The organism is Brevibacterium sp. H602, assembly GCF_051172395.1.
Lineage (GTDB): Bacteria > Actinomycetota > Actinomycetes > Actinomycetales > Brevibacteriaceae > Brevibacterium.
On sequence record NZ_JBPIZD010000019.1, the window covers coordinates 1 to 55185 of the forward strand.

General features: G+C 65.2%; 53 protein-coding genes, 4 tRNA genes and 1 pseudogene (1 of these 58 only partly in view). 17 read left to right on the forward strand and 41 right to left on the reverse strand.

All coding sequences use genetic code 11. From position 1 onward, the window contains the following. Positions 1-92 precede the first annotated feature (92 nt). The 9 genes from rplA to ACSBQT_RS13775 form a co-directional block, all read right to left on the reverse strand. Complete coding sequence (gene rplA / locus ACSBQT_RS13735) at positions 93-788, reverse strand: 50S ribosomal protein L1 (RefSeq protein ID WP_410710552.1); 696 nt, start codon at positions 786-788, stop codon at positions 93-95. A gap of 64 nt (positions 789-852) precedes the next feature. Continuing rightward, positions 853-1290, reverse strand: a complete 438-nt coding sequence (gene rplK / locus ACSBQT_RS13740; RefSeq protein ID WP_025776636.1) for a 50S ribosomal protein L11 — start codon at positions 1288-1290, stop codon at positions 853-855. 425 nt (positions 1291-1715) lie between these two features. Continuing rightward, a complete protein-coding gene (gene nusG / locus ACSBQT_RS13745) occupies positions 1716-2582 on the reverse strand; it encodes a transcription termination/antitermination protein NusG (protein WP_410710553.1) in 867 nt (288 codons plus the stop codon). Positions 2583-2664: 82 nt separating this feature from the next. After that, on the reverse strand, positions 2665-2943 hold the full coding sequence (gene secE, locus ACSBQT_RS13750; protein WP_101547325.1) for a preprotein translocase subunit SecE: 279 nt from the start codon (positions 2941-2943) through the stop codon (positions 2665-2667). 95 nt (positions 2944-3038) lie between these two features. Next, positions 3039-3111 (reverse strand) — tRNA-Trp (locus tag ACSBQT_RS13755). Between the two features lie 122 nt (positions 3112-3233). Beyond that, positions 3234-4883 (reverse strand): metallophosphoesterase family protein, encoded by a 1650-nt coding sequence (locus ACSBQT_RS13760; RefSeq protein WP_410710554.1) that lies wholly within the window; start codon positions 4881-4883, stop codon positions 3234-3236. A gap of 10 nt (positions 4884-4893) precedes the next feature. Beyond that, positions 4894-6003, reverse strand: a complete 1110-nt coding sequence (locus tag ACSBQT_RS13765) for a UDP-N-acetylmuramate dehydrogenase (RefSeq protein ID WP_410710555.1) — start codon at positions 6001-6003, stop codon at positions 4894-4896. Then, positions 6000-6443: a MaoC/PaaZ C-terminal domain-containing protein gene (locus tag ACSBQT_RS13770; RefSeq protein WP_410710556.1), complete on the reverse strand. Its 444-nt coding sequence runs from the start codon at positions 6441-6443 to the stop codon at positions 6000-6002. The genes ACSBQT_RS13765 and ACSBQT_RS13770 overlap by 4 nt, the downstream gene beginning before the upstream one ends. Continuing rightward, a complete protein-coding gene (locus ACSBQT_RS13775; protein WP_410710971.1) occupies positions 6440-6889 on the reverse strand; it encodes an FAS1-like dehydratase domain-containing protein in 450 nt (149 codons plus the stop codon). The genes ACSBQT_RS13770 and ACSBQT_RS13775 overlap by 4 nt, the downstream gene beginning before the upstream one ends. A gap of 184 nt (positions 6890-7073) precedes the next feature. Between ACSBQT_RS13775 and ACSBQT_RS13780 the strand changes: the two genes are divergently transcribed. The 3 genes from ACSBQT_RS13780 to ACSBQT_RS13790 all read left to right on the forward strand — a co-directional run bounded on the left by ACSBQT_RS13780 (position 7074) and on the right by ACSBQT_RS13790 (position 11110). After that, a complete protein-coding gene (locus tag ACSBQT_RS13780) occupies positions 7074-8792 on the forward strand; it encodes a biotin carboxylase (protein WP_435001917.1) in 1719 nt (572 codons plus the stop codon). 151 nt (positions 8793-8943) lie between these two features. Beyond that, positions 8944-10200 carry a serine hydrolase domain-containing protein gene (locus tag ACSBQT_RS13785; RefSeq protein WP_410710558.1) on the forward strand — a complete coding sequence of 419 codons (1257 nt, stop codon included), beginning with the start codon at positions 8944-8946 and terminating at the stop codon, positions 10198-10200. Positions 10201-10513: 313 nt separating this feature from the next. After that, a complete protein-coding gene (locus ACSBQT_RS13790) occupies positions 10514-11110 on the forward strand; it encodes a hypothetical protein (protein WP_410710559.1) in 597 nt (198 codons plus the stop codon). Positions 11111-11134: 24 nt separating this feature from the next. On the opposite strand, the gene ACSBQT_RS13795 is transcribed toward ACSBQT_RS13790, so the two are convergent. From ACSBQT_RS13795 to ACSBQT_RS13835, 9 genes are all read right to left on the reverse strand, one after another. Next, positions 11135-11590, reverse strand: coding sequence for a hypothetical protein (locus ACSBQT_RS13795; RefSeq protein ID WP_410710560.1), 456 nt, complete (start codon positions 11588-11590; stop codon positions 11135-11137). Beyond that, positions 11578-12402, reverse strand: coding sequence for a twin-arginine translocase subunit TatC (gene tatC / locus ACSBQT_RS13800; protein WP_410710561.1), 825 nt, complete (start codon positions 12400-12402; stop codon positions 11578-11580). The genes ACSBQT_RS13795 and tatC overlap by 13 nt, the downstream gene beginning before the upstream one ends. Further along, positions 12399-12572 carry a Sec-independent protein translocase subunit TatA/TatB gene (locus tag ACSBQT_RS13805; protein ID WP_410710562.1) on the reverse strand — a complete coding sequence of 58 codons (174 nt, stop codon included), beginning with the start codon at positions 12570-12572 and terminating at the stop codon, positions 12399-12401. Before ACSBQT_RS13805 ends, tatC begins: the two co-directional genes overlap by 4 nt. A gap of 24 nt (positions 12573-12596) precedes the next feature. Continuing rightward, entirely contained in the window at positions 12597-13544 is a 948-nt protein-coding gene (locus ACSBQT_RS13810) for an intradiol ring-cleavage dioxygenase (RefSeq protein WP_410710563.1), read from the reverse strand. Between the two features lie 94 nt (positions 13545-13638). Then, a complete protein-coding gene (locus ACSBQT_RS13815) occupies positions 13639-14598 on the reverse strand; it encodes a squalene cyclase (protein ID WP_410710564.1) in 960 nt (319 codons plus the stop codon). 116 nt (positions 14599-14714) lie between these two features. Continuing rightward, positions 14715-15905 (reverse strand): M20 metallopeptidase family protein, encoded by a 1191-nt coding sequence (locus ACSBQT_RS13820; RefSeq protein WP_410710972.1) that lies wholly within the window; start codon positions 15903-15905, stop codon positions 14715-14717. Between the two features lie 121 nt (positions 15906-16026). After that, positions 16027-16100: transfer RNA gene (locus ACSBQT_RS13825), tRNA-Met, on the reverse strand. A gap of 27 nt (positions 16101-16127) precedes the next feature. After that, positions 16128-16200, reverse strand: a tRNA-Thr gene (locus ACSBQT_RS13830). A 134-nt stretch (positions 16201-16334) separates the two neighbouring features. Then, a complete protein-coding gene (locus tag ACSBQT_RS13835; protein ID WP_435001918.1) occupies positions 16335-17135 on the reverse strand; it encodes a glycerophosphodiester phosphodiesterase in 801 nt (266 codons plus the stop codon). Between the two features lie 149 nt (positions 17136-17284). Between ACSBQT_RS13835 and ACSBQT_RS13840 the strand changes: the two genes are divergently transcribed. Further along, positions 17285-18457 carry a hypothetical protein gene (locus ACSBQT_RS13840; RefSeq protein ID WP_410710626.1) on the forward strand — a complete coding sequence of 391 codons (1173 nt, stop codon included), beginning with the start codon at positions 17285-17287 and terminating at the stop codon, positions 18455-18457. A 65-nt stretch (positions 18458-18522) separates the two neighbouring features. After that, positions 18523-18869: pseudogene (locus tag ACSBQT_RS13845) on the forward strand (M20/M25/M40 family metallo-hydrolase); the annotation flags it as partial. Positions 18870-18876: 7 nt separating this feature from the next. On the opposite strand, the gene ACSBQT_RS13850 reads toward ACSBQT_RS13845, so the two are convergent. Both ACSBQT_RS13850 and ACSBQT_RS13855 read right to left on the reverse strand, forming a co-directional pair. Continuing rightward, on the reverse strand, positions 18877-19407 hold the full coding sequence (locus ACSBQT_RS13850) for a DUF1992 domain-containing protein (protein ID WP_410710627.1): 531 nt from the start codon (positions 19405-19407) through the stop codon (positions 18877-18879). 300 nt (positions 19408-19707) lie between these two features. Beyond that, positions 19708-19789: transfer RNA gene (locus ACSBQT_RS13855), tRNA-Tyr, on the reverse strand. Between the two features lie 160 nt (positions 19790-19949). Between ACSBQT_RS13855 and ACSBQT_RS13860 the strand changes: the two genes are divergently transcribed. Continuing rightward, positions 19950-20441 carry a YajQ family cyclic di-GMP-binding protein gene (locus ACSBQT_RS13860; RefSeq protein ID WP_167194552.1) on the forward strand — a complete coding sequence of 164 codons (492 nt, stop codon included), beginning with the start codon at positions 19950-19952 and terminating at the stop codon, positions 20439-20441. Positions 20442-20536: 95 nt separating this feature from the next. Here ACSBQT_RS13860 and ACSBQT_RS13865 read toward each other — a convergent pair whose 3' ends face one another. Further along, complete coding sequence (locus ACSBQT_RS13865) at positions 20537-21463, reverse strand: GTP pyrophosphokinase (RefSeq protein ID WP_410710628.1); 927 nt, start codon at positions 21461-21463, stop codon at positions 20537-20539. Positions 21464-21694: 231 nt separating this feature from the next. Beyond that, on the reverse strand, positions 21695-23113 hold the full coding sequence (locus tag ACSBQT_RS13870) for an FAD-dependent oxidoreductase (protein ID WP_410710629.1): 1419 nt from the start codon (positions 23111-23113) through the stop codon (positions 21695-21697). A gap of 179 nt (positions 23114-23292) precedes the next feature. Here ACSBQT_RS13870 and rarD point away from each other — a divergent pair, with 179 nt between their 5' ends. The 4 genes from rarD (at position 23293) to ACSBQT_RS13890 (ending at position 26515) form a co-directional block, all read left to right on the forward strand. Then, entirely contained in the window at positions 23293-24207 is a 915-nt protein-coding gene (gene rarD, locus ACSBQT_RS13875; RefSeq protein ID WP_410710630.1) for an EamA family transporter RarD, read from the forward strand. Between the two features lie 199 nt (positions 24208-24406). Beyond that, entirely contained in the window at positions 24407-24853 is a 447-nt protein-coding gene (locus ACSBQT_RS13880) for a GntR family transcriptional regulator (RefSeq protein ID WP_410710975.1), read from the forward strand. 4 nt (positions 24854-24857) lie between these two features. Beyond that, positions 24858-25775 (forward strand): ABC transporter ATP-binding protein, encoded by a 918-nt coding sequence (locus ACSBQT_RS13885; protein WP_410710631.1) that lies wholly within the window; start codon positions 24858-24860, stop codon positions 25773-25775. Continuing rightward, positions 25772-26515, forward strand: coding sequence for a hypothetical protein (locus ACSBQT_RS13890; RefSeq protein ID WP_410710632.1), 744 nt, complete (start codon positions 25772-25774; stop codon positions 26513-26515). Before ACSBQT_RS13885 ends, ACSBQT_RS13890 begins: the two co-directional genes overlap by 4 nt. A gap of 48 nt (positions 26516-26563) precedes the next feature. On the opposite strand, the gene ACSBQT_RS13895 is transcribed toward ACSBQT_RS13890, so the two are convergent. The 4 genes from ACSBQT_RS13895 to ACSBQT_RS13910 all read right to left on the reverse strand — a co-directional run bounded on the left by ACSBQT_RS13895 (position 26564) and on the right by ACSBQT_RS13910 (position 30838). Continuing rightward, positions 26564-27631 (reverse strand): permease, encoded by a 1068-nt coding sequence (locus tag ACSBQT_RS13895; protein WP_410710633.1) that lies wholly within the window; start codon positions 27629-27631, stop codon positions 26564-26566. Positions 27632-27700: 69 nt separating this feature from the next. Beyond that, entirely contained in the window at positions 27701-28711 is a 1011-nt protein-coding gene (locus ACSBQT_RS13900; protein WP_410710976.1) for a polyprenyl synthetase family protein, read from the reverse strand. A gap of 94 nt (positions 28712-28805) precedes the next feature. Continuing rightward, positions 28806-30107: a geranylgeranyl reductase family protein gene (locus tag ACSBQT_RS13905; RefSeq protein WP_410710977.1), complete on the reverse strand. Its 1302-nt coding sequence runs from the start codon at positions 30105-30107 to the stop codon at positions 28806-28808. A 2-nt stretch (positions 30108-30109) separates the two neighbouring features. After that, on the reverse strand, positions 30110-30838 hold the full coding sequence (locus ACSBQT_RS13910; protein ID WP_410710634.1) for a demethylmenaquinone methyltransferase: 729 nt from the start codon (positions 30836-30838) through the stop codon (positions 30110-30112). Between the two features lie 82 nt (positions 30839-30920). Here ACSBQT_RS13910 and ACSBQT_RS13915 point away from each other — a divergent pair, with 82 nt between their 5' ends. Beyond that, on the forward strand, positions 30921-32291 hold the full coding sequence (locus ACSBQT_RS13915) for an isochorismate synthase (RefSeq protein WP_410710635.1): 1371 nt from the start codon (positions 30921-30923) through the stop codon (positions 32289-32291). Between the two features lie 88 nt (positions 32292-32379). Here ACSBQT_RS13915 and menD read toward each other — a convergent pair whose 3' ends face one another. Then, positions 32380-34152, reverse strand: a complete 1773-nt coding sequence (menD, locus tag ACSBQT_RS13920) for a 2-succinyl-5-enolpyruvyl-6-hydroxy-3-cyclohexene-1-carboxylic-acid synthase (protein ID WP_410710636.1) — start codon at positions 34150-34152, stop codon at positions 32380-32382. A 59-nt stretch (positions 34153-34211) separates the two neighbouring features. Between menD and ACSBQT_RS13925 the strand changes: the two genes are divergently transcribed. Together ACSBQT_RS13925 and ACSBQT_RS13930 are read left to right on the forward strand one after the other, a co-directional pair. Then, complete coding sequence (locus ACSBQT_RS13925) at positions 34212-35783, forward strand: alpha/beta hydrolase (protein WP_435001919.1); 1572 nt, start codon at positions 34212-34214, stop codon at positions 35781-35783. A 15-nt stretch (positions 35784-35798) separates the two neighbouring features. Next, positions 35799-36509 carry a hypothetical protein gene (locus tag ACSBQT_RS13930; protein ID WP_410710638.1) on the forward strand — a complete coding sequence of 237 codons (711 nt, stop codon included), beginning with the start codon at positions 35799-35801 and terminating at the stop codon, positions 36507-36509. A gap of 52 nt (positions 36510-36561) precedes the next feature. On the opposite strand, the gene ACSBQT_RS13935 is transcribed toward ACSBQT_RS13930, so the two are convergent. Further along, positions 36562-37722: an o-succinylbenzoate synthase gene (locus tag ACSBQT_RS13935; protein ID WP_410710639.1), complete on the reverse strand. Its 1161-nt coding sequence runs from the start codon at positions 37720-37722 to the stop codon at positions 36562-36564. Between the two features lie 112 nt (positions 37723-37834). On the opposite strand from ACSBQT_RS13935, the gene ACSBQT_RS13940 reads away from it, so the two are divergent. Continuing rightward, on the forward strand, positions 37835-38755 hold the full coding sequence (locus tag ACSBQT_RS13940; protein ID WP_410710640.1) for a 1,4-dihydroxy-2-naphthoyl-CoA synthase: 921 nt from the start codon (positions 37835-37837) through the stop codon (positions 38753-38755). A 107-nt stretch (positions 38756-38862) separates the two neighbouring features. On the opposite strand, the gene ACSBQT_RS13945 is transcribed toward ACSBQT_RS13940, so the two are convergent. Further along, positions 38863-39069, reverse strand: a complete 207-nt coding sequence (locus ACSBQT_RS13945; protein ID WP_173156356.1) for a helix-turn-helix domain-containing protein — start codon at positions 39067-39069, stop codon at positions 38863-38865. Then, the gene (locus ACSBQT_RS13950) at positions 39069-39563 is read right to left on the reverse strand and encodes a DUF2975 domain-containing protein (RefSeq protein WP_410710641.1); all 495 of its coding nucleotides are present in this window, start codon (positions 39561-39563) and stop codon (positions 39069-39071) included. Before ACSBQT_RS13950 ends, ACSBQT_RS13945 begins: the two co-directional genes overlap by 1 nt. Before the next feature lie 334 nt (positions 39564-39897). On the opposite strand from ACSBQT_RS13950, the gene ACSBQT_RS13955 reads away from it, so the two are divergent. Both ACSBQT_RS13955 and ACSBQT_RS13960 read left to right on the forward strand, forming a co-directional pair. Next, complete coding sequence (locus ACSBQT_RS13955) at positions 39898-41151, forward strand: AMP-binding protein (RefSeq protein ID WP_435001920.1); 1254 nt, start codon at positions 39898-39900, stop codon at positions 41149-41151. Positions 41152-41189: 38 nt separating this feature from the next. Further along, complete coding sequence (locus ACSBQT_RS13960; RefSeq protein WP_410710643.1) at positions 41190-42122, forward strand: 1,4-dihydroxy-2-naphthoate polyprenyltransferase; 933 nt, start codon at positions 41190-41192, stop codon at positions 42120-42122. A 137-nt stretch (positions 42123-42259) separates the two neighbouring features. On the opposite strand, the gene ACSBQT_RS13965 is transcribed toward ACSBQT_RS13960, so the two are convergent. Continuing rightward, entirely contained in the window at positions 42260-42550 is a 291-nt protein-coding gene (locus ACSBQT_RS13965; RefSeq protein WP_101546796.1) for a DUF4229 domain-containing protein, read from the reverse strand. Between the two features lie 84 nt (positions 42551-42634). On the opposite strand from ACSBQT_RS13965, the gene ACSBQT_RS13970 reads away from it, so the two are divergent. After that, the gene (locus ACSBQT_RS13970) at positions 42635-43078 is read left to right on the forward strand and encodes a PLD nuclease N-terminal domain-containing protein (RefSeq protein WP_410710644.1); all 444 of its coding nucleotides are present in this window, start codon (positions 42635-42637) and stop codon (positions 43076-43078) included. A gap of 364 nt (positions 43079-43442) precedes the next feature. Here ACSBQT_RS13970 and ccsB read toward each other — a convergent pair whose 3' ends face one another. The 10 genes from ccsB to hemA form a co-directional block, all read right to left on the reverse strand. Continuing rightward, a complete protein-coding gene (gene ccsB / locus ACSBQT_RS13975; RefSeq protein ID WP_410710645.1) occupies positions 43443-44447 on the reverse strand; it encodes a c-type cytochrome biogenesis protein CcsB in 1005 nt (334 codons plus the stop codon). Positions 44448-44602: 155 nt separating this feature from the next. Continuing rightward, complete coding sequence (resB, locus tag ACSBQT_RS13980; RefSeq protein WP_410710646.1) at positions 44603-46270, reverse strand: cytochrome c biogenesis protein ResB; 1668 nt, start codon at positions 46268-46270, stop codon at positions 44603-44605. Then, on the reverse strand, positions 46270-47034 hold the full coding sequence (locus tag ACSBQT_RS13985) for a cytochrome c biogenesis CcdA family protein (protein WP_139468605.1): 765 nt from the start codon (positions 47032-47034) through the stop codon (positions 46270-46272). Before ACSBQT_RS13985 ends, resB begins: the two co-directional genes overlap by 1 nt. Beyond that, positions 47031-47630: a TlpA family protein disulfide reductase gene (locus ACSBQT_RS13990; RefSeq protein ID WP_410710647.1), complete on the reverse strand. Its 600-nt coding sequence runs from the start codon at positions 47628-47630 to the stop codon at positions 47031-47033. Before ACSBQT_RS13990 ends, ACSBQT_RS13985 begins: the two co-directional genes overlap by 4 nt. Further along, a complete protein-coding gene (locus ACSBQT_RS13995; RefSeq protein WP_410710648.1) occupies positions 47627-48268 on the reverse strand; it encodes a histidine phosphatase family protein in 642 nt (213 codons plus the stop codon). The genes ACSBQT_RS13990 and ACSBQT_RS13995 overlap by 4 nt, the downstream gene beginning before the upstream one ends. Beyond that, complete coding sequence (hemL, locus tag ACSBQT_RS14000) at positions 48265-49626, reverse strand: glutamate-1-semialdehyde 2,1-aminomutase (protein ID WP_173156343.1); 1362 nt, start codon at positions 49624-49626, stop codon at positions 48265-48267. The genes ACSBQT_RS13995 and hemL overlap by 4 nt, the downstream gene beginning before the upstream one ends. A gap of 69 nt (positions 49627-49695) precedes the next feature. Continuing rightward, positions 49696-50163, reverse strand: coding sequence for a MarR family winged helix-turn-helix transcriptional regulator (locus ACSBQT_RS14005; RefSeq protein ID WP_410710649.1), 468 nt, complete (start codon positions 50161-50163; stop codon positions 49696-49698). Continuing rightward, positions 50163-51191 (reverse strand): porphobilinogen synthase, encoded by a 1029-nt coding sequence (gene hemB, locus ACSBQT_RS14010; RefSeq protein WP_410710650.1) that lies wholly within the window; start codon positions 51189-51191, stop codon positions 50163-50165. Before hemB ends, ACSBQT_RS14005 begins: the two co-directional genes overlap by 1 nt. 1 nt (position 51192) lies before the next feature. After that, positions 51193-52797 (reverse strand): uroporphyrinogen-III synthase, encoded by a 1605-nt coding sequence (locus tag ACSBQT_RS14015; protein ID WP_410710651.1) that lies wholly within the window; start codon positions 52795-52797, stop codon positions 51193-51195. Next, positions 52794-55185: the 3' portion of a glutamyl-tRNA reductase gene (gene hemA, locus ACSBQT_RS14020; RefSeq protein WP_410710652.1), read on the reverse strand. 86 nt of this gene lie beyond the right edge of the window; only the last 2392 of its 2478 coding nucleotides appear in the window; its start codon lies beyond the right edge, outside the window — the gene reads right to left on this strand; the stop codon is at positions 52794-52796. The genes ACSBQT_RS14015 and hemA overlap by 4 nt, the downstream gene beginning before the upstream one ends.

Consider the following 55185-nt stretch of genomic DNA (forward strand, 5'->3'; position numbering starts at 1 on the left):
GGTTGCTGAGCCGCCGTCAGGTAGCAATTGGGAAAGCAGAGGGCGGGAAGCGAACGAATCGCTTCCCGCCCTCTGTCAGAGCATCGATGAGATCAGATGCGCAGACCCGAGTGGTCGACCGGAACGGCAGGGCCGTTCGAGGTCGTGATCGTGGCCTTGCTGATGTAGCGGCCCTTCGAGGAGGACGGCTTCAGACGCAGGATCTCTTCGATCGCAGCATCGAAGTTCTCCCGCAGAGCTTCCTCGGAGAAGGAGACCTTTCCGATGATGAAGTGCAGGTTCGAGTGCTTGTCGACGCGGAATTCGATCTTTCCGCCCTTGATGTCGTTGACGGCCTTGGCGACATCCATGGTCACGGTGCCGGTCTTCGGGTTCGGCATCAGGCCGCGGGGACCCAGCACCTTACCGAGACGGCCGACCTTGCCCATCATGTCGGGGGTCGCAACAGCGGCATCGAAGTCGGTGAACCCTCCGGCCACCTTCTCCAGCAGGTCATCGGAGCCGACGTAGTCAGCACCTGCTTCACGGGCAGCTTCTGCACGGTCGCCGGCAGCGAACACCAGGACCCGAGCGGTCTTACCGGTACCATGCGGAAGGTTGACGGTGCCGCGCACCATCTGGTCCGCCTTGCGGGGGTCAACACCCAGGCGGAGAGCGACCTCGACCGTGGCGTCGTACTTCGCCACGTTGGTCTCTTTGGCCAGGGCGATCGCCTGAGCCGGTTCGTAGTTCACATCTGCGGCGATCTTCTCAGCCGCGGCCTGATAGGCCTTCGAACGCTTTGCCATCTGCTTTACTCCTTGCAGTCGTGGTGTGGGCTGCGTGGGCCCTGCCACTGTGTGGGGTGAGGTCTCAGACCTCGATGTCGGTGGTGATGCCCATGGAACGCGCGGTTCCGGCGACGATGCGGTCGGCCTGATCCAGGGTGTTGGCGTTCAGGTCGGGCATCTTCGTGGTGGCGATCTCGCGCACCTGGTCGGCGCTCAGGTGAGCAACCTTGACGGTGTGCGGAGTAGCCGAACCCGACTTCACTCCGGCGGCCTTCTTGATCAGCTCGGCTGCCGGCGGGGTCTTGAGCACGAAGTCGAACGAACGATCTTCGTACACGGTGATCTCGACGGGAACGATGTTTCCGCGCTGGGATTCTGTGGCGGCGTTGTAGGCCTTGCAGAATTCCATGATGTTGACGCCGTGCTGGGCAAGCGCCGGACCGATCGGAGGAGCCGGGTTAGCGGCACCTGCCTGAATCTGGAGCTTGACGAGGCCGGCTACCTTTTTCTTGGGAGGCATGTACGGTCCTTAATCTTGAGGTTTCGATGTGCCAGACATATACAGCACATCGTTCGACAGCGGCCTTCCGATAAGGGCCGCAATCAAACCACACCAGTATTCCATGCGCGCCCGCCCGCGGGCAAATGCTCGTGAGGGGCATCACCCCATCGTCCTCTCGCCGAGGCGGGGCAGCGTCGCCGGCTGATGTGACCACCTCGGCGCGCCCGCCTCGGCGACGTCGTTCAAGCGCGGGCCCGGATATCGCCCCGTAGACGGTTCGACAACTGCGCTCAGCCTTGATCGAGACAATACCTTCCCCAACGACACAATCCCTTCGCCGAGGCGGCCGAGCCGGGGATCGCAGGAACGCCGAAGGGGCCCGGAGAATTCCGGGCCCCTTCGGTCACGATCGCACCCAGGCGATCAGTGGAACGATACGGCTATCAGAGCTTCGAGACCTGGTCGAAGCCGAGCTCGACGGGAACATCGCGTTCGAAGATCGACAGGAGCACGGTGAGCTTCTGCGATTCTGGACGGATCTCCTGGATCGTAGCGGGGTGGCCCTCGAAGGAGCCCTCCTTGACGAGCACGGATTCGCCGACCTCGAACTCCACCTCGGTGATGGGCGCGGACTTCGCAGCGGCCTCGGCGGCGGGGCCTTCGGCAGCGGCGGCTTCGGCCTGGCGCTCTTCGAAGATCGGGGCGAGCATCGAGAAGACCTCGTCGATCGACAGCGGGGTCGGATCGTAGGCGTTGCCCACGAATCCGGTGACCCCCGGAGTGTGGCGGACGGCGCCCCACGACTCGTCGGTCAGTTCCATGCGCACGAGCACGTAGCCGGGGATGCGCACACGACGGACCTGCTTGCGCTGTCCGTTCTTGATCTCGACGACGTCTTCCATCGGCACCTGCGACTCGAAGATGAACTCTTCGAGGTTGAGGCTGACGGTGCGGTTCTCGAGGTTCTGCTTCACACGGTTCTCGTAGCCTGCGTAGGAGTGGATGACGTACCAGTCACCCTCCTGCATGCGCAGTTCGGCCTTGAATTCTTCGGCCGGGTCGACCTCGTCGGCAGCGGCGACGTCTTCGGCGGCATCGTCCTGCTCGCCGTCGGCCGCGTCAGCGGAGCCGGCAACCTCAGCGGAGTCAGCAGCGTCTGCGGAGTCAGCGTCAGCGGATTCGACGGGGGCGGTCGCCTCGGCGCCGTTGGCCGTCTCTTCGGTTTCGGGCACCACAGCGGCACCCGACTCCTCGGGAGTGACGTCCTGGGTCTCAGGGGTCTCCTGCTCAGGTGAGTTGGTTTCCGACACCGATCAATTCCTCGCTTCGCGTTTTGTGATTCCCGGTAGGGAGTGAAGTTTGAGCTTGGGGTGGTTCACGGCTGAGGCCGTATCACCACAGGGGCCACAGCGGAGTTCCGCCGAACACCCAGCCGACGAGCTTGCCGAAGACCAGGTCGAGTCCCGTGACGAGAAGCATCATGAACAGGATGAAGCCCAGCACGACGAGCGTGTAGTTGAGCAGCTGCTTCCGGGTCGGAGTGACGACCTTCTTGAGCTCTGCCACCACTTCGCGGAAGAACTGCAGGATTCGTCCGAAGAATCCGAGCTTCTTTGGACCGGAGGCACTGTTGGGTGCGCTGCCAGTCTGCTTTGCCGGTGTGTCGCTCACACATCCTCACTCGGTCGGTTTCGTTTGGCTTCACAATTGTTCGTGCCGGTCGAGGACGGCGCCTGGCCGATGAGACTTCGGCAGAGTCAACTGCGCAGGGGTGACAGGACTCGAACCTGCAACCTACGGTTTTGGAGACCGTTGCGCTACCAATTGCGCCACACCCCTCTGATCGGACTTGAGCGATCGTGTCGATCCCTGTGGTGTCCGACCACGAGAAACGAGCATACCGTGCTCGACCGTTATTCGTCGAACCGAGTGTCGAAGCAATGTCTCGAACGTGGCGACGCTCACTCACCCACCGGTTCGTCGGCAGGCGGTTGGCCCACGAGGGGCCTGGGTTCGGGGAATCGCACCCACGGGGCGATCTGCACTTTTTTGTCGGGTGTGACGGTGATGATCTGCACGTCGATGGGGCGCTTCGTCTCATTGTCGACGCGGATGATGCTCAGTTCCGCGTTCATCTTCAGCGGTCCCGGCGTCAGTGCATTCGCCAGCGCACCCCCGGTCGTCGAGCTGACGTAGCGGGTTCCCGAACCGAAGTTCTCCGGTCCGACCCGTCGGTGCCAGTGTCCGCTGAGAGCGTAGTCGGCGCAGCCCGAGCGCAGGCTCGGTCCGCCGACGGCGGGATCGTGGATGAGCGTGATGTCGAAATCGGCCCGGCAGGCTTCGTCGCGCAGGCGTTGTGCGTACTGGTCGGCGGTGAGGTCCGTCTCCAGCTGCGGACCGGACCCGAAAACGGTCCGGCGCGGGTCGGCGGCACCGAAGAAGGTCACCCCGGCCATCTCCGCGGTGGAGTCCTCGAGCACGTTCCACCCGCGGGTCCTCGCGTGCCGCGTCGTTTCCATGGAATCGTGGTTGCCTTTGACGATCATGCGCGGCAGCTTCTCCGGCAGTTCGTCATCGACGACGTCGAGGCAGTAGTTCTCGGCCGAGGTGCCCGTCATGGAGATGTCTCCGCCGTCGATATAGGCATCGGCCCGGCTCATCTCCGCCACTGCACCGACGACGCGGGCCATTCCGATATTGCAGTGGATGTCGGAGCCGTATACGAACGTGGACACACCCTTCTGCCCTTCGTCCTCACCGCTGTCGGCTGCGGGTGCACCGACTCCGGCAGGCGGGACGAGTCCCCGATCGGTCCAGTTCCCGGTGATCGGGCGGTCGTTCCATTGCACCCGCAGGGCTTCGAGTACCTCGTCGTAGAAGGCGTCATTGTCGTCGGCGAAGTCCTGCACAGCGCCGAACGCGGTGTCGATGATTCCGCCGAGGCGGCCCGTGACCTGGGATCCGGCCAGTGGCGTGCCCTCGAACGCCGGATCGGCCGCGATCGGCTTCGGGCGGTTGAGAACCACCGCGCCCAGTCCGGTGAGGACGAGGACGAGCACCAGTCCGATGCCGAGGAGTTCCTTGCCGACGAAGGCGCGGATGATGGTGTCCGCCCGGGCGGGCCGGAGGAAGAGGGCCAGGCCGACGAGTCCCCCGGTGATGATGCACACGGCCAGCGCCCATCGGGTGAGGATCTCCTGGCTGAGTCCGTCGATGACCTGGTCGATCTGCGCTTGCGGGGCCGAGAACAGCGAAGCATAGGAGGCGATGTCACCGCCGAGGGCGTCGACGGTTCCCCCGCCGGGGTCTGCCACCTCTGCGGGATCGGCCGCAGGTCGCTCGTCGTCACCGGAATCACCGGACACGGGGATCTCTCCGATGTCGACGTGCAGTCCCAGTCCGAGTGGGATGACATCCTCGGTGGGGACGAGCAGTCTGCCCAGGGGGCCGAAGTCGACGGTGAGCCGGGAGTCCGCGGTGATCCGGTACTGCGCCTCGTGCGGACCGAAGGTGAGATCGGCCCGCGAGGTGAACAGCGCCCAGGGCAGGGTCACAAGCGCAACCGCCGCCAAGGTGATGACGAGTGCGGTGATTCTCCGTCGTGATGACACGGCCACCAGTCTAGGGACGTTTCCCGTCGTCGATGGAGCAGCCGATAAAAGTCGGTTCGGGTTCGAGGGTGATGCCGAAGGCGTCCTCGACGCCGGCGACGACGGTCGCCGCGAGATCGATCACATCGGCTGTGCTCGCGTGTCCCCGGTTCGTCAGCGCCAGGGTGTGCTTGGTCGACAGCGACGCCGGTCCCTCACCGAGGCAGAAGCCCTTGGAGAACCCCGCGTGCTCGATCAGCCAGGCCGCTGAGGTCTTCGTCTTCCCTTCGATCTTCGCTCCGCTGAGCGGATCGGTCACCGGGTAGCGGGGAGCTTCGGCGGGCAGGATCTCGGCGTTCTCGACGATGGGGTTGGTGAAGAAGGATCCCGCCGACCAGGAGTCGTGGTCGGCCGCGTCGAGAACCATGCCCTTCGACCGGCGCAGCGCTATGACGTTCTCGCGCACTCGTGCGGCCGGGACGCGGGTGCCGATCTCGACGTCGAGGGTCGAGGCGAGCTGGGCGTAGCGCACCGGCAGCGACTCGTCGCTGCGCTGGAGGTCGAAGGTCACCGAGAGCACGACGAACTGCGGGGTTCCGGCCGCGATCTGGGCGCGCTTGAGCGCCGAGGTGCGGTAGCCGAATTCGAGTTCGACTGCGGTGAGGTGGCGGATCTGACCGGCTACACGGTCGAAGACCTCGACGGAGGAGATGAGCTCGCCGACCTCCGTGCCGTAGGCACCGACGTTCTGGATCGGGGTCGCACCGACCGATCCGGGGATCCCGGACAGCGCTTCGAGTCCGGACAGCCCCAGGTCGAGGGTGTGGGCGACGAAGTCATCCCAGTCCTCCCCCGCCTCGGCGGTGACCCGGGTGTCGGTCGTCGTGGTCTGGGTCGTCTCCACTCCGGTGGTACGGACCACGCAGACCGCACCGTCGAATCCGGCATCGGCGATGAGCAGGTTCGATCCGCCGCCGATGAACAGGACCTGCGCCGTCTCCTGACCGCTGAGGTCGAGCGGGTGGGCGGCGCAGAAGTCGAGCAGTTCGTCTCGGGTGTTCGCGACCGTGACCTGCGGGGCCGGTCCGCCGAGGCGGAAGGTGGTGAAGCCGGAGAGTTCCTGCGGGTGGGCTTCGGTCACGCCGAGATCCGAACCTGAGTGCGGCTGAGGACATCGGCCTCACCGGACTTCACGGAGATGTCGATGCGGGCCGTGCCGACGGCGGGGTCGACGGCACCGACGGTGGCGGTGAGCTTGAGCGAGGTCGTCGGGGTGGCCGGTGATCCGGTTTCGGCATCCGGGACGACGACGGGGGCGGAGAAGCGGGTCCGGTAGTCGACGATCGCACCCGGGTCGCCGAGCCATTCGGCCACCGGCGCGATGACCGCCGCCATCGAGAGCATGCCGTGGGCGATGACGTCGTCGAGGCCGACTTCGCGGGCGAAGCGTTCGTTCCAGTGGATCGGATTGTGATCGCCCGAGGCTGCGGCATAGTCGACGAGGGAGGCGCGCGACAGCGGGATCTCGGATTCCACGACGGTGTCACCGATGGTCAGTGTGGAGAAGTCGATGGCGCTCATTCTCCGTCTCCTCTCACGACGATGGTCGAGGTCACGGTGACGACGGGCTGCTCCGCGACATCGGTGATCTCGGTGCGGGTGGTGATCATGGCGTTGTTTCCGGCAGCCCGGACTCCGTCGACGTGGGTGAGCGCGGACAGGACGTCGCCGGCGACGATGGGTCGAGTGAACGAGAATTGTTCGGAGCCGTGGACGACCTTCGAGAAGTCGATGCCCGAATCCGGGTCGGAGATATATGCGGCTTCCGATTTCTGCGCGATGATCACGGCGAAGGTGGTCGGGGCGACGACGTCGCGGTAGCCCAGCTCGGCGGCCGCCTCGGCGTCGAAATGGTAATCGGCCTTCGCTCCGGTGGCGAGCGCGAATTCCGCGATCGCCTCCCTGGAGACCTCATAGGGCTGAGGCAGGGAGAACGTGGCCCCCTGCTTCTCCGTATTCACCGGCATATGCGCTCTCTCTTCCACTGGGGTCAGTATCGACACCAGCCTAAAGCACGGCCTCAGGATGAGGCTCACCGGCGAAGAATTGATCGCGCGTTCGTATCCGGTTCACACAATTACTGCACCATCGGGCTCATGGCTTCGAAACTGGTATATGTTGTCCACATCACATTTGGTAAGGAGTAGTGCGATGACGAACGAATCCCCCAGCGCTGACCCGAAGAGCCCCGAGGCACAGACGGCGACCCCCGGCGCACGAGTCAAAGACGCAGTCGCGGTCCCCTCACCGCACACACCTGGCCCCGGCGCCCCCGCTGCACCTGCACCGGCAGCCGGCGGTTCTGATCCGGCACCCGCCGACGTCGACCCGCCGAAGGTCGAAGTGGCAGTGGCCACCGACGCCGCCTACGCCGGCAAAGAAGCCGACAGAGTCCAGCTGCGTCGACCGCTGCGCAATGTCTCCGAGGTCCGGCACTTCTTCCGCACGAATCAGACCCCGATCTTCTTCGTCGGAGCCACGCCGTTCAACCTGCTCGGTCTCGACCGGTGGGTGCGCAACTTCTCGTACATCACCTACTACGACGGCTGGGACGGCGGTCATCCGCGCGTCTTCTCCCCGCGCTACAAGCCCTATGTCGAGTTCGAATCGGGTGAGGCGATCAACAACTGGCTGCTGCTCAACGCCGAGGTGCGTGCCCATATGACGCGCAACGTCCCCCACGGTGAGCGGGTCAAGGTCGCGATGGTCTTCTTCGACGAGGAGACCGAGCGGATCTGCCGAGAGCTCGGCTACGACCTCATTCTGCCGTCGGCAGCCCTGCGCAATCAGCTCGATTCGAAGATCGAGACGACGAAGCTCGGCAATGAGGCCGGTGCGTTCTCCGTCCCGAACGTGCTGACCACTGCCGACACCTACGAAGAGCTCAATGAGCGGGCCGCCGAGGCGGGACTGGGCACGGATCTCGTCGTGCAGACCCCCTACGGCGATTCCGGGAAGACGACGTTCTTCATCTCCGATGCCTCCGGCTGGGAGGCGCACAAGGACGACATCATCGGCGAGCAGCTGAAGGTGATGAAGCGGATCAACAACACTCCGGTCGCCGTCGAGGCGGTCATCACCTCCAGCGGTGTCGTCGTCGGTCCGTATCTGACCGAGCTGGCCGGCTTCGCCGAGCTCACCCCGTACAAGGGCGGCTGGTGCGGCAACGAGATGAAACCCGATGTCCTCAACGCGGAGCAGCGGGCGCAGACCCGTGAGCTCGTGCGCAAGATGGGCGAAGGCCTGCGCAAACGCGGCTATCGCGGGTTCTTCGAAGTCGATGTCCTCGTCGATCTCGACAGCGACGACTGCTACCTCGGTGAGCTCAATCCGCGCATTTCCGGGGCCTCGGCGATCACGAACGTCACAGCCGGCGCCTATGCCGATGTGCCCCTGTTCCTGTTCCACCTGCTCGAATACCTCGACGTCGAATTCGACCTCGATGTCACGGAGATCAATGAGCGGTGGGAGGAGCTCTCCGGCGCCGACGAGTGGAGCCAGATGATCATCAAGGAGACGGCTCCGATCACCGAGTACATCACGCATTCCCCGCTGACCGGCCAGTACTATCTCGACCAGTACGGGACGCTGACGTACAAACGTGCGGCACTCGACTGGCACCCCCTGCAGAACGGCAGCGAGGTGTTCTTCCTGCGTATCTTCGGGGCCGGAGACTACCGGTGGAAGGGTGCGGACCTCGGAGTCCTGGTGACGAAGAATCCGCTGCAGACGAACGTCGGCGGGCCTGATGCGCTGAGCATCCGGGCCAAGCACTTCATCGATTCGATCAGGGCGATGTACGCCGGAGTTCCGGTCGTCGCCGACGATCCGTCTCCGGCCCTCGGCGGACCCGGAGCCAAAGGCGACTGAACCCGGCGCCGCTCCCTTAAACGCGAAGGGCAGATACACGCGAAGCGCGGAGCCGCCTCGGTGATAATCTCAACACGAACCGAGGCGGCCCTCAGCTGCCGTCCGCGGAGCCGTTCCGCGGACAGACCGATGCAAGATTCAGAGGAGAAGAGTGATCGAACCGTCACCGGACCAGACCGCGGCCACTCCCCCGACCGATCAGACCGTGACCCCATCGGCACCCGTGGACCCTGCGGCAGTAATCGACCGGGACAACTGGCAGGATCCCGACAATGTGCGCTGGTCGTTCCAGAACGTCGCACGGGTCCTGCCCACGACGCCGATCTCCCGGGGCACCGGTCCGGTGGCCGAGCTGCCCGCCGATCCGCAGGATCTCGGCGAGGTCGAGGTTCCCGCGACGGAGTACTCGGAGGCCCGCAGCGTCCGCAGCGTCATCGAATCCACCGACACGGATGCCTGGATGCTCATGCACAACGGGACCGTGCTCACCGAGGAGTACTTCGGGGAGATGACCGCGTCGACCGAGCATCTGCTCATGTCGGTGTCCAAATCGCTCGTCGGCACCGTCGCCGGTGTCCTCGCCGGTTCGGGTGACCTCGACCCGAACCGCCTCGTCACCGATTATGTGCCCGAACTCGCCGAGTCCGGCTACGCCGGTGCCACCGTGCGCCATGTCCTCGATATGCGTTCGGGCATCCGCTTCTCCGAGGACTACCTCGACCCGAAATCCGAGGTCCGGCAGATCGAAGAGTCGATCGGCTGGTCCGAGGCGAAGCGGGAGAACCCGGGCATCGGCATGTACGAGTTCCTCACCACCCTGGAGGCGAAGTCCGAGCACGGCGGTGTCTTCGAATACCGGTCATGTGAGACCGATGTGCTCGGATGGGTGTGCGAGAAGATCGCCGGCGAGCGCATGCAGTCGCTCATGTCCCGGGTGCTGTGGTCTCGGATCGGCGCCGAACAGGACGCGATCATCGCCACCGACCAGTACGGGGTCGGGATGTTCGACGGCGGAATCAACACGACTCTGCGCGATCTCGCCCGGTTCGGCTATGTCTACACCAACCGCGGGCAGTCGCTGACCGGACAGCAGGTCGCGCCGACGACGTGGATCGGCGATACGCTGACCACCGCCGAGGATGTGCGTCAGGCGTTCGCCGATGGGCCCGGAGACAATCGGATGCCGGGCGGGGCGTATCACAACCAGTTCTGGTTCCCGTTCCCCGATTCTCATGCGTTCCTGGCCCTCGGCATCCATGGGCAGATGATCTATATGAACCCGGGTGCCAACGTCCTCGGCGTCAAGCTCTCGAGCTGGGGGCTGCCGCAGGAGGCGACGAAGCTGTTCCCGACGATCCGCGCCTTCGAGGCTCTCGCGAAGGCCGTCAACTCCCCCGCCGCGGTGTAGCCGCGAAGCACAGCCGGACCATCTCGCACCGCTGCTTGCACACCCTCGCGGCGGTGGCTTCTCCTACACGTGCGTCGGCACTCGTCACCGTTCCTCGCAGAACGCCCTGTCGCAGAGGGGGGATGTGCGAGGAACGGTGAGGGATGGTCACTTCCCTGCCTGAAACTCAGCTGGCGCTGAGCCCGGATGTGCCCGAATCGCCACAGGTGTCGCCGGATCCGCACACCGAACCGGTCTTCGCGGCAACCGGACGTGGCAGAATCGTGGTGTATCGACAACGCTTGTGATCGCCTGAGCGCGAAGGAGAAACACGATGACCCCGATTCGCCGGTCCACCTGGATGCCCCGCCTGCTGACGGCGGCCGCTGGAACCGCTCTCGCCTTGTCCCTGACGGCTTGCGGAGGCTCCGGAGGGGACAAGCCCGCCGAGAATCAGAAGTCCGAGGCCGCGCAGACCGAAGAAGGCGGATTCGGCGGAGGAGCCGTCGAATCGAAAGAGGCCGACGCCCCCGGATCCGAACCCGCCGAGGCGGAGCCGACAGACACGAAATCCACCGACCCGTACGCTGACGCTGCGAAGACGACGAACTGGGCCAGCGACGACGGGATGAAGATCGACAAGAAGGGCAACGGCATCGTGCCCGCTTCGTCGATCGAGGCCGACCTCGTCGACCTGTTCGAGAACAAACTCGATTTCACAGTCAAGAAGGCCGAGTGCGCAACGGATATGGATCTCACAGAATGGTACGGATTCGAAACGTGCAATGTCACCGTCAAGGACAAAGAAGCCCTCAAAGGTGAGAAGACGTACTACGGAACAGTGAAGATCGTCGACCACAAGGACAAGATGGTCAAGTACGAACTCATGTTCCCCGGCATCGACAAGGAAGACTTCGACTTCAAGGACTGATCACCGAGGCGGCCCCGCCCCTGGTCATCGATCGGTTCCTGAGGTTGCGACTGCACACTCATCGTCGCCCGTACGACCTTCGTCCGTGCGGGCGACGAATCGTCTCCGCGGATGTCCGGATGAACCGGTGACGACAAAGCTGCCGGCCGCCTCGGCGGGTGATCGGCTCTCCCCGTCCACGGCACGATCGGAACGCTCAGCCGAACCCGGGGCCGCGGTCTCCGAGCTCCGGGCGCTGCCCGGCTCATCCAGGGCCTCTCGGATGATCCGGCGCGGATCGTACTGTCGCGGATCAAGCGTTCGCCAGTCCTCGGCGCCCATCGATTCGGCGGCCCGAGTCCGCGCCGTGTCGACCTGGGCACGGAGCAGGCGGGCGAGTTCACCGAGCTTCTGCGCGTAGTGGGGCAGACGCTGCGGGCCGATGACGAGGGCGGCGAAGATGCCGACGATGATCAGTTTCTCGAAACTCAGGCCGAACATGTCCGAGTCCTTTCCGTTGGTGTGATCGGCACTCGACCGCGCCGTTCCTCCTCCACGCGCGGATCACCGGCCATCCGGTCGTACCCTCGGGCCCGGTCGTGGATGCACGCGATGACGAGTGCGGCGAGGAACAGCAGCGCCATCGGGGCCGCGACGAAGAACATGGAGAGCACGTCGGCGGCCGGGGTGACCAGCGCGGCGAAGACCACGATGGCCACGATGGAGACTCGCCAGGCCCTCGCGATCGATCGAGCAGAGAGCAGGCCGATGAAGTTGAGGACGACGAGGAAGACCGGAAGGACGAAAGCGACTCCGGTGGCGATGACGATCTTGAACACGAAGTCGAAATAGTAGGACGCCTGCAGGATGGTGCTGTCCTCACTCGCGGCGAACGAAGTGAGCACTTCGACCATCCGCGGGAAGATAAAGAGGCCGGTGAGACAGCCGGCGACGAAGAGGGGCACCGCGGCGCCGAGGAAGCCGAACGTCACCTTCTTCTCCTTCGCCGTCAGTCCCGGAGTGAGGAATCCGAAGATCTCCCCCAGCCATACCGGGCTGGAGAGGACGATCCCGGAGTACACGGCGATGCGCAGCTGAAGGTCGAAGGCGCCGGTGACGCTGTCGTAATTGAGCGAAGCGCTGCGGGATTCGGCGAGCTCGGTGATCGGGGCCCGGAGGACGTCCATGACGAAATCTGAGGTGAGATAGCCGATGACCGTGCCGATTAGCAGCGCCACCGCCGCGCGCACCGCCCGTGTCCGGGCCTCCCGCAGGTGCGCGGACAGCGGCATCTTCTCCGCGGCGGTGCTCATGAGTGGGGTTCCGACTCATCACCAGACCGCGAATCGGATGATTCGTCCTTGAGGATGCGTACGGACTGCCCGAGGCTCTTGGCGAGCGCAGGCAGCTTGGCTGCGCCGAAGACGAGGATGATGATGGCGAGGATGACGAGGGCGTGCCAGCCCGTGAGGTTGTGCAGCATGATGGTGAGCCTTTCTCCGAGTTGTCAGGGCTTTTCGGGGGCGCCGTCGGGTGGGGCTTGCCCTTCACCGCCGCCTCCCGGGGCTGCGCCGCCGGTCGGTTCGGTGTCGGTGTCGACGGGAACATCGAGCGTGGCGGTGTATCCGGCGTCGGTGTCGCCGCTGATCGTGGCGAGCTGATGCTCTCCTCCGTCGTCACCGAAGACGTTGTCGTCGTCGAGGGAGGTGGCAGAGAGGTTCTTCGCCGATCCGTCGTAGGTCTCGAGGGCGAAGACTGCGTTGCAGGCGTCTTCGGGCAGGGCCATCTGCGAGGTGGCGATGGCGTTCTCGGCATCGGTGATCGAATCGACGTCGGGGTAGACCTCGAAGTGGATGTGCGTCCACCTGCCTGAGTAGCAGCCGGGGAAGACCGATTTGAACGTGACTTCACCGTTGGCGTCGACGACCTGGACGCCACGCAGCCACGTCGCGTCTTCGACGCCGTCGGAGTACATCGAGTAGCGGCCCTGAGCGTCGCAGTGCCAGGCGTAGACGGCAGCACCCTCGAACGGGGCGTTGTCGTTGGCCATATCGGTGACCTTGAGGGTGAAAGTCAGCGGCACACCGTCGACGGTGTCGGTCCCGTCGATGTTCGAGCGGATGTCGGAGCGCACGATTCCCGATTCCTCGAGGATATCGGGGCCGTTGGAGCCGTCGGCCGGATAGGGTCCTGCGGTTTCGTCCGGGATCTCCGTGAAGGATCCGCTGCTGCTCGAGCTCGAGCTCGTCGAGCCTGAGTCTTCGGAACTGCAGGCGGCGAGGACCATGGTGCCGACGCCGGCTCCGACGAGCCCGAGAACTCCTCGCCGGCTGAAGAGGGTGCGGATGTCGAAGGAGGCGCCCTGGTCGACGACCTCCTCGTCGGGACGGTCGAGGAGCCTGCCTTCATAGGCGGGTCCATTGGGGGTCTGGTCCGGTTCGGGTACGCGAGCCATGAGCTGTCCTTCCTTCGATGATGTGTGATGACACCATCGTGGTGACCGGCTCTGGCGTGGGACTGTGGCGTTTCTGGGCCGCGGCTGTGGATGCTCAGTCGGTTTGTGTTCCGTCCCACCAGTCGAGGACTCGCTGGGCTTGCAGGGTCACCCATTTCGAGGGTTCGCCGACCGGAGCGTCGACGTGGAACCAGACCTCGCCGTCGAGGCGATGGTCCTGAGTCCAGGTGCCGTCGTCGGAGCGTCTGGCTCGGATCATCCCGACCGCTTCTTCCATCCGCGGGTCCGGGCCGGTTCCGTCCGCGCTCGTCGCTTCGCGGAAGTAGTCGAGTGCGGGCAGGATTCCGTAGAACCAGCGGCGGGGGTGGAAGAGAGCGAGGGCACGACCGTCGAAAGGTTCACCGGTGCTGCGCGTGCGGAACAGGTCCCGCGACAGCAGGTACTCCTCTCCCCTGGTTCGGGCCTGCTGCACACGTGCGGCGTCGCCCGCAGCCAGCTGATAGTCGAGCAGCGCGACGAGGGCGTTGAGGGTGGAGTGGAACGACGAGACCATCGAACCTTCGACCCATTCGCAGTTCCATCCGCCGTCGGGCTGCTGGTGGCTCAGGAACCAGTCGACGATGCCGTCGACATCGGCACCGAGCCACAGGCCGTTCGACAGCGTCCAGGAATTGATGCAGACATCGACTTCCCCGCCCCAGTACGGCAGATTCTCGTATTCCCAGCGTGCGGATTCGAGTTTCTCTGCCGTTCCCTCCAACGCCGAGGCGGTCAGTCCCCACTCGCGCAGGTCCTTCAGAGCCCACGTCGTCGCCGTCCACGGCTGTGATCCGTCGTCATCGAATGCGAAGTCGGAGGGGAAGAAGGCCCCGCCTGCCCATTGTCCGTCCGGGTCTTGCTGGGCCAGCAGCTCTGCGCCGAAGCCTTCGTGTTCCACGCGTGCGCGGGTCTCCTGCCAGGTCGTCTCCTCTGCTCCGAGCAGGTCGCGTTCGACCTGCCAGCGCAGGGCCGGGTCCGAGTCGAGGAGCCAGTCGGACAGTTCTGTGCTGATCATCGTTGATCTCCCACTTCGGTCGAACAGTCACTTCGAGAGTAGGCGCCGAATCGCGCGAAGACCATACCCCTGTCCGTCGAAGTGGGATTCACCAGTTGTCGTCGGCCTTGCGGTGCTCATCCGCGCAGTGACCGCTCCCAGGCCAGGGTTGCAAGCGCCGCAGCCTGGTCGGGCAGGTGCGCATCGTCGAACTGAACTTCCGGCGAGTGATTCGTCGCCGCCGAGGCCGGATCGATGCCTTCGGGCGTCACGAAGAAGAACATGAAAGCACCGGGCACCTGCTCGAGCACGAAGGAGAAGTCCTCGGAACCCATGAGCGGGTCCGGCACCTGCACTGCCCGCTCGGCCCCGAAACGATCGGCCAGAACTCTCAGGGCGAAGTCGGCTTCGCCGCAGTCGTTGACCGTGACGGGATACTGCTCGGTCCACACCACCTCGGCCGTGCATCCGTGTGCGGCCGCAATCGACTCCGCCAACTGTGTGGCGCGCTCGGGGAACCTACGCGTCGACTCGTGGGAGAGCGTGCGCACAGAGGCTCCGAGCTTCGCCGAGGCGGGGATGACATTGACGGCCTCCCCCGCTTCCAACTGCGTCACCTGGGCGACGATGGGGTCGAAGACGCTGAATGATCCGGTGACCATCGATTGCAGCGCCTGTCCGAGTTCGAGAATCGGACGCACCGGGTCGACCGCATCTTCCGGTCGCGAGCTGTGACCTCCGCTGCCGTGCATCGTCACGTGCAGAGTATTCGCCCCGGCCATGATCGTGCCCGGTCTGGTGACGAAGGTTCCCGGCACCCCCGGTGCCACATGGATCGCGTAAGCCGCATCGGGCTTCTTGCCGATGGTGTCGAACATTCCTTCTTCGAGCATGATCTTCGCACCGCCCATCCCCTCCTCGCCGGGCTGGAACATGAAGGCCACCGTGCCCTTCAGCTCGGACTGATGAGCGGACAGCAGCTTCGCGGCTCCGACGAGTCCGGAAACGTGGAGATCATGCCCGCAGGCATGCATGGTCCCATTCGTCGACGCGAAGTCGAGTCCGGTCGCCTCGTCGACGGGCAGAGCGTCCATGTCCCCGCGCAGGAGCACCGTCGGGCCGGGGTGCGCTCCGCGCAGGACGGCGATGATCGAGCTGAGCTCCTGACCGAGCGTGATCTCAAGCGGCAGACCTTCCAGGGCGTCGAGGATCCGACGTTGGGTCTTCGGCAGATCGAGTCCTATTTCGGGGTCCCGGTGCAGGTCGCGGCGCAGTTCGCGCAGATCATCGGCAAGTGCGTGGGCTTCACTGGTGAAATCGAGAGTCATTGTGTGCTTCACTCGGCAAGACTTGCACGGCCGGAATGAGTCGCGCAATACCGTCTCGAGAAGTTCGCGAAAACAGAAACTCCCCCATCGGATTCGTCATCCTGATGAGGGAGTTGATCGGTAGCGGGAGGGGGACTCGATCCCCCGACCTCACGATTATGAGTCGTGCGCTCTAACCAGCTGAGCTACCCCGCCCCAGCGCCGCATTCGAGGCGGCACGAGAGCCCCGAAAGGGAATCGAACCCTTGACCTTCTCCTTACCATGGAGATGCTCTGCCGACTGAGCTATCGGGGCAACAGGTAAGAATCTACACGGGTTCGCGCTGCCAGGGCAAATCAGGGCGAAGTGACGTCACTCACACGCGCTCGGTGCCGTCTTGGTGCATTCCGCAGACGGCGCAGAGTCACCCTCACCGCCGGAGGAGACCCCTACTGCACCGGGTCGAAGCGCCCCGCCAGGAAGCCCTGCAGACGACCGGGATGATTGGTGATGATCCCGTCGACCTCGGCGGTGAGGAGTTCCCGCCACTCGTTCATCTCGTCAGCAGTCCAGACGAAGACGCCGAGGTCGTTGTCCATGATCTCGGTGACCACCGATCTGCGCATCGTGAAACCCTTGTACGAAGGATTGATCGCCACCGCTCCGAGTTCGCGAGCGATCTCAATGTCCTCGGGCTCGGGAACCATGCGCAGCAGGAAGCGAGCCGCCATCGGCAGCATATCCCGACAGGTCTCAAGCGTTTCGATGTTGAACGATTGGACGATCATGCGGTCGGCGATGCCGGTCTCAACGACGAGTTCGGCGATCCGCGCCACCGCACCGGAGGACCACTCCCCCTTGAGCTCGAGCAGGAGTTCGCCGCCTCGGTGCTGGATGTCGCGCATCACGGCGGCCAAGGTGGGGATCCGCACTCCGTGGAATCCGGGGCCCATCCATGATCCCGCATCGACGAACGACAGCTCCTCGGCGGTCAGGCCGGCCACGGGGCCCTTGCGGTTGGTGGTCCGGTCCAGATCCGCATCGTGCAGGATCACAGGAACCCCGTCGGCGCTCGTCGAGGTATCGACCTCGATAAAGTCGACGCCGAGGGCTCGCGCGGCATCGACCGCGGCCAAACTGTTCTCGGGCACGACCGCCGAATACCCTCGATGCGCGACCACCAGCGGCCGGCGCCCCGCGCCGGGACGTTCAACGATGCCTCGTTCGTGGAGGAACTGCAGAAAACTCATGCCTTCAGCCTATGCCCTGCCCTCGATGACCGCCGCCCCGCTGCAACGGTCAAGTCCCGGCTATCAGGAAATCTCGCCGAAATATTCGAGCGCGGCCCGCGACGTAGTATCTTGTGAGCTGGTTCTTTCAATGACTGTAAGGATCGTCCATGGAACCTATCTTCGCTGCCGCAATCGTCCTCGCCTTCATCGCTCTCGGCGAGCTGGTCTCGATCTGGTCGAAAGCGCGGATCCCCAGTCTGCTGGTCGCAATGCTCGGCATCTTCGTCTTCGCCAAGATCGGCATCGTTCCGGAGTCGATCATCGACGATTCGATGCTCGTGCAGATCTACACGATTCTCGTCGCTCCGCTGCTGTTCCATATGGGCACGCTCATCCCGCTGCGGGTGATGGCCAAGCAGTGGCGTTCGGTGATCATCGCCGTCTCGGGCATGCTCGTCGCCGTCCTCCTCATCCTCGCAGTCGTCGCCCCGATCTTCGGCTTCGAGACCTTCGTCGCCGGTTCCGGACCGCTGGCCGGCGGCATCGTCGCCACCAGCCTGACGACCGAGGGGCTCACGGCTCAGGGGGCCGCCTCGGCGATCATCGTCCTCCCCGCGCTCGTGCTCATGCTCCAATCCCTGCCGTCGATGCCGCTGACGAACTTCCTGCTCCGCCGCTATGCGACGAAGCTGCGCGACAGCGGCGAACTCCACGAGCTCGCCGCCGCCCATCACGAAGAGGAAGAGGAGGCCGCGCAGAAGAAGAAGCTCGTGACCCTGCCGTCCTTCCTCGTCGACAATCAGCTGTTCATGCTCTTCCTCATCCTCGTCGGCGGATCGATCGCAACGCTGCTGGCCGTGCCCACGCACATCCCGTCCTCGATCCTCGCCCTCCTGCTCGGCATCGCCGCGGCCGCGATCGGTCTCTCACCGGACAAAGCCATGGAGCGGTCGAACTCCTTCGGTGTCGCCATGGCTGGCGTCATCGCGATCGTCATGGCCCCGCTGGTCTCCGCGTCCGTGCAGGACGTCATCAACGCGTTCCTGCCGACGATCACCATCCTCGTCGTCGGCGGTGCCGGCATCGTCATCGGCGGCTTCGTCGCTACGAAGCTGCTGCGCTGGAAGGCCCCGCTGGGCATGTCGGTGGCGCTGACAGCGATGTACGGCTTCCCGGCCGACTATCTGCTCACCAATGAGGTCGCCCGGTCCATCGCCCGCGACGACGATGAGAAGGAAGCGCTGCTCAATGTCATGCTTCCGCCCATGCTCGTCGGAGGCTTCACCTCGGTGTCGGCCGGCTCCGTCGTCATCGCCAGCGTGCTCGTCAGCCTGCTCTGACCACTCTGCCGACTGCCAGGGGGCCCTCGCCCCGACGACGCTGACTCCCCACCGGAAAGGCCACCATGCACGATCTGCTCGCCGATGGCCGGGCTCTGCTCCCGGCGCTGCAGGAGCTGCGACGTTCCCAGTGGTCGGTCTCGATCTGCCCCGCACGCAGGCGGCGGTCCTCGATGCCCTGTCCGGGCTCGATCTCGAGGTGACCACAGGTGTGGGCACCACCTCGGTGGTGGCCGTGCTGCGCGGATCGCACCCGAACAAGCCGGCCGCCGCTCCGGCGGTGCTGCTGCGCCGAGATATGGACGCTCTCCCGGTGACCGAGTAGACGGATGAGCCGTTCGCCTCGACGAACGGACATATGCACGCCTGCGGACACGACCTGCATACGACTGGTGTGGCTGCCGATGCCCGACCCCGCATCAGCGACGGAAACGATTCCACCATCGCCGAGGTGAACCCACCGACTCCGGACCGGCGGGCTGACCCCCCGGTTCCGCCTCGGTGACGGAGTCGTTCTTCTTCACATCCCGACGTCGCCGCCATGCGGCGATCTCGTTTTCCACGTTGCGGGGCGGAGTGAACACGGGCGGACCCTCGCGCAGATCCATCACGGCCTCCCGCACCCGGGCGTTGAAACCGGCGAGGTAGTCGCGGACGTCAGATTCTTCGGTGAAGGCGTCGACGGTGTCCTCGAGGACGGCGTTCTCCTTGCGCAGCTGGAAGGCGGCCGGAGCGACACCGTTGATGCCCTCGGAATCCATCTTCTGCTTGATCCACCAGTCGGGATCGGATGAGCCGTGCAGACCGGTCAGCGGTTTGCCGAGGCCCGGCAGATCGTCGAAGTCCCCGCGCTTGATGGCTCGGTCGAGAGCGGATTCGACGACAGCGTTTCGGTCCTCGAGTGAATTCAGACGCCGAGGCGACTGCGCGTCGTCCGTGTCATCGCTCATCGGTTCGCTCCTCCCGCAGTCTTGCCCAAAGCCCGGCGTTTCGGCCCAACGCTGCGGTCTCGTGTCCTCACACGGTAGGCGCACCGGCATGCGGTCCGCAAGGACTTCGACGCAATCGCCCACGGCCCAGATTCAGGTCAGCATCGGATACTTTTCGGCGCCGGAAATGTCCGATGCTGACCTATGTTTCTGCTCAAGAGTCCGAATGCGACCTATTCTTCTGACGCACTTGGTGCAGGGAAACTGAAAGCGGCCCCGCGTCCTGTGTTTCCACAAGTCGCGGGACCGCTTCCTTCTGCGTGGCAGATATAGGATTCGAACCTATGAAGGCAATGCCGGCTGATTTACAGTCAGCTCCCTTTGGCCGCTCGGGCAATCTGCCGCAGGTGGCGCTCGATGAGCACCTGAAAAGAATACAAGGCTCGGACCCGAATCACCAACTCGGTAGACGCAGATCACAGTTCGGAGCCTCGACTAGACTCGGGGGCAACAGCCACGCCCGTTTCCAAAGGGCATCAACGATCGCAGACAAAGGAGCATTCATGGCCAGCGAATCCTCATTCGACATCGTCAGTAAGGTCGACCGGCAGGAAGCCGACAACGCACTCAACCAGGCCGCGAAGGAGATCAATTCCCGCTATGACTTCCGCGGCACCGATGCGTCGATCGCCTGGAGCGGCGAAGCCGTGCAGCTGAAAGCCAACAGCGAGGACCGGGTCAAGGCCATTCTCGACGTCTTCCAGTCGAAGCTGGTCAAGCGCGGAATCTCGCTGAAGTCCCTCGAGGACGGCGAACCGTACCCCTCCGGCAAGGAGTACCGCATCGATGCATCCCTCAAAGAGGGCATCGACAAGGACAATGCGAAGAAGATCTCGAAGATCATCCGCGACGAGGGCCCCAAGGGCGTCAAAGCCCAGATCCAGGGCGACGAATTGCGCGTGAGCTCGAAGAAGCGTGATGACCTGCAGGAAGTCATCGCCCTGCTCAAGGGACAGGACCTCGACGTCGACCTGCAGTTCACGAACTACCGCTGATCACCATCGCCCCATGCCGGCCCGGTCCGCACTGCTGAGTGCGGACCGGGCCGGTGTCGTATTCGCCCGTAACGCTGTGACCCGAAAGAGGCCGGTCAGTGCTCGGGGAGTTCGAGCGGAATGTAGTACAGACCCTTCGAGTCCTCTTCGACGCTGACCCGGAGGCGATCGTCGAGGTGGATGAAATCATTGACCTTGATGGTGCCCTTCTGGCCGCTGAGTCGGCGGATGGCGAAGGCGGGGATGAGGCCCTGGCGTCCCGAGCCGTCGACGGCGAGCGCGTACTTCGGGCCGGTCGCACGGACCCGGACGTCGATGCCCGTGTCCTGTTCCCGCAGTTCGTCGAGTTCGACGACCGGTTCCGGGTTCGTCAGCGCGGTGAGCTCGACGGCCAGAGTATCGGCCATGTCATCGACGGTCGCGAGCATGTTCGCCATGGCACGGGCGAATTCGCCGTGCAGCTTGCTCGGCTTCATCGCCGCGCCGGGTTTGTACATGTCCTCATGGGTCAGCTCGCTCCAGGCGTCCTGGAGCCGGGTCTTGACCTGGATCTCGGCGAATACCGGCGGCCCCTGGTCGGAAGGGATGCGCAGGATGACGTGGCAGGCACGGTACCCGCTGGCCTTCGGCGGATCCGTGTAGTCTTTCCACTCGATGAGTTCGAAGGCGCCCAGCTGCTCGGGATCGCGCAGCGCGGCGAACATCATCGACTGATCGCGCGGTGATTTGCACAGCACCTTGACGCCGACGATGTCGCGGATCTGGTCTTCGACATCCTCGGCGGAGGTGATCGTCAGATCCGGGTCGTCGTCGGTCTTCTCCGTCAGCTTCGCCAGGGTCCGTGCCGCGTCCTTGATCCGATGACCGTCGACGTCGAGGCGGGAGATGTCCTTGTCCTTGAGCAGGCCCTTCTGCTGTTCGGTCAGCCAGTGTTTGATCCGCACCGCCGCCGTCTGCCAGGCGTTGAGCCGTTCGACATAGGCACGTTCGACGATCGTCTTGAGCTGAGATTCGTTTCTCACGCGGTCTCCCCTGCCGGCCGTCAGTGCAATGGTTCACGCTCGCTGGTGCGATCTGCTGCGCGCTGAGGTGACTTGGTGCGCGCTGGCGTGATCTGGACGTCTCCGACTCTACGCGCCGGAAGCATCAGGCACCGGCAGCGACTCGTCCACCCGCTGCAACGGGAAGAGAAGTCACTGCCGGTGCCTGATGGCCCCCGGAGTGGAGGAAAGGTCGCGAAATGCTCCGAACCCTCAGCTGCCGGCCGTCGGCTGGCCGACGGATTCGGCGGTGACGTGTCCGCGCGCCTCGGCGAGCATGGCTTCACGGGTGGCGAGCTTGATCCGCTCACGTCCCTCGACCTCGCCGGCAGCCTTCTCAGCGGCCTCGACGCGGTGGTAGCCCTCCCAATCGGCGTAGTCGACGCCCTTGGATTCGAGGAGTTCGATGATGGCCGATTCGTCCGGGTACACCGGATCGGTGAGCGCACCGGCGGCACGGTCGTCGAGGATGTGGCCGATGGTCTCGAGCGCATCGCCCTTCGTGTGGCCGATGAGCCCGACGGGTCCGCGCTTGATCCACCCAGTGGTGTACACGCCCTGAACGACATCGGCCTCGGCGGCCGCGGTCTGGTCATCGGAGTCGACGACGCGACCCTCGTGGTTCGGGATCACACGCTTGCGATCGTCGAAAGGCAGCTGCGGCAGCTGAGTGCCCGCATAGCCGACGGCACGGTAGACGGCGTCGAGCTCCCAGTCGTGGAAGCTGCCGGTGCCGTTGACACCGCCGGAGCCGTCGAGTTCCATGCGTTCGGTGCGCAGCCCCGTCACCTTGCCCTCGCCGAGGATGGCGACCGGTGAGTGCAGGAAGTGCAGGTGGAGTCGCCGCTTCGCTCCGGTGGGTTCACGCATGGTGAAGTCCGTGAGCGTCTTCGCGACCTGCTTGGTCTGGTTGCTCGACTCGATCGCCTGCATCGACCCTTCGTCGAACTCGAAGTCCTCCGGGTAGACGATGAGGTCGACGTCCTTGACGGCGCCGAGTTCGCGTAGCTCAAGCGGGGTGAACTTAGCCTGAGCAGGTCCGCGACGGCCGAAGATGTGGACATCGGTGACCCTCGAGGACTTCAGCCCCTCATACACGTGGTCGGGGATCTCCGTGGTGTGCATGTCGTCGGCCTGCTTCGCCAGCACGCGGGCGACGTCGAGGGCGACGTTGCCGTTGCCGATGACGGCGACGCGCTCGGCATCCAGCGGCCAGGACTGCGGGACATCGGGGTGCGAGTCATACCAGTTGACGAAGTCCGCGGCACCATAGGATCCGGGCAGATCGATGCCGGGCAGGTCAAGGGCTGCGTCGACGAAGCAGCCGGTGGAGAAGATCACCGCATCATAGCGGTCGGTGAGCTCTTCGAGGTGGAGGTCGACTCCGTACTCGACATTGGAGAACAGGCGGATGTCGCCTCGGTCGAGGACCTTGATCAGGGCGTTGATGATGCCTTTGATCCGCGGGTGGTCGGGAGCGACTCCGTAGCGGACGAGTCCGAAGGGAGTCGGCAGACGGTCGAAGAGATCGACGCTCAGATCGAAGTCACGCTCCGCCTTTGTCATGAGATCGGCCGCGTAGATCCCAGCAGGACCGGCGCCGACGATGGCCACCCGGAAGGGACGAGTCATTCTCACACCTCTCTATTCAGTCACCTCGAGTCTATCGTCAATGTAGGTCATCCTTACAATGACGTGACTAAACTCGCACCGTCGCCGCCTGACAAGCAGACACCAGGCCTCCCCGCACCGCCATCTCACCGACGGCGTCGCCGCCTCCACCGCATCCTGTCCTCGCTAGACTGAAGCCTGTGAGCCAGAACCCTGCCCCCGATGAGAGCGCAATTCGCCGTGCCGGCCTGATCAACGGATTCTCCGCCTACCTGCTGTGGGGTGTGATGCCGCTGCTCTTCGCCGCCGCTGCCCCCACCGGCGCTCTCGAACTCGTCTCCCACCGAGTCATCTGGTCGCTGGGCTTCTGCGCCATCCTCCTCGTCTTCACCGGCGGGTTCCTGCGCACTTGGCAGATTCTGCGCTCGCCGCGGCTCTTCGGCCTGCTGCTTCTGGCATCGGTGCTCATCGCCATCAACTGGACGACGTTCATCTACGGGGTCGAAACCAACCAGCTCGTCGAGATCTCACTCGGCTACTACCTCAACCCGCTCATCTCCATCGGCCTGGGCGTGATCTTCCTCGGCGAGAAGCTGCGCCCATTGCAGTGGACGGCCGTGGGCTTCGGTCTGCTCGCGGTCATCATCGTCGGCATCGGACTCGGCCGAGTCCCCTACCTCGCGTTCACCGTCGCCCTGTCCTTCGGCCTCTACGGGCTGGTGAAGAACAAGGTCGGCAGCCGAGTCGGCGCACTCGAAGGCATGACTGTCGAAAGCCTCGTCCTCGCCGTTCCCTCGGCGATCTACCTCATCGTCCTCGGCTCGCTGGGGCTGCAGACGTTCTCCGGATTCGGCGGCTGGCACGTCTTCGTCATCATCATCACCGGGCCCGCCACCGCGATCCCGCTCATCCTCTTCAGCGCCGCCGCCCGCCGCATCCCGCTGTCCTGGGTGGGCATGCTCCAATATCTCACCCCGACCATCCAATTCACCCTCGGCGTCACGGTGCTCGGCGAGATGATGTCGACGACCCGCTGGATCGGGTTCTTCGTCATCTGGATCGCCGTGATCCTGTTGTGCACGGACATGATCCGCCACAGCCGACGCCGCTCCTGACCCTGCCCCGACCCCGCAGCACCCCTCCATTACTACCTGACGGCGGCTGAGCAACCTCGCGCGAGGTTGCTGGGCCGCCGTCAGGTAGTAATTGGGGCGGGTCCGGGATTATCCGGTCGGATCGTCTCCGGCTCTTGACAACATACTCGGCACCATGGTTCATTAGTTAAGTAACTAACCAACTCACATGGAGCCGACAGTGATCGACGACGCCAAACCCCTGTTCACTCAGATCGCCGAGAAGGTCGAGGACTCGATCCTCAACGGCACCCTGCCCGAACTCTCCCGCGCACCATCGACGAACGAGCTCGCGACCTTCTACTCCATCAATCCGGCCACCGCCGCCAAAGGCATCAACCGGCTCGTCGACAAAGGCGTGCTGGAGAAGCGTCGCGGCATCGGAATGTTCGTCACCGAGGGGGCCCGCGCTCTGCTCATCAACGAACACCGGACCACCTTCTCCGAGAACTTCATCAGCCCCCTGCTGAATGAGGCCAATCGCCTCGGGCTGGGGTCGAAGGACGTGATCGCGCTCATCGAAGAGCGCTCCCGAGAACTCCACCTGACCACAGCACTCGATCCGACCACGACCGATCCGACCACGACCGATCCGACCGCACTCGATCCGACCGCAGCGAAGGGATGACCCTATGGACTCCGTCGTCGAGGTCCGCCACCTCACCAAGACGTACAAGAACACCACCGCGCTGAATGACGTCAGCCTCACCATCGAGAAGGATTCGATCTACGGGCTGCTCGGGCGCAACGGCGCCGGCAAGACGACACTGATGTCGATCCTCACCGCCCAGAACTTCGCCACCAGTGGCGAGGTCGAGGTCTTCGGGGAGGACCCGTATGAGAACGCTCGCGTGCTCAACCGCATGTGCTTCGTCCGCGAGAGCCAGAAGTATCCGGAGGACTCCAATGCCGGTCACGCTCTGGCGAATGCCCGGCTGTTCTTCCCGCACTGGGACCAGGGCCTGGCCGAGGAGCTCATCGCCGACTTCCGCCTGCCGCTGAAGACGGTGATCAAGAAACTCTCTCGTGGCCAGCAGTCGGCTATCGGCGTCATCATCGGCCTGGCCTCCCGCGCCGAGATCACCTTCTTCGACGAGCCCTACCTCGGGTTCGACGCCGTCGCACGTCAGACCTTCTACGATCGTCTCATCGCCGACTACGCCGAGCATCCGCGCACCATCGTGCTCTCGAGCCATCTCATCGACGAGGTCGCCGATCTCATCGAGAACGTCATCGTCATCGACCGGGGCAGAGTCATCATCGATGAGTCCACCGAGGAGGTCCGCAGTCGTGCGGTCAACGTCGTCGGCGACGCCGACGCGATCAACCGCCTCGCGTCGGGCCGCGAGGTCATCCACCGCGAATCACTCGGTCGGGTCGCCTCGGTGACGATGCTCGGTCGCCTCAGCAGAGCCGACCACGAATTCATCGTCGAAGCGAACCTCGATCTCACTCCCGTCTCCCTGCAGCAGCTCATCGTCCGCAGCACGCAGGTAGACGCCCCGCCCCAGTCAGCAGCAGAGACCGACGTCAGGAGCCTGCAGTCATGACCGCCGCACTCTACCGCCAGTCCCGGGCCACGGACTCCCGCCCGAGGAACCGGACTTTGGGAGTCGTCCGCCTTCAGTTCACGAACACGCAGACCTTCGTCTGGGTTCCCGTCATCGTCCTCGGCGGGGTGTGGCTGATCACCCTCGTCATCTACTGGATCGTCTCCTCCTCGGGAGCGGGTTCCCCGATGTACAGCGGAGGCTCACAGGCACCGCTGTGGTACTTCGCCGTCGTCGGAGCCCAGGCGATGAACCTCACCTTCTACTTCTCACAGGCAATGAGCCTCACGCGTCGGGAGTTCTACCTCGGCTCCCTGCTGGCCGCCGCGATCAGTGCCATTGGAATCTCAGCGGTCTTCGTCGCTCTCGGGCTCATCGAACAGGCCACCGACGGCTACGGTATGGGCGGCTACTTCGCCTATCTGCCATGGGTGTGGGAGCACGGCCCGTTCGCCGCCGGCCTCATCTACTTCGTGCTCACGATGCTGTGGTTCGTCCTCGGCTTCTGGTTCGCGATCGTCAAGAAGCGCTTCGGCACACCGATCCTCACGATCTCGCTCATCGTCATCGCCTTGGTGCTGCTGGCCGGAGCTGCTTGGGTCAGCGTGAATCAGGGCTGGGCAGAGGTGGGCATGTGGTTGGCGAACACGCAGGCGATCGGCCTGGCCTGCTGGGCGCTGGGACTCACCGCGGTCTTCGCGCTGGGGTCGTATCTCACGCTGCGCCGCCTGACCTCATAGCCCGCGTTCGCCGACACCTTCGCCGAGGCGGCCGACACCGCCGGTGGATCAGTTCAGCACCGCCTGCGCTCCCCCGGCGAGCACTGCGGCCACCGCCACGGCGGCGCCCATCGCCGCGGTCGTCCTCCACCCCATCGCCTTGCCGACCATGACCATCGACGGAATGCTCAGTGCCGGCAGGGCGATGAGCAGGGCACCGGTGACACCGGCACCGACGCCCAGGGGCAGAAGGGTGAGGATGATCGGGATCTCTCCGCCGGTGGGGATGACCAGCAGGGTCGCCACAACCGCCACGATGAGCACAGCACCGGCACCCAACTGGGCTTCGAGCCCGAAGACGCCGGTCAGCCACGGTGCGATGAGCCCGATGACGAAGACGAGCGCGAGGTGTTCGGGCACGAGGATGAGGGTGAACCTGGCCAAGGACCGTAGGTAGCGCATGGGCAGAGACAGCAGATTCGCCGAGGCGGGTGCGGGCTCGGGTGCCGCCTCGGCGGGTCCGCTCACCCACCGTCCGATGAGCGCAGAGGCACCGACCGCGACGAGGAGCGCGAAGACGATGCGCACCGCCATGTACTGCCACGGCAGCACGAGGGCCAAGAAGATGATGACCGCGGGATTGAGCAGCGGATTGCCGACCCAATAGGCAAGAGCGGCCGAACGGCGCACGCCTGAGTCCCGCAGGCCCGCGGCCACCGGTGCCGCACAGCAGGTGCACATCATCGACGGCGTCGACAAGGCGGCGCCCATGAGGGACTGACCGGTGTGGCTGCGACGGTTGAGCAGCCTCAGCAGCCAGTCACGCGGCACCAGAGCGTCGATGGCCGCCGCGACGAGCAGCGCCACCAGCAGCGCCTTCCACACGGCGGTGAAATACACGAGCGTGAAGTCCCACGCGCCCGACAGCGACACCGTGTCCCCGGCGGCGTCGAACAGCGGGGCACCGTCCCACAGGGACGTCTGGCTCATCGTCCACGCCTTGTCCCAATACGGCAGCCATTTCGACCAGCTCAGACCGACGACAAGCAGGACAGCGAGTACGCCGAGGCCGATCCAGTCGGCGGCGCCGAGCCTCTGCGGAGTCCGAATCGGTGCCGAAGCCGAGGTATGCGTCATCGCGGTATGTCCTTTGTGCCTGTGCCGAAACGGCTGGGAGACAGAAGAGAAACGGTGAGGGGCGGGAGCTCAGGAGGTGCGGGCGACGACGGAGTCGGCGAAGGCGAACAGCGATTCCTTGACCTGGCCCTCCGGCAGCGGCGCCAGAGCCGCCTTGGCCTCATCGGCCCAGCGCGCAGCCTCTGCTCGGGCCTTCTCCGTCACCGGATGCGCTGCCAGCGCCGCACGGGCGGCTTCCAAAGCGTCATCGGAGGTCAGATCCGCGTCGAGGAGGTCGACCACCTCGGCGGCGGTGGCATCCCCGGCGGCGGCAGCCGCCCGCACGTAGAGCACGGGCAGGGTCGGGACACGTTCACGCAGGTCCGTGCCCGGGGTCTTTCCCGACTCAGAGGATGTGGTGGTGAGGTCGATGATGTCATCGGCGAGCTGGAAGGCCACACCGACGCGTTCGCCGAAGACCCGGACGGGTTCGGCCAGGGCCGAATCTGCTCCGGAGAACATCACGCCGAAGCGCGCCGAGGTCGCGATGAGCGATCCGGTCTTGTCGGCGAGCACCTGGATGTAATGCTCGATCTCGTCGGCGTCTTCGGGCGGGCCGGCGAACTCGTTGAGCTGACCGAGGACGAGACGCTCGAACGTCTCTGCCTGGATGCGCACGGCTTCGGGACCGAGCTTCGCGGTGACGCCGGAGGCCTTGGAGAACAGCAGGTCGCCGGTGAGGATCGCCACCGAGTTGCCCCACACCTCATGGGCGGCCTTCGCACCGCGGCGCACGGGAGCATCGTCCATGACGTCGTCGTGGTACAGCGATGCGAGGTGGATGAGCTCGACGGCGACGGCCGCATCGATGATGTCGTCGTTCTCCGCATCGCCGAGGCGGGCGGTGAGCAGCACGAGGTTCGGGCGGGCGCGTTTTCCGCCGGCGGCCAGCAGATGCTTCGATGTCTCGTCCGGCAGTCTCCGCGTCTGTTCGGTGACCTCGTAGAGACGGGCCTCCACGGTTTCCAACTGAGTCGAGAGCTCTGCCGCGAGCTGGGCGTCGTCACCGGTGAAGGTGGCCGGAGAGGCTGGGTGGCTCATGTCCTCGTCATTCGTCGTAGTCGGTGTCGGCATGGTGTTGTCGCAGCCCTTGCGCTCAGAGTTCTTCACTGTGGTCTCACCGTGGTCCTTGCGCTCAGACATTGCTGGTGGCCGGGACGATTCGGGTCAGGGCCGAGATGATCCTGTCGATGAGATCGGCCTCGGAGACGTTCGGGTCGCGGTAGAGGTTCGCCAACAATTTGACGACGAACTCCATCACAACGTCAACACCCATACCGTACTTGATTCCGAACTGCATGAGCGCAGGATGGCCGATGATCGAGGCGAAAACGCGTCCCAATGTGAAGTACCCGCCCAGGGAGTCTCCGAGCAGAGCCGGGTACTCCTCCAACCGGCGACGCATCACAGACTGCGGATAGCGCGAATAGGTGGAGATCACCTCGGCGGCGATGCGCGCGGATTCCAGGGCGTAGTCGATGCCTTCGCCGTTGAACGGGTTGACCATTCCGCCGGAGTCGCCGACGAGCAGCAGACCCCGGTGGAAGTGCGGTGTGCGGTTGAAGGCCATCGGCAGGGCCGCGGATTTGATCGGACCCAGCGAGGTGGTTTCGTCGATGCCCCACTCGTGGCCCATGTCGGCGATCCACTGGCTCATCATTGCGCGCAGATCCACGGATCTGAACTGGGGTGAGGAGTCGAGCAGTCCGGCACCGATGTTCACGGTGCCGTCGCCGAGGGGGAAGATCCACCCGTATCCGGGCAGGGTCTCGGATTCCCCGGCCGCGTTCGTCGACCGCATCTCCACCCAGGATTCGATGTAGTCATCGGCATGCCGTGGCGTCGTGTGATAGGCGCGGGCGGCGATTCCCATCGGGCGGTCGTCGCGCTTCTCCAGCCCCATCGACACGGCCAGGCGGGAAGAGACTCCGTCGGCGGCGATGACGATCGGTGCCCGGAAGTGGGCTTCGGGGCCCACTCGGCGACCTCGGTGATCTGTTCCGGAGGCGTGGACTCCGCGGATCCACCCGTCGTCGCCCACGTCCGGAGACATGGCGCGAACCTGTTCGAAGAGCCGGGCCCCGCTGCGCTGGGCATGACGAGCGAAGGCTTCGTCCATGCTCATCCGTGGTCGGGTCACCCCGTAGTTCGGGGTGCCGTCGATCTCGGGCCAGTCGAGTTCGAGCCGGTGGCCGCCGCCGATGAGGCGCAGCCCGCTGTTGCGGTGCCAGCCGTCGGATTCCGGCAGCTCCATACCGAGGTAGCCGGCCTCCTTGACTGCGCGCGGGGTCAGGGCGTCGCCGCAGATCTTGTCGCGCGGGAATCCTGACTTCTCCAGGATGATGACCTCGTGCCCGGCCTGGGCGAGGTAGGCGCCGATCGCCGAGCCCGCCGGCCCGGCACCGACGACGACGACTTCGGCATCGAACTCATTCATCGTCAAGGCTGGGTCGACTCCGTGGTGTCGGCCGCCTCGGCGGGCTTGAGGGCATGGTGGACGGCGACGATTCCGCCGGTGAGGTTGCGGTACTTCACCTGGTCGAACCCGGCCTCGAGGATCTGGTGGGCGAAAGCGTCCTGGTTCGGCCAGTCACGGATCGACTCGGCCAGATAGACGTAGGCTTCGGGGTTCGAGGACACGGCACGTGCCACGGCCGGCAGCGCCCTCATCAGGTATTCCTTGTAGACGAGGCTGAAGGCGTCGAGCGTCGGAGTGGAGAATTCGCAGATGACGAGGCGCCCACCGGGCTTGAGCACGCGCAGCATCTCGGTGAGCGCCAGATCGACGTCGTGGACGTTGCGGATGCCGAAGGAGATCGTCACGACGTCGAAGCTCGAATCGGCGAAGGGCAGGTCCATCGCATCGGCGTAGATGAAGTCGATCTGCGGGTGCCGACGGCGCCCCTCGGCGAGCATTCCGGTGGAGATGTCCCCGGCCACCACCTCGGCGCCGTGGTGGGTGAACGTCATCGACGAGGTGCCCGTGCCGGCGGCCAAGTCGAGCACGCGTTCGCCGGGCCCCGCGGCCACGGAATGGGCGACGGTGCGCCTCCAGGCGCGGGCGATTCCGAAGGTGAGGACGTCGTTCGTGAGGTCGTAGCGGGAGGCGACTTCATCGAACATCGACGCGACGTCGGCGGGCTGTTTGTCCAGCTTGGCACGGTTCATGACCATATTCTCTCAACACCTCATCCGAGAGGGCGAATCCGGATCCCTGGCACTCACGATCCTCGTCTAGAATCGTGGCGACATGACTACGACTTTCGGCACTTCCGACATCCTCTCCGCCCCTCCGCGTCTGCGTGTGCGCTCTCGTTTCGTCGACGACGTCGATCCCGGGCCGGGCTTCCCTTTCGAATCGGGTCTGCCCACGACCGTGGAGCAGACGCTCGAGCTGCTGCCCACCGACGGCTTCTCCTGCTGGGTTCGCGACACATCCGGCCTCATCGGCTTCGGCCGCACCCTGCGCATTCGGGCCCGTGGCCCTGAGAGGTTCACCGAACTCTCGGATGCCTGGAAGGCCATCACCGAGGCGGCTGAGGTCGAGGATGAGGTCGATCTGCTCGGTTCCGGACTCATGTGCTTTGCCACGGTCGCCTATTCGGGGGAATCCGCGGTCGATTCGATCATCCATGTCCCCGAATTCGTCCTCGGTCGCCGCGGCGGCCGTGTGTGGCTGACCTCGATCTCGACGGCTGAGGAGCCTCCTCTGCCGCCGATCCTCCATGCCGAACCGCTGCAGCGCGTGCGATCGGCCCATGCCGAGGCCGGGGATCTCGGTCCGGAGAAGTGGTCGCGGCTCGTCGAGCAGGTCGCTGACATGCTCACCCCGATCGATACCTCGGCGGAGGTGGATGCGTTCGCGGATGATCCGACTCTGCGCAAGATCGTCCTCGCCCGCGACGAAGTCGTCACCACCGAAGAGGACATCGATGTGCGTGCGGTGCTCGGTGCGCTCAACCGCAGCTACCCGAGCTGTTGGACCTTCGATATCGCCGGTCTCATCGGGTCGACCCCGGAGCTGCTCATCGGGGTCGAGAACAACAGAGTGACCTCGCGAGTGTTGGCCGGAACCTACCGGGTGGAGAAGAACCCGATGGAGGAGATGCCGGCGGCTCGGAAGCTGCTGAGCGCACACAAGGACAGCACCGAACATGCGTTCGCCATCGCCTCCCTGCAGCGCAGTCTGGGTTCGGTCGCCGAGGATGTCACCGTCGATGAGCGCCCCCACCTGCTGCCTTTGGCCAATGTCATCCATTCGGCCTCCGATGCGCAGGCGAACCTCTCCCCCGATTCCGGGCTCACCGCCCTTGACGTCGCCGCAGCGGTCCACCCCACTGCCGCCGTCGGCGGGTACCCGCAGGCGAGCGCCGTGGCGCACGTCGATGAACTCGAACCCCTCGACCGCGGCCGTTACTCCGGTCCCGTCGGGTGGATGGACGGGCGCGGCAACGGCCAGTTCGGCATCGCCCTGCGCTGCGGCCAGCTCGAGGATCGCAACCGGATCCGACTGTATGCCGGTGCCGGGATCATGCCGGATTCGGATCCCGCCACCGAGGTGGACGAGACGAACGCGAAGCTCGCTCCGATGCGTCGGGCGCTCGGTCTCGACCGGGACTGACCTTTCACCGGAACTCTCCGGCCTTGTCGCGTGCCCAGTCGGCGAAGGTGAGCGCCGGCCGCCCCGGGGCTCCGAACAGCGGACGGTCCTACTGCCGCTGCGGTTCGGTCACCTCGATGATCCGCCGGACACCTGCGTTTCGCTGACCGTCGATCGTGCCGAGAGCCGTTTCAAATTCCTCTGCGCTGGTCACCTGTTCGTGATCCCATCCGTAGCCTCCAGCGAGGTCGGCGAAACCGCGACCGTGGGGGACGGTGAAATATCGTTCCAGGAAACCTTCGAGATGGGGCTGGGAATGTTCGAGTCCGGAGAAGATCGCTCCCCCGTCGTCGTTGAGCACGACGATCGTCACCTCCCCGGCGTCCTCGGCGCTCGGGGTGAGCAGTCCGCCGATGTCGTGGAGCATGGCGATATCACCGATGAGCAGGACGACCGGCTCCCCCAGCCCCAACGACAGTCCTGTCGCCGTCGAAACCAGTCCGTCGATTCCGGCGAGTCCGCGTGATGCGTGGATGCGGGCGCGGCTGTCGGTGGCGTCGCTGAGATAGCGCACCGAGTTCGAGCTGGCCACGAAGAGTGTGATGTCCTGGGCGGCCAAATGCTCAGTGACCCTCCGAGCGGTCGCCTGGAATTCCCTCGCCGAGGCGGCCCCCGGGTTCTCTCTCCTGCTCGGTGCCGAGGATCGTTCCGCAGACCGCTCTGTTCGTGCGGCGGCGACCAGGGACGTCCCGGCGGCGATCCAGGCGCGCACCCAGGCCCGCCCCGAGGCGGCGGCGCCCTGCGTCTCGCCCGCCGCCGTCACGTCGTCCGCGACGATCCTCTCGTCGCGGACGGCCAGATCGAACAAGTCGACGGCGTCGGGAATGCGCTGCACGGTCACGGTGTCGTCTGCGAGCAGTGCGGCGACGGGCCTGGTCAGGGTCGGTTTTCCGTGGACCATGACGGTGCGGATCGCCCCGCGCAGCTCGGGGTGTTCGCTGAGCACACGAGCATGGGCGGGCACGACATTCGACGCTTCTGCCGCTCCGGTGGCCGACGAGGTCGACGGACCGACGGAAGTGCGGGCCAACGGGCTCGAAGGTTCGGCAAGCACCGGAAGAAGATGATCAGCGGCGAGCGCGCGCAGAGCTTCGGCCGAATAGCCTCCTGCGTCTCCGGCAACGATGACGGTCCCCTCGGTGATGGTGACTTCCACGCTCGCACGAGACCCCGACGCGGTCGTGGTCGAACGCTGTCCGGCCCCGCTCCCAACCAGCTCGCCGATCTCGTTCTTCCACGTGTCCAGCTCCTCCGGGCCGGGAACCAAGGGGGTGTCGAACTGAACATTGAATTGGACGGGGCCGGCCGCCTCGGTGACGGTGTCCCTGAGTGATCCCAATGCTGCGGCCACGGCGTCTGACATCGCTCGGTGGACCGCCTCCGCGGTGGCGCCGGCGGGGACGTCAAAACGGGCACGGACATCGCTGAGCACCTGCGACTGGTCGTCGATGGTCTGGTTGGCTCCAGTTCCGCGCAGCCGAGCGGGACGATCCGCGGTGAGCGCCAACAGCGGCAGGTGCCCGTACGAGGCCTCGAGGACGGCGGGATGGAGATTGGCCACGGCCGAACCGGACGTCGTCACGACAGCCACGGCGGACTCACTGCCGCGCGCACGCAGACCGCGGGCCAGGCCGAGGGCGAGGAAAGCGGCATCACGCTCATCGACACGCACATGCGTGCGGATGAGCCCCGCCTCGGCGAGCGGAGCCAGAGCGTAGACCAAGGGGGCGGACCGTGAACCGGGGGCGAAGACGACATCACTGACTCCGGCATGGACCAGGCTTCGGGCAATCTGCTGCGCCACCGCGCTCGAATTCGACATCACCTGATATTCAACCACCTGACCACCTGTGGTTCACCTCCGCCCTCTAACCTCGAGAAATGCGCCGCTCGTTGATCATTGCGATGGGAGCACGAGCCATCCGCACTCTGACCGCGGCCCGCTCCCATCGCGGACGCTATCCCGCTCGCGACCAGACCACCTCCTTCCTCGGCCCCGAACCCCGCGGGAAGAATGCCCGGACCTGGCATATCCGGGACAAACGGAAACTCTCGCCGAGGCTGCGCGAATTCTTCCTCTACTCCCCCGCACTCGGCCGCACCGTCGGCGTCCGTGTGCTGCTGCCGGGGATTCCCGCCGAGGTCAGCCCCGTCATCCACCTCTTCCACGGAGGCGGCGATGATTTCCGCTCATGGACTGATTTCGGTTCCGCCGAGGAACTCACCCTCGATTCCCCGTACCTCGTCGTCATGCCCGACGGCGGGGCAGGAACCTATTCGCGTCTGGCCGTCGGCAGCGAGGTCCACGACTGGCCGCGCTTCCACACCGAGGAGATCCCGGCGTTCCTCAAGGCGAATTTCTCCGTCGACTGGGCGCCTTCGAGCCAGTTGGTGGCGGGGCTGTCGATGGGCGGGTACGGGGCGATGAAGTACGCGGCCTGGCATCCCGACAGGTACGGATCGGCCGCCGCGTTCTCCTCTCCCTTGGATCCCCTGTCGACCGTGGCCGCCTTCGACATCATCGCGATGCGCGAAGGCGCGCGATCACTGAGCCTGTTCGGCGATCCCGCCCTCGACCGCAGCGAATGGCTGGCGAATTCCCCGTACGCTCTGGCCGAGAACCTCCGCAGCCTCGACCTGTGGTTCAGCGCCGGTTCCGGCAGCCTCGAAGGGGCGAAGGATCGCGACCTGCTGGAGTCGATGATCAGCTCGCAGGGCGAGCGCTTCTCCGCCCGTCTCAACTCCCTCGGCATCCGCCATTCCTGGTTTCCGCGCACCAGCGGCCTGCACAACTGGACGAGCTGGGAACGGGAACTCGGAGCCTGGCTGAAGACCCTCGCCAAGCGGCGCAACTATGCGAGTTCGGATCGTCGTCGGACAGATCGGGTGGCCGATGGCGGACAATTCACCTTCCTCACCGGTCATGCCCTCTTCGACATCCATGGGTGGCGGGTGGAGATCTCCCGTCGTCGCGCGCAGGTGGTGCGCTTCGACGCCGTCAGCGCCGCCGGCTTCTCTCTGACCGGGACCGGCAGCTTCCGTGTGCGCACTCCCGGTCTCTTCGATCCCGGCCGCCGCTACGACATCAGCGTGTCCGGTCCCAGCGGGGGCAATGCCTATCAGCAGAAGGCCGACAAGAAAGGGCGGCTGACACTCACCGGTCGCCTGGCCGCGGCCATGCACGATCCGATCATCCCGGGAAAACGCACCGCTCACTTCGCCACGCTGGGACAGGACGAGGTGACCACGGTGCGGATCGCCTCGGCGCCGGTCGACGAGGCAACCGACCGCAGACACGGTGCGGCTGCATTCGACCGTGCGGCAGCGGTCGATGGTGAACGGCCCACAGCCGATGTTCCAGATCCGTCACAGACAGAATCCGCGGACGGTCCCGCTGGCGTCTATATTGAGAGCGGTCGCGAATCGACGGCCGCTGATTCTTCAGAACGCTGACTCGAGAGGTCAACCATGAAACGCATACTCCCAGCCATCGCTCTTTTCGCCGGACTCTCCCTCGTCGGCTGCACGGGTGGAGGAGACAAGCCGGACCAGGCTGACGGCGGCAATGACTCTTCGCAGGCGGCAGCCGAAGAGACCCCGCAGGCAAGCAAACTCGATGAGGCGAAGCTCAAGGAGATCCTTGAGTCGACCAAGGCAGAGGGTCAGTCGTTCAAGGCCGTCGACGGTGCCGGCAATTCCTCCAGTGAGGCAGTCAAGGCCCTGGAGAGTTCTGAGTTCGAACCGGCCAAATGCAAAGACATCACCATGAACCTCCTCAACGCCAACCTCGCCTCCAAAGGCACTACGGTGGCTGGAACCTCCACCGACAACATCCTCTCCGCGGCACTGTCGAGCTATGACGATCTGGACGGCGCACAGACCCAGATCGAGGGTGCCTCGAAGATCGCAGAAGAATGCAGCGATGTGAAGATCAAGACCGCCGGCGTCGAGATGTCGATGAAGTACAAGACCTTCGACGCCAAGGTCGACGGGGCAGACGACACCAATGGAATCGTCGCCTCCGTCGAAGCCGGCGGACAGACAGCCATGAACCTGCGCATGGTCTACGCCCTCGTCGGCAACAACGTCGTGGCCGTATCCAATATCGCCGATGTCGAAGAGGCCACCGTGACGAAGACCGCCGGTGCCTTCGTCGACGCCGTGAAGAACGCAGGCTGACCCGGTTCACCCGTGGGCCGGCTCAGCCGGAGTCGGCTCAGCCGGAGTCGGCTCAGCCGCGCAGGGCGCTCCAGCAATTCTGAAGCCGCTGCGCCCACCAATCGAATCGTCCCGGATCCACCGCCAGCTGCTGCAGGCGGTCAGGGTCCGGGACGATTCGCGTGACCGGGATGGCGCCGTCGACCGGAGTCAGGGCCTCGTCCTCGGCGACGACATCGGCGGTGAAGAGACGGCCGGTGCCCAGTCCGCAGGCCACCCGATCTCCGAGGATGTCCCGGCTGCGGTCGGTGCGCGGCAGTCTCGCGGCGAGTTCGGCTCCGGCGGCCAGGCCGACGGACGACTCGAGAGCCGAGGACACGACGGCGGGCAGCCCCGAGGCGCCGATGACGTCGAGGGCGGCACCGATCCCGCCTAGCGGTTGGACCTTGACGATGATGACCTCGGCCGCTCCGAGTTCGGCCACGCGCAGCGGGTCCTCGGCTTTGCGGATGGATTCGTCGGCGGCGATGATGATCGGCAGTCCTCGCAGGGCGAGCTCATCGCGCAGTTCGGCCAGCTGCTCGACCTCGGGAACCGGCTGTTCGAAGTATTGGATATCGAACTCGGCGAATGCCTCACAAGCTTGAAGGGCCTCGCTGAGCGTGTATCCGGCATTCGCGTCCAGGCGCAGCGTCGTCTCGGGGCAGAGCCTGCGGAATTCCCGCAGGCGTGTCAGATCCTCGTCGAGGGAGGCGAATCCGTGCTCGGCGACCTTCGCCTTGACGGTGCCGACCCGGTCATAGCGAGACAGGATCGGTGCGACCTGATCAGGTGGACAGGCGGGCAGGGTGCCGTTGACGTCGACGGTCTCACCGGTCGTCCCCGCCTCCGCCACGGCCGGACTGGAACCGCGCACGGGAACGGTGGAGGGCGCCGCCTCGGCGAGCGCGGTCTTCTGCGGGATCAGCCCGGAGAATTCGAGGGAGGCGCGCAGCCACCGGCTGGCCTCCTCGGTGCCGTATTCGACGAACGGGGAGAACTCCGCCCACCCGGAGGGGCCGGAGAAGAGCGCCACTTCCCGCTCCGTGATCCCCCTGAACCGGGTGACCATCGGCAGCCGCACCACATGCAGGTCCTCGATGACCTCATCGAAGCGTTGCGGCAGATCAAGAGGTGCGGCAGATGGAGCCTCTGAGTCCAGTGCGCCAGTGTGCGAACGTGCGATATCGGCCATGAGCCCAGACTAACCCCCGCCGCCCCGGCCACCGATGCCTGCCGTTCGGAACCTCACCGTCCGCCGCCCGGCCCCGGACCTCATCACAACCACCAAGCGCTAGGCTGGGGCCATGACGGTTTCTGACATCTTCGACCTTTCTGCCTGGCGCGAAGTCTCCGGCTTCGACTTCACCGATATCACCTACCATCGGGCCATCGACCCCGCCACCGGCAAGGACATCGGCTGTGTGCGCATCGCCTTCGACCGCCCCGAGGTCCGCAACGCCTTCCGTCCCCACACCGTCGACGAGCTCTACCGCGCCCTCGACCACGCCCGCCAGACCTCCGACGTCGGCGCTGTGCTGCTCACCGGCAACGGCCCGAGCGAGAAGGACGGCGGTTGGGCGTTCTGCTCCGGCGGCGACCAGCGCATCCGCGGCCGCTCCGGCTACCAGTACGCCTCCGGTGAGACCCGTGAGAGCGTCGATCCGGCGCGTGCCGGCCGCCTCCACATCCTCGAGGTCCAGCGCCTCATCCGCACCATGCCGAAGGTCGTCATCGCCGTCGTCCCCGGCTGGGCAGCCGGCGGAGGCCACAGCCTCCACGTCGTCTGCGATATGACGATCGCCTCACGCGAACACGCGAAGTTCAAGCAGACCGATGCCGATGTCGGCTCCTACGACGCCGGCTACGGTTCCGCCTACCTGGCGAAGATGGTCGGGCAGAAGAAGGCCCGTGAGATCTTCTTCCTGGGCCGCACCTACTCCGCGCAGGAGATGGCCGATATGGGAGCCGTCAATGAAGTCGTCGACCATGCCGATCTCGAGACCGCGGCCCTCCAGATGGCGCGGGAGATCCTGGGCAAGTCCCCGAACGCGCAGCGCATGCTCAAGTTCGCCTTCAACCTCGTCGACGACGGACTCGTCGGCCAGCAGGTCTTCGCCGGCGAAGCCACCCGACTGGGCTATATGACCGACGAGGCGGTCGAAGGCCGCGACGCGTTCCTCGAAAAGCGCGATCCCGACTGGTCGCCGTTCCCCTGGTACTACTGAGAACAGGTCGAAACCTCTCTTCAGAACAGGCGAGCGACGGTTGAGCCCGTCAGCTTTTCCGGTCCTCTGCTGGCAGATGCGTCGCCCGTTGCAAATCCTCGCCCGGTTCAGTCGTGCTCGTATCGGAGCAAGTCAGCAGGCTGGCATTCAAGGACACGACACATCGCGTCCAATGTCGATAAACGCACCGCTTTCGCACGCCCATTCTTCAACACTGCCACGTTGGCCGGGGTGATACCGATCGCGTCCGCGAACTCGCCGACGCTCATCCCCCGCTCAACCAACATTCGGTCGATAGTGATGTGGATGGCCATCACACCACCGCAGCCAACTCGGCACGCATCCCGATCGCACTGTTCAAAAGCGTTCTGAGCACAAGAGTGACGCCGGCAACCACCACGAAACTCAAGCACGTCAGAACCTGGAGGATCGCCAGGAACAGACTTCCCGCCTGTCCGATGCTGATCACAACGAATCCCACAACGATCAGCACAGCCGCGAATACGAACGCACCCACAAGCACATCGACCCAGACAAGCGACCGGCGCTCGAGCACGGAACCGGTATAAATACGGCAGACGAGCACCGCCAGCATGGCCAAGGCAATGAGACCGACCACCATGAACGTGATCCCCAGGGCGAGCAGTGGACCACGAAGGCCCGCGAACTCCGGAAACTCTTCCCCGAGAGCTGTCGCGAATCCTGGCAACAAAGACACCGCTCCGAGGCCGACAACGAACATTACGCCCAGGAGAGCCTCTGTCGCGACGATGAGGGACAAGGGCGGACGTGGTAAGAAAGAAGTCATACATCGATTGTCGATAGATATCTATCGTTTGTCAATAGCCATCCCGGAGGTGGGGATCTCATCGAGGCTTCATCTGCTGCCTTGATCCACGTGGCGCGGAAGTCACGACTCCGCACATGGTGCCGGTTGCATGTCTTCCACCGCGCTGACAACGCGGGGCGCCCATTGCGATAGAATCGAGTACCTCCGGCCAGTCCGCACAGAGTCCGCAAAAGAGCTTTAAGTGATCAATCTCTGCAAACGCAACCAGGACCACAACCCCTGGTCAGCTCAACCGCTCGAACACGATCAACACCAGTCTGCGCCTTGCCAGACTGTCCGCAGGTACAGCTGAGTGTCCGAGACGATCGTCAACGGGCGTCAGCTCAGAGCCGCCGAGCTGCCCGAGGCCATCGACCGGGCACTCGCCGGGACCTCGATCCTCATCCTTCCATCGGACCGGGACGGTGCCGTCACCGAGGCGGCACCCAGTCTGTGGGCAGGGCAGGGTCCAGCCCCGGCCCTCATCCTCTTCACCTCCGGATCGACCGGGACGGCGAAGGCAGTGGCCCTGTCAGCTGATGCGCTGACCGCCTCGGCGCGGGCGACCGAACGATTCCTCTCCGGGCCCGGCGATTGGCGCCTGTGCCTGCCGGTCAACCACATCGCCGGGTTCCAAGTCGAACTGCGCGCCCGCTTGGCGGGCCGCGCCCCGGTCAGAGCTGCCTCGGCGAGGTTCACCGCCCAGTCCTTCGCCACCGAGGTGACCGCCCTGGTGGAACTGGCGGGCGACCGACCGACGTACACCTCGATCGTGCCCACCCAACTCCACCGGATCCTCGAGGACGGCCTCGCCACCGAGGCGGCCGGACGGATCTCGCACATCCTCCTCGGCGGAGCGGCGATCTCACCATCGCTGCTCGACCGCGCCGAGGCCGCGGGACTGGCGATCGTGCGGACCTACGGGATGAGCGAGACGGCGGGCGGCTGCGTCTATGACGGGGTGCCCTTCGACGGGGTCGAGGTGACCATCACCGAGGCGGGGACGATCGACCTGACCGGGCCCGTCGTGGCCGACGGCTACGTCGAGATCGGCGCCGACGGAGCGATCACACCGGTCGACTCCCCCGCTCTCACCGTCGACGAGGCGGGACGGCGGATCATGCACACCAGCGATCTGGGTCGGATCGATTCCGGTGTGCTCAGCGTGCTCGGTCGAGCCGATGACATCATCGTCTCCGGGGGCACGAACGTCTCCCCGCATGCCCTGGAGACCGGCCTGCTGCCGAGCTGGCAGAAGGCGGGAATCGAGGAGATGCTCGTGACCTGGGTGCCCGACGAGGAATGGGGCAGACGGATCGTCGCGCTCGTCCGCCTCGCCGACGGCGGAGGTGGTGTCGGAGCCGAGGATCCGCGAGCATCGGCACAGAGGCTCAACGCCCTCGATCACGGGATGACGGGGCAGCTGCTGCCGCAGCTCGTCTTCCCGGTCGCCGAGATTCCGAACCGGTCGATCGGCAAACCCGATCGCCAGGCGGCGGCCCGCATCGCCGCCGATCTCATCGCGCGTGATGCGAATACCCATACCGGCGAACTACCGGTAACATGAGACGGCTCCACAATTCGACAGGAAGGTGAGCGAGGACTATGGCTGATGCCGCCCAGTGGATTTCTGGAGCTCGACTGCGAACTCTGCCCCTGGCTCTCGCACCCGTCCTCATCGGAACCGGCGCCGCGATCGGATCGCTCGGCGGATTCACCGCCTTCATCCTCGACGACATCTCGGGCAAGGACGACCACGTCAGCTTCGGACAGATCCTGCTGCGCGGATTCCTCGCTCTCCTCGTCTCCCTGTGCCTGCAGATCGGCTCGAACTACGCCAACGACTACTCCGACGGCATCCGCGGCACAGATGACGAACGTGTCGGACCGGTCCGGCTCACCGCGACCGGACTGGCCGAACCTCACGAGGTCAAACGGGCCGCCTTCATCTTCTTCGGCCTGGCCGGGGTCGCGGGCATCGTGCTCATCCTCATCTCACAGGCCTGGTGGTTCCTCATCGTCGGAGCCGCAGCCGTCGCCGCCGCCTGGTTCTACACCGGTGGCAGACGGCCCTATGGCTATATGGGCCTCGGCGAGGTCTTCGTGTTCGTGTTCTTCGGACTCGTGGCGACCTTGGGCACGATGTGGATGCAGGTCGGTCATCTCAGCCTCAGCGGCTGGGCCGGTGCCGTGTCAATCGGGTCTCTGGCCTCGGCTGTGCTCATGGTCAACAACCTCCGCGATATCCCGACAGACATCGAGGCAGACAAGATCACTCTGGCCGTGAGGATGGGCGACAATGCCGCGCGCATCGCCTATGCGGTGCTCGTGCTGCTGCCGTTCGCGTTGCTGGCGCTGGCGATCCTCGACGGACATCCGGCCGTCGCCTTGGCGATCCTTGCCCTCGTCCCAGCACTCAACCCACTCAAGACGGTGCTCAGCGGCACAACGGGCCCTGGCCTGATTCCGCCGATCAAAGCCACTGGACTGACCGGTTTGGCCTTCTCCGCACTGATGGGCCTCGGTCTGGCGCTCTGAGGCATTTCAGTGCTGACGCCTGGGGTTCCAAGGCTCAGTCGCCTGGTGGTCCAAGGCTCAGCGCGCTGAAAGGCCCCAGCTCATTAGGTTCTGAGCCGACTCAGCCGAGCCGCAGCTCATTCGGCTGAGCCACAAGTTCATTTGGACTGGTCGCCGTCTTCTCCGAGGCGCTCCTCGACGATCTCATCTTCTGCCGCTTCATCGGCGCCGACGCGCTTGGGTTTGGAGGCTCGCTTGGCGACCTTTGCTTCGATCTCGGTCGCTGCTTGGGCGCGCATCTTACCGAGCAAGAGGTAGCTCAGCAGCGCGCCGATGATGATAGCGGCGATCGCCATGACGAGATTGAAGCCGAGGAACGGGAACAGAACGAGGCCGGCGGCGATGATGAGGCCGAAGCGAGCGAGTGTGTAGAGCCAGAAGGTGCGCATTGAACTCATTTTAGCCTCCGATCGTGACAGTCTTGTCACCGCCCGCTGGAGGCCGCGCTCAGGTTGGTGGACTATCCTTGTTGCATGGCTCGACTACTCATTGCCGCGATCGTCCTGGCGGCAGCGGTGACACTGTACGGACTCTTCGATTGCCTGTTGCGCGATCGGGGTCTGATTCGAGTCCTGCCCAAACCTGTATGGGCACTCATCATCCTCTTCATCCCCGTCCTCGGGTTCATCCTCTGGTATCTGTTCGGACGCGGTTCGGAAGACAAGCCCAACCGCGGCACCCGCCCTCGCGGTCAGGTCGCCCCGGATGACGATCCAGACTATCTGCGACAGGTCGATCGCGAAGTCAAGCTCGGCAAGCATGCACCTCCGGCTCAGGACAACGACGAGAAGGAATCTCCGCGCGACGATTCTGCCGAGCCGGACGATGACAGCGATCCCGCGGATTCCTCCGCTGATACATCAGCCGACTCCGACGACCGGGGCACCAAGGGCGACGGCCGCGGCCGCTCGAACTGAATTCCCCTGCCGCACCACCGCTGTCCGACGACCACATCGATACCGCAGGTGCGTTGCCACGCTGCGATTCGGCGAATTGTCATTGCTTTCTCTGAATTACACACCGAGGAACGTGGTGATTTCAGAGCAGACTGAGCCGAAACAGTCTCCCGCCGCCTGATCACGGCATCGAACCAGCACGCAAACGGCCCAGTCTGAGGCGGAGAGCCCTGTTTCAAACATGGGCTGTTCGCCTCAGACTGGGCCGTCAGCAGTTATGGCGCCCGGTGCAGGCGGTGGCTCCCGGTGCGCGCGGTGGTTCCCCGGTGCAGGCGGTGGCTCCCGGTGCTGGACGTCAGAGCGGCCTTGAGAGCGACCCAGCGCTTCAGTCGAGCCCGGAGTACGAGTGCAGGCCGTTGAAGTACATGTTCACGACGGTGAAGTTGAAGATCACCGAGGCGATGCCGATGAGGTTGAGCACGGCCACCTTCGTCGGGCCCCAACCGCGAGTCGCACGAGCGTGCAGGTACGCGGCGTAGATGACCCAGACGACGAACGTCCAGATCTCCTTCGAATCCCAGCCCCAGTAACGGCTCCAGGCCACTTCGGCCCAGATGGCACCGGCGATGAGTGTGAACGTCCAGGTGATGAAGCCGACTGCCGCGATCCGGTAGGAGATCCGCTCGAGGTCAGTGCTCGAGGGCAGACGGTGCAGGAACCGCAGCCACTTCGGGTCCTTGGTCTCGTGCACGCTCTTCAGAATCTGGAAGACTGCGAGGATCGCAGAGATGTAGAGGAGTGAGGTCGAGAGGATCGCGATCGGCACGTGGATGGCGATCCAGTACGAATCCAGCGCCGGGATGAGCTTCGCGGCAGGCGTGTAGAAGACGGTGATCGCCAGTCCCAGGCACAGCAGGACTCCCCCGGAGACGAACGTCCCCAGATAGCGCACGTCCTTCTTCGTCAGCACGACGAGGAAGACGATGACGGTGATCGCGGTGGCGGTGAGGACATACTCCATCATGTTGCCCCACGGCACACGGGAGACAGACAGGGCACGGGTGAGAACCCCGCCGACGTGCAGCAGCATGGCGAGCACGAGCAGCGAGGTGCCGATGCGGGCTCCGCGGTGCTTGTTCTTCCGGGACGACTTCACTGTCGCGGAGTCGTCGCCGCCGGGTCGATCGAGGACGGCAGTCGTCGCCGTCTTCCGGTTCGTCCGTCGCACCGTACCGGCTTTGGCCGAGGTGGCGACCTCAGCTTCGGAGGTCTTGAGCTCACGCGCGCCGAAGAGGTCGAAGGCGTAGAAGATCATGGCGACGGCGTAGACGATCATCGCCGAGATGATCAGCTGGTTCGACCACATTGCGAGGTCAGTGTTGACGTCCATTCATCCTCCGCACCGCTGAAGTGCTCTTCTGTCGCAGGCTGCTGCTGCCAGACTCTCTGTCTGACCATATATCGGTGCGCGCCCTGCCGACTCCGTGACGAAGCCACCGGCGACGCGCACTCCGCGGCTATTCTACTCCGCGTAGTACTTCGGCTTCATCTTTCGTCATCGTCACCATGCTCACCCTCATCGGGTTCCGGATCACGCAGGTCCTTGACCAGGCCATCGACGGCGCGTTCGACCATCGGATCCTCACCGCGGGCCAGAGCGGCCACCTCGGCGTCGCCGTCCTTGATCCGCACCCATACGCGTCGGCGGGGAATGAACAGGGACAGGCCGAGCCCAGCCAGGACGAGGATCGCGCTGATGAGCATGAGGGCCTGTGTCGGGTCCTGGGAGATGTCGACGGCGATGTACTTCTTGACTCCGTCGAAGGTCACCGAACCGCCGTTCGGCAGCTTCTGCGTCTCCCCCTCGGCGAGCTGGATGACGAGCGGGTTGCCCGACTCATCGGTCATCTCCGTCATGTTCTCCGCGTCGAGGGAGTACACGGACTGCGGGACTCCGGAATCGAGGCCGAGGTCGCCGGTGTAACCGCTCATCACGAGGTAGGGGTTGCGCAGCTCGGCGAAGCTCGAAATCAGCTCACCGTCCTCATTCTGTGCGGCCGTCGGGAGGAACACCCCGACGAAGCCCATCTGCGTGCCGGCCGAGTCCGGGACCTTGATGACGCCCTCGGAGGTGTATCCGGGGTCCCCGCCGTCCGGGATGAACACCTGCGGACCGGACTGGACGATATCGCCCTTCGCATCACGCACGGTCACTTCGGGGGCGTAGCCGTTGCCGGTGAGATAGACGCCGACGCCGCCCACGCGCACCGGCTCGTTGACCTTGAGGACGTGCGATTCGGTCTTCCCGTCCGCCGTCGTCGTCACCTTCGCATCGAAGGTGCGCGGCTGACCGAACTGGTTGCCCGCCGCCTGATCGTCGAAGGTCGAGGTGAAGGAATCGAGCTTGAGCCGGAAATCCGGCAGATTGTCGGCATCGTAGTAGGAGCCGGGTTCGAAGGAATCGTAGGAGACCAGCGAATTCGAGAACGTCTCCCCCTCGACGAGGATGCGCTGACCTTCATAGCCGAACAGCGATCCGATCGCCATCGTCAGGGTCGCCATGAGCAGCGCGATGTGGAAGACGAGGTTGCCGGTCTCGCGGAGATAGCCGCGTTCGGCGGCGATGTGATCGGACTGCCGGTTGATGCGGTACCCGGACTTCTTCAGCCGGGCCTCCGCCGCGTCGAGGAACGCCTCATCCGCATCCTCACGGGTCTCTGCGTCTGCCTGCGCCGAGGTGAAGGCGGCGTATCCGGGCATCCTGGACAGCCGCCTCGGTGCTTTCGGCGGGGACGAGCGCATCGCCTTCCAGTGCTGCTTCGTCCGCGGGATGATGCAGCCGACGAGGGAGATCATCAGCAGCAGGTAGATCGCGGAGAACCAGACAGAGGAGTAAACGTCGAACATCTGGATCGTGTCGAGGAACTGCCCCCAGGCACCGTTGTTCTCCAGGAAGGTGTTCACCCGGCCCGGGTCCTGGATGCGCTGCGGCAGCAGAGATCCGGGGATCGAGGCGAGGGCGAGGATGAGCAGGAGGATCAGTGCCACACGCATCGTCGTCAGCTGGGTCCAGGCCCACCGGCACATGCCGATGAACCCGAGCTGCGGCTGGTTCACGGTCGACTTCGCGGCAGGCTTGTCTCCCTGCTTCGCCGTCGTCTTCGCACCCGATTTCGACTGCGTCTTCTCCGAGCCTTCGGTTGAGCCCGCCACTAGATCACCACTTCGAATCCATTGATGAGACCTTGCAGAGAGGTCATCCACATGTTCCATACGCCGCTGGCCATGAGCACACCGAGGATGATGAGCATGATGCCCCCGGCCCGCACGATCGCGGTCTGATGCTTCCGCACCCAGACGAGTCGTCCCGCGCCCTTGTGGATCGCCAGCGCCAGGAGGATGAACGGGATGCCCAGGCCCAGACAGTAGACGAAGGCCAACAGCGCTCCGCGCCAGATCATCCCGTCACCGCCGAAGCTCACCGACATGCTCAGCACCGCCGACAGGGTTGGTCCCACACAGGGTGCCCACCCGAGGGCGAAAGTCGCTCCGAGCACCGGTGCACCCCAGAGCCCGGCCTTCGGTCTGGCACGGATGCGACGTTCGTTCTGCAGCAGACCGAATCCGCCCATGAACACGAAACCAGCGAGGATGACGATGACGCCGAGGACGCGGAGGATGACCGACTGCCATTGGGAGAACAGCGCTCCCAGCGCGGAGAAGCTGGTCCCCAGCAGCACGAAGACGACGGTGAAGCCGAGGACGAACAGGCTGATGCCCACGACCACTCGCCACGTCTGCTTGTCCCTCAGCGAAGAACCGGACAGCCCGGTGACGTACCCGACATAGCCGGGAACCAGGGGCAGCACACACGGGGAGGCGAACGAGACGAGTCCGGCCAGGGCCGCTGCGCCGGCAGCCAGCAGCAGCGGACCGGAGAGAACGGTCTGGGCGAAGTCCGCCCCGAGTCCACTCACTCGGCCAGCACGTCCTCGATGAGTCCCTTGAGAGTCGAGGCATCGATCTCACCGACGACTCTGGCCGCGGCCCGGCCCTTCGCGTCGAGGACCACCGTCGACGGGGTGGCCTGCGGGGGCAGGACTCCGGAGAGCAGAGACACCATCTCACCGTTCGAATCGAGCATGTTCGGGTACGGCACCTGGTAGTTCTGGATGAACGCGTTGGCCGCAGCCTCTTGATCGCGGACGTTGACGCCGATGAACTGGGCCTTGTCCCCGAATTCCTCGGACACGGACTTCAGGTCCGGGGCTTCCTTCCGGCACGGAGGGCATGCTGCGTACCAGAGGTTGACGATGACCGGCGTGGGACGCAGATCGGCCAGGGACATCGACTTTCCGTCGAGGGTCTCGAAGCTCAGATCGAGGGGGTCGCCGCGGTCCTCGACCGCCACCTGCGAGACGACTCCCGAACCGGAGACGTACCCCTGGTCGGATCCGGCCTGATCGGCCAGCTCATCGTTCTCGCTGCAGGCGCTGAGCGCCAGGGCCGTTCCGGCGGCGAGCGCCGAGGTGAAGAGGGCCCGACGGTTGAGGGAACGGCGTCCGAAACTCATGCTCCCGCCACCGCGGTACCCGGCTGCAGATCGGCACAGATGCTCTCATAACTCACGGACACCAGTGTGGAGGAATCGAATGTGAAACTGGTGATAGAAGCCAGGTCACATTCGCGTCTGCGCGGGTCGTGGACGAGTGAGCGTCCCTCCCCCGACAGGCGCGTCATCCAGATCGGCAGCTGGTGGGAGACGATGACTCCTTCGGCGTCCGGACCGTGGAGGACGAGCTTGGCTCTCAGACTGGCCATCGCGGCCCGCATGCGCAGCACGATCTGCTTGTACGGCTCTCCCCAGGACGGAGTGAGCGGGTTGTACAGGCGCACCAGGTTCCTCGGCTCGGCCAGCCGACGAGCATCCAGCTTCTGTCCCTCGAAGGAATTCGCCGCCTCGATGACCCGGTCGTCGTCGAAGACCGGCAGGTCAAGAGACTTCGACAGCGGACGAATCGTCTGCTGTGCCCGCAGCAGCGGGGAGGCGACGAGTTCGACCGGACGAGTGGGCGCAGCGTGGAAGTGCTCGGCCACGCGCACTGCCATTTCGTGTCCCCGTTCGGTGAGACCGAAATGCGGCAGACGTCCGTAGAGGATGCCGTCGGGGTTGTCGACTTCGCCGTGGCGGACGAGGTGGATGGTGGTCATGACTGCGCCTTCCCGGCCTCCGGAACCGCGGCCGCGGCTTTGGCCGCGGCTGGCAGTGCGCTGATGATCCGGTCGAGGATCTCATCGGTGTGGGCGTAGGACAGGAACCAGGCTTCGAACGCGCTCGGGGGCATATGGATGCCCTGATCGAGCATGGCGTTGAAGAAGGCGGTGTAGCGGTCGACGTTCTGAGCCCGTGCCTGGTCGTAGTTCGTCACGTCGGTGTCGGTGAAGAACACGGAGAACATCGAGTTCGCCGACTGGATGACGTGGGCGACGCCCTCAGCCTCCAGCGCTGAGGCGACTGCCGGGCGCAAGCTGTCCGCGGCACGACCGATGTGCGAGTACACGTCGAGTTCGGTCGTCAGTTTGAGCGTGGCCAGACCGGCGGCGGTGGCCACCGGATTGCCCGAGAGCGTTCCGGCCTGGTAGACGGGGCCGGAGGGGGCGAGGTGGGCCATGATCTCGGCGCGACCGCCGAAGGCCGCTGCCGGGAAGCCGCCGCCCATGACCTTGCCGAAGGTGAACAGGTCGGCCGGGCCCTCTGGGTAGCCGAGAGTCTCGGACTCATAGCCGTACCAGCCGGCGGCGGAGACGCGGAAGCCGGTCATCACTTCGTCGCTGATCATCAGCGCACCGTGGGCCTTGGTCAGCCGTCGGATGGTGTTCGTGAAGCCGTCGCGGGGAGGCACGACGCCCATATTGCCGGGGCTGGCCTCGGTGATGACGCAGGCGATGTCCTCACCGTGTTCGGCGAATACGGCTTCGAGACCGGCGGCGTCGTTGTAGTCGACGACGATCGTGTCCTGTGCCTGGGCTCCGGTGACTCCGGGAGTGTCGGGCAGAGAGAACGTGGCCAGTCCGGAGCCGGCCTGGGCCAGCAGCGAGTCGACGTGACCGTGGTAGCAGCCGGCGAACTTCACGACCTTGGACCGTCCCGTGTAACCGCGGGCCAGACGGATCGCCGACATCGTCGCCTCGGTGCCCGAGGACACGAGGCGGACCTGGTCGACGGGATCGACGCGGCGAACGATCTCCTCGGCGAGTTCGACCTCACCGGTCGACGGCGTGCCGAAGGAGAACCCCTTCACGGCGGCTTCCTGGACGGCGGCGACGACCTCGGGGCGGGAGTGGCCCATGATCATCGGACCCCAGGACCCGATGAGGTCGATGTAGTCGTTGCCGTCGGCGTCGCGCAGCCACGCGCCGGTCGCCTCGGTGATGAAACGGGGGGTGCCGCCGACGGCCTTGAACGCGCGGACCGGGGAGTTCACTCCACCGGGGATGACCGCCTCGGCGCGGGTGAACAGGGCGGCGGACCGATCGGTGGTGTGACCGTTCGTCTCTGCTGTCGTCATGGTTCTCCTCTGATTCTTCGCGGGTCGGGTATCGTCCCGGGATCGTTCTCAGTTACGCGTGGGGACGGCTCAGGAGCCGTCGATGTCTGTCATATGGTCGAAGACTTTGGTGAAGATCCGGCCCAGGGTCTCCATCTCCTCGGGGTCGAGGAGATCGACGAGGTGGCTGCGGACTCCGGCGACATGGTCGGGGGCCGCGGCCTGCAGCAGCTGCCATCCGGCCTCGGTCATCACGCAGTTGACCCCACGGCCGTCCTCGGGGATGGCGGAACGCTCGAGCAGTCCGCGCTTCTCCATTCGGGCGACGCAGTGGGTCAGCCGGGATCGGGACATGGTCGTATCGGTGGCCAGCAGCGCCATTCGCATCGTCCGGTCGTCGTGTTCGGACAGACGCACGAGGATTTCGTATTCGGGCAGGCCGATGCCGTGCTTCTCACGCAGCTCCTTGTCCAGCTGTGTGCTGAGCAGCTGAGAGCCGTTGAGGTAGCTGCGCCAGGCTCTCTGGTCGACCGCCGAGAGCCAGCGAGGCTCGGTCATCACCGGCCTCCGTCGGCACTGCGCTTGGTCAGATGGCCTGCGGCCTCGGACTGGAGGCGCTGGGCGACCTCGGTGGCCCAGTAGGTGAGGATCGCATCGGATCCGGCACGTTTGAAGGCAATGAGAGATTCCTCGATCGCCTTCTCCCGGTCGATGGCTCCGGCGGCGGCCGCGAATTCGATCATCGCGTACTCTCCGGACACCTGGTAGGTCCACACTGGCACTATGGACTCCTGAGCCACCTCGGCGAGTACGTCGAGATACGGCAGCCCCGGCTTGACCATGACGATATCGGCGCCTTCGGCCAGGTCGAGGCCGAGTTCGCGCAGCGCTTCGCGACCGTTCGCGGGATCCTGCTGGTAGGTCTTGCGGTCGCCCTTGAGCTCGGAATCGACGGCTTCGCGGAAGGGACCGTAGAAGGCGGAGGCGTACTTCGCGGTGTAGCCCATGACGACGACGTCGGTGAATCCGGCGGCATCGAGAGCTTCGCGGCAGTAGGCGACCTGACCGTCCATCATGCCGGACAGGCCGAGCACGTGAGCTCCCGCGCGGGCCTGGGCCAGCGCCATCGAGGCGTAGCGGTCGAGGGTGGCGTCGTTATCGACCGCACCGTCCTCGTCGAGGACTCCGCAGTGGCCGTGGGAGGTGAATTCGTCGAGGCACAGGTCCGCCATGATCACGGTGTCATCGCCGAATTCGTCGGCCAGCAGCGACAGCGCCCGGTTGAGGATGCCGTCGGGGTCATCGGCCTGTGAGCCGATCTCATCCTTGTATTCGGGAATGCCGAAGAGCATGAGTCCGCCGACTCCGGCCGCCACCGCTTCCCGGGCGGCCTCGAGCAGGGAGCCCATCGTGTGCTGGACGACTCCGGGCATTCCGCCCAGCGGCAGTGGTTCGCTCAGGCCCTCCTTGACGAACATCGGCAGGATGAGCTCGGTTGGGTGGAGTCGCACCTCGGAGACGAGGCGGCGCAGGGCCGGGGTCGACCGCAGCCGACGGGGACGGACGGTTCCGGGAACCAATGACATGTCAGGCCTTCCTTCTGCGGCGCTTCTGACTCGGACGCTGCGGGGAGATCCCGGCTTCCACGTCTTCGGCGCGCTGGGTGAGTGCGAATTCGACGAGACCGTCGATAAGCGAGGTGAGGTTGGCTTCCTCGGCGAGGACGTCGACGCGCAGTCCGTGTTCGGCTGCGGTGTTCGCCGTTGCCGGGCCGATGCAACAGATCACCGAGGTGGGGGCGGGTTTGCCAGCGATGCCGACGAGGTTGCGCACCGTCGATGAGGAGGTGAAGAGGAAGGCGTCGAAGTCGCCGGCCTTGATCGACTCGCGGATCGGAGCCGGCGGCGGGGAGGCGCGCACGGTGCGGTAGGCTGTGACGTCGTCGGGGTCCCACCCCTTCTCCAGCAGCCCGGCCACAAGCACCTCGGTGGCGATATCGGCACGAGGCAGGAGAACCGTGTTCATCGGGTCGATGTCATCGACGAAGTCCGGCCAGGCCGCGGCCAGCCCGCGTGCGGAGTGTTCGCCGTCGGGGACGAGGTCGGGAGTGATCCCCCAGTCGACCAGCGCTGCCGCGGTGCGACCACCCACGGCGGCGACCTTGACGCCGGCCATCGAACGGGAGTCGAGTCCGAAGTCTTCGAACCACATACGCACGGCACGCACGGCGTTGACCGAAGTGAATCCGACCCATTCATAGGATCCGTCGACGAGGCCGCGGATCGCCTTCTCCATCTGGGTCGGTGTGCGCGGCGGCTGAACGGCGATCGTCGGCACGACGGTGCCGACGGCGCCGAGTTCGGCCAGAGCCTCTGCCGTGGAGGTGCCCTGTTCCTTCGTCCGCGGGATGAGCACCTGCCAGCCGAAGAGCGGTTTGGATTCGAACCAGCTGAGCTCTCCTCTGGATTCCACTCCCTGCCCCATGATCACCACCATACGATCCGAACCTGTCTGCGCCATGGACAGCGCCTGCTGCAAAGTCGTCTCCACGCTCGTCTGCTCGATGGTGGAGATCCCCCACCCGAGGAGAACCTTCGTGTCCTCGTCCCAGCCGTCGGAGAGCAGGGCTTCGATGGCCTGTTCGTGGGCGGCTGCGCTGCCGGTGAGCACATGGGTCGTGTTCCGGTGGCGGGAGACGTCGACATGGGTCTGCGGTCCTGCTTCGATGAAGCGCACCGACCGGACGCGGTTGGTCGTCAGAGCCGTTCCGGTGAAGGCCGCCGTCGAGGCGGAGAGTCCCACTCCGGGCACGATTTCGACCTCGACCTGTTCCTTGCGGCAGACTCCGGCTTCCGCTGTCGTGGTGGTGAAGATGATTCCGTCGTCCGAGCTCAGCCGCACCACGGTCTTGTCCGGGCGGGCGAGTTCGGCCATGCGGCGACCGCGGGTCGAGGCGGCGACTCCGAGGTCGGCGGCATCGATGAGCGTTGCGGCCTGCGGCACATAGGCGGTGACGATCTCGGAGTGCACATCGGCGTCATAGACGACGGTTTCGGCGGTGGCGAGGATCTCGGCGCCGCGCATCGTCATCAGACCCGATTCGCCGGGTCCGCTGCCGATGAAGACGACGCGCGGAGCAGCCGGCAGGAGTCGACGCGGCTGCACCTGGCCCGTTGTCGGTTCGCTGTTCATCCCTGCTCCTGAGCCTTGACGGGGGTGAGGTGTTCGGCGCTGACGGCCGGGTCGATGCCGAGGCGTCCCAGAAGATCCTCGGCCGCTGCGGTGCCGAGTTCGTCGGCGATACGGGCGAGTTCCTTCGCGGTCACCGACAGCTGCTGCTCGCCGGTGCTGCTCCAGTCGACGTCGAGCAGGGCGGGCAGCTCGGTGCTCTGCCGCGTGCGGGCGAGCTTGCCGTCGTCATCGGCCATCACGGCGTCGACGATGAACTCCGTGCCCTCGATCTTCGCCAGCGCGCCGATCGGGGCCGAGCAGCCGGCTTCGGCACGGGAGAGGATCGCGCGCTCGCAGGTCACGGCGAGGTCGGTCGTCTGGTCGTGGATCCGGCGCAGGGCCGCCCGCACCTCGGCGTCGCCGTCGAGGATGTCCGCGGTGGTGGCGAAGGCGCTGTCGGCACTGCGCGTCTCGATCGCCAGGGCTCCCTGGCCCGGAGCCGGGAGCATGACATCGAAGTTGAGCGCATCGGTGGCTTCGGCCAGGCGCCCGATGCGACGCACTCCGGCGGCGGCGAGAACGACGGCGTCGAGGCGGCCGTCGCGGACATGGGCGATGCGGGTGTCGACGTTTCCGCGCACTCCGCGGACCTCGATATCGGGGCGTGCGGCGCGCAGCTGAACGGCACGACGCGGCGAACCGGTGCCGATGACGGATCCGGAGGGCAGGTCGTTCAGGCTCAGCCCGTCACGGCCGATGAGGACATCGGCCGGGTCGACGCGCGGCGGGATGGCAGCCATCTGGATTCCCGCCTCGGGGGTGGTGGGCAGGTCCTTGAGCGAGTGCACGGCCAGATCGATCTTGCCCTGGTGGAGGGCCTGTCGGACGGCGGAGACGAAGACTCCGGTGCCGCCGAAACCGGCCAGGGGCGACATGTTGACATCGCCCTCGGTGACGACCTCGACGATCTCGACACGCCAGCCGGTCAGAGCCGCGATCTGGTGGGCGATCGCCGTGGATTGGGAGCGGGCCAGCTGCGACCGGCGGGTGCCCAGACGCACGGTGCGGCCGGTGAAGTGTTCGGGTTCGACGATGTCGAGGGTGTGATCGGCGACCGGGCGGATGCCGTCGGCCTCGACATGATGCGCGCTGGCGGCCTTCGCGACCTTCGTCTCCGGAGTGGTCTTGGCGTGGGCGACCTTGTTGACCGGCAGGTCGAAGAGCTGCATGAGCGCCTGAGCGTAGTCGACCTCGGATTCGGTCACAGCGAGTTCCTTGACCTTCACGGTCGGGGTGTGGATGAGCTTCTCCGCCACCCGGTGCAGGGATTTGCGGATCTCGGCGAACGCCTTTTCGTCGACGGAGTCACCGAGCTTCTTCTCCAGGCGCTGGGTCTCGGAGGCGAGCACATCTTTGGCATGGGAGCGCAGAGCGGTCACGGTGGGAGCGACCGAGCGCTCCTTGTTGCCGGTGGCGATGTTCTCCAGCTCGGCGGCGATGATGGAGCGCACCTCTTCGACAGTGCTCACGACCTTCGCGTCGCGTTCCTTGTCGGAGCCGCGCAGGAGTTCGCGGATCTCGCCGAGGCCGAAGAGGGCGACATGTTCGAACTCGCGGACGCTGGGGTCGATGTCGTGCGGCAGGGCGAGGTCGATGAAGGCCTTGTTCGCTGCGCCCTTCGGGTTCTGCGAGAGTCCGGCGACGATGTCGTCGCGGCTGACGACGACTCCGCGGGCGCCGGTGCAGGAGACGATGAGGTCGGCGTCGGCGATCTCCTCGGCCATGATGCGCGGAGTGAGTTCACGGGCACGTCCGCCCACCTCGGCGACGAGGCGTTCGGCCTTGTCGAGCGTCCGGTTGAGCACGGTGATGTGGGCGACGCCTTCCTTGTGCAGTCCGGACACGACGAGGCCCGACATGGCTCCGGCGCCGATGACCAGTGCATTCGCGGCACGCAGGGACCCGATGTGCGCGGCCGATGCTTCGATGCCTGCACCGAACAGGGACCGGGCGACGTCACCGAGGTCGGTCTCCGAATGCGCGCGCTTGCCCACACGCAGCGCCTGCTGCAGCGCCTGGGAGAGTTCGGAGGTCAGCGCCTTGTCCGACTGCGATTCCGTGAACGCCGTCCGGAGCTGACCGAGGATCTGGGCTTCGCCGATAGCCATGGAGTCGAGTCCGCAGGCGACCTTGAGCAGGTGCTCCATCGCCTGGTGGTCGTAGTGGGCGTAGAAGTGCCCGGCGATATCGGACCATTCTTTGTCGATCGACGACACGAGCGCGTTGCCGAGGTCGGCCAGTCCTCCGTGGAAGGCGGAGACGTCGGCGATGAGTTCGAGACGATTGCACGTCGAGAGCACGGCGAGTCCCTCGATGTTCTCTCCGGCCAAGGCGTCCCGTCGCAGAGTG

What these genes read in the sequence shown, in the direction of transcription:
- ACSBQT_RS13950 (WP_410710641.1), bottom strand. Translation starts at nt 39,563, where the DNA reads ATGACTTCTTTCTTACCACGTCCGCCCTTGTCCCTCATCGTCGCGACA.
- ACSBQT_RS13820 (WP_410710972.1), bottom strand. Translation starts at nt 15,905, where the DNA reads ATGACTCTCGATTTCACCAGTGAAGCCCACGCACTTGCCGATGATCTG.
- ACSBQT_RS13775 (WP_410710971.1), bottom strand. Translation starts at nt 6,889, where the DNA reads ATGCCGGTGAATACGGAGAAGCAGGGGGCCACGTTCTCCCTGCCTCAG.
- ACSBQT_RS13835 (WP_435001918.1), bottom strand. Translation starts at nt 17,135, where the DNA reads ATGAGTTTTCTGCAGTTCCTCCACGAACGAGGCATCGTTGAACGTCCC.
- ACSBQT_RS13770 (WP_410710556.1), bottom strand. Translation starts at nt 6,443, where the DNA reads ATGAGCGCCATCGACTTCTCCACACTGACCATCGGTGACACCGTCGTG.
- rplA (WP_410710552.1), bottom strand. Translation starts at nt 788, where the DNA reads ATGGCAAAGCGTTCGAAGGCCTATCAGGCCGCGGCTGAGAAGATCGCC.
- ACSBQT_RS13970 (WP_410710644.1), top strand. Translation starts at nt 42,635, where the DNA reads ATGGCTCGACTACTCATTGCCGCGATCGTCCTGGCGGCAGCGGTGACA.
- menD (WP_410710636.1), bottom strand. Translation starts at nt 34,152, where the DNA reads ATGTCGAATTCGAGCGCGGTGGCGCAGCAGATTGCCCGAAGCCTGGTC.
- ACSBQT_RS13860 (WP_167194552.1), top strand. Translation starts at nt 19,950, where the DNA reads ATGGCCAGCGAATCCTCATTCGACATCGTCAGTAAGGTCGACCGGCAG.
- hemB (WP_410710650.1), bottom strand. Translation starts at nt 51,191, where the DNA reads ATGTCATTGGTTCCCGGAACCGTCCGTCCCCGTCGGCTGCGGTCGACC.
- ACSBQT_RS13790 (WP_410710559.1), top strand. Translation starts at nt 10,514, where the DNA reads ATGACCCCGATTCGCCGGTCCACCTGGATGCCCCGCCTGCTGACGGCG.
- ACSBQT_RS13930 (WP_410710638.1), top strand. Translation starts at nt 35,799, where the DNA reads ATGAAACGCATACTCCCAGCCATCGCTCTTTTCGCCGGACTCTCCCTC.
- ACSBQT_RS13895 (WP_410710633.1), bottom strand. Translation starts at nt 27,631, where the DNA reads ATGACGCATACCTCGGCTTCGGCACCGATTCGGACTCCGCAGAGGCTC.
- ACSBQT_RS13995 (WP_410710648.1), bottom strand. Translation starts at nt 48,268, where the DNA reads ATGACCACCATCCACCTCGTCCGCCACGGCGAAGTCGACAACCCCGAC.
- ACSBQT_RS13870 (WP_410710629.1), bottom strand. Translation starts at nt 23,113, where the DNA reads ATGACTCGTCCCTTCCGGGTGGCCATCGTCGGCGCCGGTCCTGCTGGG.
- ACSBQT_RS13890 (WP_410710632.1), top strand. Translation starts at nt 25,772, where the DNA reads ATGACCGCCGCACTCTACCGCCAGTCCCGGGCCACGGACTCCCGCCCG.
- ACSBQT_RS13990 (WP_410710647.1), bottom strand. Translation starts at nt 47,630, where the DNA reads ATGAGTTTCGGACGCCGTTCCCTCAACCGTCGGGCCCTCTTCACCTCG.
- ACSBQT_RS14015 (WP_410710651.1), bottom strand. Translation starts at nt 52,797, where the DNA reads ATGAACAGCGAACCGACAACGGGCCAGGTGCAGCCGCGTCGACTCCTG.
- ACSBQT_RS13815 (WP_410710564.1), bottom strand. Translation starts at nt 14,598, where the DNA reads ATGATCAGCACAGAACTGTCCGACTGGCTCCTCGACTCGGACCCGGCC.
- ACSBQT_RS13945 (WP_173156356.1), bottom strand. Translation starts at nt 39,069, where the DNA reads ATGGCCATCCACATCACTATCGACCGAATGTTGGTTGAGCGGGGGATG.
- ACSBQT_RS13905 (WP_410710977.1), bottom strand. Translation starts at nt 30,107, where the DNA reads ATGAATGAGTTCGATGCCGAAGTCGTCGTCGTCGGTGCCGGGCCGGCG.
- ACSBQT_RS13910 (WP_410710634.1), bottom strand. Translation starts at nt 30,838, where the DNA reads ATGAACCGTGCCAAGCTGGACAAACAGCCCGCCGACGTCGCGTCGATG.
- tatC (WP_410710561.1), bottom strand. Translation starts at nt 12,402, where the DNA reads ATGAGCACCGCCGCGGAGAAGATGCCGCTGTCCGCGCACCTGCGGGAG.
- ACSBQT_RS13840 (WP_410710626.1), top strand. Translation starts at nt 17,285, where the DNA reads ATGGAACCTATCTTCGCTGCCGCAATCGTCCTCGCCTTCATCGCTCTC.
- ACSBQT_RS13965 (WP_101546796.1), bottom strand. Translation starts at nt 42,550, where the DNA reads ATGCGCACCTTCTGGCTCTACACACTCGCTCGCTTCGGCCTCATCATC.
- rplK (WP_025776636.1), bottom strand. Translation starts at nt 1,290, where the DNA reads ATGCCTCCCAAGAAAAAGGTAGCCGGCCTCGTCAAGCTCCAGATTCAG.
- ACSBQT_RS13850 (WP_410710627.1), bottom strand. Translation starts at nt 19,407, where the DNA reads ATGAGCGATGACACGGACGACGCGCAGTCGCCTCGGCGTCTGAATTCA.
- hemL (WP_173156343.1), bottom strand. Translation starts at nt 49,626, where the DNA reads ATGACGACAGCAGAGACGAACGGTCACACCACCGATCGGTCCGCCGCC.
- ACSBQT_RS13940 (WP_410710640.1), top strand. Translation starts at nt 37,835, where the DNA reads ATGACGGTTTCTGACATCTTCGACCTTTCTGCCTGGCGCGAAGTCTCC.
- ACSBQT_RS13885 (WP_410710631.1), top strand. Translation starts at nt 24,858, where the DNA reads ATGGACTCCGTCGTCGAGGTCCGCCACCTCACCAAGACGTACAAGAAC.
- ACSBQT_RS13810 (WP_410710563.1), bottom strand. Translation starts at nt 13,544, where the DNA reads ATGGCTCGCGTACCCGAACCGGACCAGACCCCCAATGGACCCGCCTAT.
- ACSBQT_RS13960 (WP_410710643.1), top strand. Translation starts at nt 41,190, where the DNA reads ATGGCTGATGCCGCCCAGTGGATTTCTGGAGCTCGACTGCGAACTCTG.
- ACSBQT_RS13915 (WP_410710635.1), top strand. Translation starts at nt 30,921, where the DNA reads ATGACTACGACTTTCGGCACTTCCGACATCCTCTCCGCCCCTCCGCGT.
- ACSBQT_RS13925 (WP_435001919.1), top strand. Translation starts at nt 34,212, where the DNA reads ATGCGCCGCTCGTTGATCATTGCGATGGGAGCACGAGCCATCCGCACT.
- ACSBQT_RS13900 (WP_410710976.1), bottom strand. Translation starts at nt 28,711, where the DNA reads ATGAGCCACCCAGCCTCTCCGGCCACCTTCACCGGTGACGACGCCCAG.
- ccsB (WP_410710645.1), bottom strand. Translation starts at nt 44,447, where the DNA reads ATGGACGTCAACACTGACCTCGCAATGTGGTCGAACCAGCTGATCATC.
- ACSBQT_RS13780 (WP_435001917.1), top strand. Translation starts at nt 7,074, where the DNA reads ATGACGAACGAATCCCCCAGCGCTGACCCGAAGAGCCCCGAGGCACAG.
- ACSBQT_RS14005 (WP_410710649.1), bottom strand. Translation starts at nt 50,163, where the DNA reads ATGACCGAGCCTCGCTGGCTCTCGGCGGTCGACCAGAGAGCCTGGCGC.
- ACSBQT_RS13935 (WP_410710639.1), bottom strand. Translation starts at nt 37,722, where the DNA reads ATGGCCGATATCGCACGTTCGCACACTGGCGCACTGGACTCAGAGGCT.
- ACSBQT_RS13795 (WP_410710560.1), bottom strand. Translation starts at nt 11,590, where the DNA reads ATGTTCGGCCTGAGTTTCGAGAAACTGATCATCGTCGGCATCTTCGCC.
- ACSBQT_RS13805 (WP_410710562.1), bottom strand. Translation starts at nt 12,572, where the DNA reads ATGCTGCACAACCTCACGGGCTGGCACGCCCTCGTCATCCTCGCCATC.